The sequence below is a fragment of the Shewanella sp. 4_MG-2023 genome (genome assembly GCF_030548015.1).
Lineage (GTDB): Bacteria > Pseudomonadota > Gammaproteobacteria > Enterobacterales > Shewanellaceae > Shewanella.
Genome location: NZ_JAUORL010000010.1, coordinates 57,672 through 115,342 on the forward strand (window position 1 = coordinate 57,672; position 57,671 = coordinate 115,342).

Annotated in this window: 49 protein-coding genes and 2 pseudogenes (2 of these 51 cut by a window edge); 18 read left to right on the forward strand and 33 right to left on the reverse strand. The window is 40.2% G+C overall.

The features are described from left to right. Positions 1-574, forward strand: partial view of an eicosapentaenoate synthase subunit PfaD gene (pfaD, locus tag Q4546_RS07490; protein WP_102437546.1) — the end only. Its footprint begins 1,055 nt before the window's first position; only the last 574 of its 1,629 coding nucleotides appear in the window; the start codon falls outside the window, past its left edge; the stop codon is at positions 572-574. A gap of 47 nt (positions 575-621) precedes the next feature. Further along, a complete protein-coding gene (locus Q4546_RS07495) occupies positions 622-879 on the forward strand; it encodes a hypothetical protein (RefSeq protein ID WP_076537243.1) in 258 nt (85 codons plus the stop codon). A gap of 908 nt (positions 880-1,787) precedes the next feature. Here Q4546_RS07495 and Q4546_RS07500 read toward each other — a convergent pair. Beyond that, positions 1,788-3,491: an FAD-dependent oxidoreductase gene (locus Q4546_RS07500; protein ID WP_102437550.1), complete on the reverse strand. Its 1,704-nt coding sequence runs from the start codon at positions 3,489-3,491 to the stop codon at positions 1,788-1,790. Between the two features lie 331 nt (positions 3,492-3,822). Between Q4546_RS07500 and Q4546_RS07505 the strand changes: the two genes are divergently transcribed. Together Q4546_RS07505 and Q4546_RS07510 are read left to right on the forward strand one after the other, a co-directional pair. Further along, positions 3,823-4,242, forward strand: coding sequence for a YeeE/YedE family protein (locus Q4546_RS07505; protein ID WP_076537249.1), 420 nt, complete (start codon positions 3,823-3,825; stop codon positions 4,240-4,242). After that, a complete protein-coding gene (locus Q4546_RS07510; RefSeq protein WP_198589356.1) occupies positions 4,235-4,657 on the forward strand; it encodes a YeeE/YedE family protein in 423 nt (140 codons plus the stop codon). The genes Q4546_RS07505 and Q4546_RS07510 overlap by 8 nt, the downstream gene beginning before the upstream one ends. A 135-nt stretch (positions 4,658-4,792) precedes the next feature. Here the strand turns inward: Q4546_RS07510 and lgt are convergent, their stop codons facing one another. Continuing rightward, the gene (gene lgt / locus Q4546_RS07515; RefSeq protein ID WP_102531625.1) at positions 4,793-5,590 is read right to left on the reverse strand and encodes a prolipoprotein diacylglyceryl transferase; all 798 of its coding nucleotides are present in this window, start codon (positions 5,588-5,590) and stop codon (positions 4,793-4,795) included. A 281-nt stretch (positions 5,591-5,871) separates the two neighbouring features. On the opposite strand from lgt, the gene Q4546_RS07520 reads away from it, so the two are divergent. The 6 genes and pseudogenes from Q4546_RS07520 to Q4546_RS07545 all read left to right on the forward strand — a co-directional run bounded on the left by Q4546_RS07520 (position 5,872) and on the right by Q4546_RS07545 (position 12,286). Further along, positions 5,872-6,435, forward strand: coding sequence for an isochorismatase family protein (locus Q4546_RS07520; protein WP_303446005.1), 564 nt, complete (start codon positions 5,872-5,874; stop codon positions 6,433-6,435). Positions 6,436-6,743: 308 nt separating this feature from the next. Continuing rightward, entirely contained in the window at positions 6,744-8,219 is a 1,476-nt protein-coding gene (locus Q4546_RS07525) for a CotH kinase family protein (RefSeq protein ID WP_102520741.1), read from the forward strand. Positions 8,220-8,524: 305 nt separating this feature from the next. Continuing rightward, the gene (locus tag Q4546_RS07530; protein WP_303410872.1) at positions 8,525-10,114 is read left to right on the forward strand and encodes a PAS domain-containing methyl-accepting chemotaxis protein; all 1,590 of its coding nucleotides are present in this window, start codon (positions 8,525-8,527) and stop codon (positions 10,112-10,114) included. A 106-nt stretch (positions 10,115-10,220) separates the two neighbouring features. Further along, the gene (locus Q4546_RS07535; RefSeq protein ID WP_102437559.1) at positions 10,221-11,090 is read left to right on the forward strand and encodes a DMT family transporter; all 870 of its coding nucleotides are present in this window, start codon (positions 10,221-10,223) and stop codon (positions 11,088-11,090) included. 245 nt (positions 11,091-11,335) lie between these two features. Further along, positions 11,336-11,480 (forward strand): annotated as a pseudogene (locus tag Q4546_RS07540) (IS3 family transposase); the annotation flags it as partial. Positions 11,481-11,725: 245 nt separating this feature from the next. Next, a complete protein-coding gene (locus Q4546_RS07545) occupies positions 11,726-12,286 on the forward strand; it encodes a CBS domain-containing protein (protein WP_102437561.1) in 561 nt (186 codons plus the stop codon). Positions 12,287-12,510: 224 nt separating this feature from the next. On the opposite strand, the gene Q4546_RS07550 is transcribed toward Q4546_RS07545, so the two are convergent. The 3 genes from Q4546_RS07550 to Q4546_RS07560 all read right to left on the reverse strand — a co-directional run bounded on the left by Q4546_RS07550 (position 12,511) and on the right by Q4546_RS07560 (position 14,846). Beyond that, positions 12,511-13,470: a diguanylate cyclase gene (locus Q4546_RS07550; RefSeq protein ID WP_303446006.1), complete on the reverse strand. Its 960-nt coding sequence runs from the start codon at positions 13,468-13,470 to the stop codon at positions 12,511-12,513. 168 nt (positions 13,471-13,638) lie between these two features. Next, a complete protein-coding gene (locus Q4546_RS07555) occupies positions 13,639-14,277 on the reverse strand; it encodes a fumarylacetoacetate hydrolase family protein (protein WP_303446060.1) in 639 nt (212 codons plus the stop codon). A 140-nt stretch (positions 14,278-14,417) separates the two neighbouring features. Further along, positions 14,418-14,846 (reverse strand): RimK/LysX family protein, encoded by a 429-nt coding sequence (locus Q4546_RS07560; protein WP_102437565.1) that lies wholly within the window; start codon positions 14,844-14,846, stop codon positions 14,418-14,420. Between the two features lie 230 nt (positions 14,847-15,076). Here Q4546_RS07560 and Q4546_RS07565 point away from each other — a divergent pair, with 230 nt between their 5' ends. From Q4546_RS07565 to Q4546_RS07580, 4 genes are all read left to right on the forward strand, one after another. Beyond that, positions 15,077-15,748 (forward strand): DUF2461 domain-containing protein, encoded by a 672-nt coding sequence (locus tag Q4546_RS07565; protein ID WP_102437567.1) that lies wholly within the window; start codon positions 15,077-15,079, stop codon positions 15,746-15,748. A 184-nt stretch (positions 15,749-15,932) separates the two neighbouring features. Further along, a complete protein-coding gene (locus Q4546_RS07570) occupies positions 15,933-17,612 on the forward strand; it encodes a phosphoethanolamine transferase (RefSeq protein ID WP_303446007.1) in 1,680 nt (559 codons plus the stop codon). Positions 17,613-17,807: 195 nt separating this feature from the next. Further along, positions 17,808-19,142 (forward strand): BamA/TamA family outer membrane protein, encoded by a 1,335-nt coding sequence (locus Q4546_RS07575; protein WP_303410882.1) that lies wholly within the window; start codon positions 17,808-17,810, stop codon positions 19,140-19,142. A gap of 193 nt (positions 19,143-19,335) precedes the next feature. Further along, complete coding sequence (locus Q4546_RS07580; RefSeq protein ID WP_303446008.1) at positions 19,336-20,730, forward strand: RsmB/NOP family class I SAM-dependent RNA methyltransferase; 1,395 nt, start codon at positions 19,336-19,338, stop codon at positions 20,728-20,730. A gap of 433 nt (positions 20,731-21,163) precedes the next feature. Here the strand turns inward: Q4546_RS07580 and cysC are convergent, their stop codons facing one another. From cysC to pseB, 15 genes are all read right to left on the reverse strand, one after another. Beyond that, positions 21,164-21,802 (reverse strand): adenylyl-sulfate kinase, encoded by a 639-nt coding sequence (gene cysC / locus Q4546_RS07585; RefSeq protein ID WP_303446009.1) that lies wholly within the window; start codon positions 21,800-21,802, stop codon positions 21,164-21,166. A gap of 73 nt (positions 21,803-21,875) precedes the next feature. Next, positions 21,876-23,603, reverse strand: coding sequence for an SLC13 family permease (locus Q4546_RS07590; protein WP_303446010.1), 1,728 nt, complete (start codon positions 23,601-23,603; stop codon positions 21,876-21,878). Between the two features lie 101 nt (positions 23,604-23,704). Then, a complete protein-coding gene (gene cysN / locus Q4546_RS07595; protein ID WP_102475723.1) occupies positions 23,705-25,111 on the reverse strand; it encodes a sulfate adenylyltransferase subunit CysN in 1,407 nt (468 codons plus the stop codon). Between the two features lie 121 nt (positions 25,112-25,232). Next, complete coding sequence (cysD, locus tag Q4546_RS07600; RefSeq protein ID WP_076537299.1) at positions 25,233-26,138, reverse strand: sulfate adenylyltransferase subunit CysD; 906 nt, start codon at positions 26,136-26,138, stop codon at positions 25,233-25,235. 393 nt (positions 26,139-26,531) lie between these two features. After that, complete coding sequence (locus Q4546_RS07605; RefSeq protein WP_303446011.1) at positions 26,532-27,671, reverse strand: sugar nucleotide-binding protein; 1,140 nt, start codon at positions 27,669-27,671, stop codon at positions 26,532-26,534. Next, complete coding sequence (gene rfbC, locus Q4546_RS07610; protein WP_303446012.1) at positions 27,668-28,249, reverse strand: dTDP-4-dehydrorhamnose 3,5-epimerase; 582 nt, start codon at positions 28,247-28,249, stop codon at positions 27,668-27,670. The genes Q4546_RS07605 and rfbC overlap by 4 nt, the downstream gene beginning before the upstream one ends. Next, positions 28,249-29,163: a glucose-1-phosphate thymidylyltransferase RfbA gene (gene rfbA / locus Q4546_RS07615; RefSeq protein WP_303446013.1), complete on the reverse strand. Its 915-nt coding sequence runs from the start codon at positions 29,161-29,163 to the stop codon at positions 28,249-28,251. Before rfbA ends, rfbC begins: the two co-directional genes overlap by 1 nt. Beyond that, on the reverse strand, positions 29,156-30,232 hold the full coding sequence (gene rfbB / locus Q4546_RS07620; protein WP_102520753.1) for a dTDP-glucose 4,6-dehydratase: 1,077 nt from the start codon (positions 30,230-30,232) through the stop codon (positions 29,156-29,158). The genes rfbA and rfbB overlap by 8 nt, the downstream gene beginning before the upstream one ends. A gap of 194 nt (positions 30,233-30,426) precedes the next feature. Next, positions 30,427-31,782, reverse strand: coding sequence for a phosphoglucosamine mutase (gene glmM / locus Q4546_RS07625; protein ID WP_303446014.1), 1,356 nt, complete (start codon positions 31,780-31,782; stop codon positions 30,427-30,429). Positions 31,783-32,114: 332 nt separating this feature from the next. Continuing rightward, the gene (pseI, locus tag Q4546_RS07630) at positions 32,115-33,173 is read right to left on the reverse strand and encodes a pseudaminic acid synthase (RefSeq protein ID WP_303446015.1); all 1,059 of its coding nucleotides are present in this window, start codon (positions 33,171-33,173) and stop codon (positions 32,115-32,117) included. Next, entirely contained in the window at positions 33,163-33,810 is a 648-nt protein-coding gene (locus Q4546_RS07635; RefSeq protein WP_303446016.1) for a UDP-glucuronic acid dehydrogenase, read from the reverse strand. Before Q4546_RS07635 ends, pseI begins: the two co-directional genes overlap by 11 nt. Continuing rightward, the gene (pseG, locus tag Q4546_RS07640; RefSeq protein ID WP_303446017.1) at positions 33,785-34,858 is read right to left on the reverse strand and encodes a UDP-2,4-diacetamido-2,4,6-trideoxy-beta-L-altropyranose hydrolase; all 1,074 of its coding nucleotides are present in this window, start codon (positions 34,856-34,858) and stop codon (positions 33,785-33,787) included. The genes Q4546_RS07635 and pseG overlap by 26 nt, the downstream gene beginning before the upstream one ends. Before the next feature lie 24 nt (positions 34,859-34,882). Further along, positions 34,883-35,578: a pseudaminic acid cytidylyltransferase gene (gene pseF, locus Q4546_RS07645; RefSeq protein ID WP_303446018.1), complete on the reverse strand. Its 696-nt coding sequence runs from the start codon at positions 35,576-35,578 to the stop codon at positions 34,883-34,885. A 2-nt stretch (positions 35,579-35,580) separates the two neighbouring features. After that, a complete protein-coding gene (gene pseC, locus Q4546_RS07650; protein ID WP_303446019.1) occupies positions 35,581-36,741 on the reverse strand; it encodes a UDP-4-amino-4,6-dideoxy-N-acetyl-beta-L-altrosamine transaminase in 1,161 nt (386 codons plus the stop codon). A 22-nt stretch (positions 36,742-36,763) separates the two neighbouring features. Further along, entirely contained in the window at positions 36,764-37,777 is a 1,014-nt protein-coding gene (gene pseB / locus Q4546_RS07655) for a UDP-N-acetylglucosamine 4,6-dehydratase (inverting) (protein WP_303446020.1), read from the reverse strand. Between the two features lie 206 nt (positions 37,778-37,983). Here pseB and Q4546_RS07660 point away from each other — a divergent pair. Then, positions 37,984-38,106 (forward strand): annotated as a pseudogene (locus tag Q4546_RS07660) (IS3 family transposase); the annotation flags it as partial. Positions 38,107-38,290: 184 nt separating this feature from the next. Here Q4546_RS07660 and Q4546_RS07665 read toward each other — a convergent pair. From Q4546_RS07665 to Q4546_RS07725, 13 genes are all read right to left on the reverse strand, one after another. Continuing rightward, positions 38,291-40,210: a cytochrome c3 family protein gene (locus Q4546_RS07665; RefSeq protein ID WP_303446021.1), complete on the reverse strand. Its 1,920-nt coding sequence runs from the start codon at positions 40,208-40,210 to the stop codon at positions 38,291-38,293. 591 nt (positions 40,211-40,801) lie between these two features. Continuing rightward, a complete protein-coding gene (locus Q4546_RS07670; RefSeq protein WP_303446022.1) occupies positions 40,802-42,037 on the reverse strand; it encodes a type II toxin-antitoxin system HipA family toxin in 1,236 nt (411 codons plus the stop codon). Continuing rightward, entirely contained in the window at positions 42,030-42,305 is a 276-nt protein-coding gene (locus tag Q4546_RS07675) for a helix-turn-helix transcriptional regulator (RefSeq protein WP_102475731.1), read from the reverse strand. Before Q4546_RS07675 ends, Q4546_RS07670 begins: the two co-directional genes overlap by 8 nt. A 1,226-nt stretch (positions 42,306-43,531) precedes the next feature. Further along, positions 43,532-45,229, reverse strand: a complete 1,698-nt coding sequence (locus Q4546_RS07680; RefSeq protein WP_303446023.1) for a metallophosphoesterase — start codon at positions 45,227-45,229, stop codon at positions 43,532-43,534. A gap of 147 nt (positions 45,230-45,376) precedes the next feature. Further along, positions 45,377-46,738, reverse strand: a complete 1,362-nt coding sequence (locus Q4546_RS07685; RefSeq protein WP_303446024.1) for an McrC family protein — start codon at positions 46,736-46,738, stop codon at positions 45,377-45,379. Then, positions 46,731-49,430 carry an AAA family ATPase gene (locus Q4546_RS07690; RefSeq protein ID WP_303446025.1) on the reverse strand — a complete coding sequence of 900 codons (2,700 nt, stop codon included), beginning with the start codon at positions 49,428-49,430 and terminating at the stop codon, positions 46,731-46,733. The genes Q4546_RS07685 and Q4546_RS07690 overlap by 8 nt, the downstream gene beginning before the upstream one ends. 35 nt (positions 49,431-49,465) lie before the next feature. Continuing rightward, the gene (locus Q4546_RS07695; RefSeq protein ID WP_303446026.1) at positions 49,466-50,068 is read right to left on the reverse strand and encodes a hypothetical protein; all 603 of its coding nucleotides are present in this window, start codon (positions 50,066-50,068) and stop codon (positions 49,466-49,468) included. Between the two features lie 275 nt (positions 50,069-50,343). Further along, the gene (locus Q4546_RS07700; RefSeq protein WP_102520760.1) at positions 50,344-50,904 is read right to left on the reverse strand and encodes a YqiA/YcfP family alpha/beta fold hydrolase; all 561 of its coding nucleotides are present in this window, start codon (positions 50,902-50,904) and stop codon (positions 50,344-50,346) included. A gap of 74 nt (positions 50,905-50,978) precedes the next feature. After that, a complete protein-coding gene (locus Q4546_RS07705; protein ID WP_102520761.1) occupies positions 50,979-51,503 on the reverse strand; it encodes a hypothetical protein in 525 nt (174 codons plus the stop codon). 38 nt (positions 51,504-51,541) lie between these two features. After that, positions 51,542-52,828: a hypothetical protein gene (locus tag Q4546_RS07710; RefSeq protein ID WP_303446027.1), complete on the reverse strand. Its 1,287-nt coding sequence runs from the start codon at positions 52,826-52,828 to the stop codon at positions 51,542-51,544. Next, positions 52,825-53,505, reverse strand: a complete 681-nt coding sequence (locus Q4546_RS07715; RefSeq protein WP_303446028.1) for an SGNH/GDSL hydrolase family protein — start codon at positions 53,503-53,505, stop codon at positions 52,825-52,827. Before Q4546_RS07715 ends, Q4546_RS07710 begins: the two co-directional genes overlap by 4 nt. Before the next feature lie 108 nt (positions 53,506-53,613). After that, a complete protein-coding gene (locus Q4546_RS07720; protein WP_303446030.1) occupies positions 53,614-54,510 on the reverse strand; it encodes a YafY family protein in 897 nt (298 codons plus the stop codon). Between the two features lie 14 nt (positions 54,511-54,524). Then, on the reverse strand, positions 54,525-55,172 hold the full coding sequence (locus Q4546_RS07725; RefSeq protein ID WP_102520765.1) for a HEPN domain-containing protein: 648 nt from the start codon (positions 55,170-55,172) through the stop codon (positions 54,525-54,527). Between the two features lie 253 nt (positions 55,173-55,425). Here Q4546_RS07725 and Q4546_RS07730 point away from each other — a divergent pair, with 253 nt between their 5' ends. From Q4546_RS07730 to Q4546_RS07740, 3 genes are all read left to right on the forward strand, one after another. Then, positions 55,426-56,703, forward strand: a complete 1,278-nt coding sequence (locus Q4546_RS07730) for an ADP-ribosylglycohydrolase family protein (protein ID WP_303446031.1) — start codon at positions 55,426-55,428, stop codon at positions 56,701-56,703. A gap of 68 nt (positions 56,704-56,771) precedes the next feature. Beyond that, a complete protein-coding gene (locus tag Q4546_RS07735) occupies positions 56,772-57,353 on the forward strand; it encodes a hypothetical protein (protein WP_102520766.1) in 582 nt (193 codons plus the stop codon). Positions 57,354-57,423: 70 nt separating this feature from the next. Continuing rightward, on the forward strand, positions 57,424-57,671 hold the 5' portion of the coding sequence (locus tag Q4546_RS07740) for a hypothetical protein (RefSeq protein WP_303446032.1). It continues 808 nt past the right edge of the window; 248 of the gene's 1,056 nt are visible here — the first part of the coding sequence; it begins with the start codon at positions 57,424-57,426; its stop codon lies off the right edge, out of view.

The window sequence follows — 57,671 nt, forward strand, 5'->3', positions numbered from 1 at the left end:
AATGGCTGACGTGACCATGGCACCCGCTGCGGACATGTTCGAAATGGGCGTGAAACTGCAAGTGGTTAAACGCGGCACGTTATTCCCGATGCGCGCGAACAAGCTTTATGAGATTTATAGCCGTTATGAGTCAATTGAAGCGATTCCAGCAGAGGAGCGTGAAAAACTTGAAAAACAAGTATTCCGTTCAAGCCTTGATGAGATTTGGGCAGGAACAGTGGCGCATTTTAACGAACGCGATCCTAAGCAAATCGAACGCGCACAAGGTAATCCAAAACGTAAAATGGCGCTTATTTTCCGTTGGTACCTTGGCCTTTCAAGTCGCTGGTCGAATTCAGGTGAAGTTGGCCGTGAAATGGATTACCAAATTTGGGCAGGTCCAGCACTTGGCGCGTTCAATGAATGGGCAAAAGGCAGCTATTTAGATGATTATACCCAGCGAAATGCGGTAGACTTAGCAAAACACTTGATGCACGGCGCAGCTTATCAAGCACGTATTAATCTACTGACCGCCCAAGGCGTAGCAATACCAGTAGCATTACAACGTTGGAGCCCGCTTGATCAGGTCAAGTGATTAAGTGCTGTAATCAAGCTAAGACAATTTTCATATAGGTAGCGGTAATGAGCGAAACACAAAAACTGGATTTTTCAGCGGTAAATGGCACCACACAAGAGTCATTTAACCAACAAAAGAACTTGATAAAGCGCATGCTGAAAGGCAACAGCGCAGAATGCAGTGAATGTAAAAAACCGCTCACGCTGCAATTGCCGCCTAATACTAAAAAGGCGAAGCCGACAGACAAAGCACCAGGAATATATTGTGCCAAAGGTTGTACTGATATAGAACTGGATATGGAAGCAGTGGCGTTGTTGAAATAACCTTTAGTTATTTCGGGTTTAAAGCTAAAAAGAAAAGGCATCGAAAGATGCCTTTTTTGTTGGTTTTTTTAGGTTTTAACATCTGGCTGGAGTTGGGGATTGCATTTAAGCCCCAATTACCTGCCGTAGGGGCAGTATAAGATACAAATATCACGATCACATGGATGTGAAAGGTCAACCTTTCGTGTAAGCACAGCTGTGACATTTGTGTATTCATATCCATCAAATGACGAATCTAAGGCTGTAGTCCATTCGCTTATAATAATTAACTTTATTAAAAGCCATGATTTGAAGTAACTGATAATTGTCAAAAACGCACAATTATCCTTGTTGTTTAAATTAATGTTTTAAAAATTCAATGTGATTTAAGTACAGTATTCAACACTATTTTATGTTGCTGTGGGTGTACTTTATTAATAAAAAAAATAGATTCGCAAGCGTGACAACATAGCTTATCCCACTCTTTATACTTAAAGTTTCTTTCCCAAAAAGTACGATGAATCTTATAAAAAACGGTTTCTTCTTTACAGCATGGACATAACTTTGAGTAATTCATCATGTTTACCTAAGGTTTAAAAGTATGTAGCCACCTCCTTGTTCTCAACGTACTTTCACCATGGGGTGTCGCAGTTATTATCTTCTAGGCTCACATACATTATTTAGCTTGCTACAGCTATAAGCCGTAACCTACAGCCTTAAAAATAAGCTAATTCAGCTTACAAGTGGTAAATTTAAATGATTAAGTTGAATTTCAATACTAAAGTTTTAGCCATTGAATTACTGAGCACAATAACTAATTAGAAATAAAAGCATATTCAACTTATCTCAGGACGGGACAGTTAACTTAAAAAAAAGCCTGCAAATTACTGCAGGCTTTTTTAATAACAACTAAAAATTAAAAAAAGCTTTTATGCTTTAGCAAACTTATAGGTGCGGTAACCGCCGATAAGGTTTCGGGCTTTAAAGCCGTTATTCACCAGCTGACGATAAGCGACGTTACCGCGCAGGCCTACTTGACAATAAATGACGATTTCTTTGTCTTTTGGTAATTCGCTCATGCGTTGACGCAGTTGATCTACAGGGATATTAATCGCGCCAGCGATACAGCCACCCGCTTCAAGCTCGCCTGGGTTACGGACATCTAACAAGAGTTGATCTGCCGATAAATCATCCATTTCTTCAAAATGTATCGCGCTTGCATCACCTTTGATAAGGTTATTGGCTACAAATGCCGCTTGGTTGATGACATCTTTAGCGCTGCCATAAGGCGGTGCATAGGTCAGTTCAAGGTCTTGTAGCTGTTCAACTGTCATACCGGCACGTTGGGCAACCGCCATCACATCAATACGTTTATCGACCCCATCTTTGCCCACTGCTTGAGCGCCAAAAATCTTGCCTGTTTTAGGGTCAAATAGCATTTTAAACGAGACAATTTCTGCACCTGGGTAGTAGCTTGCATGGCTTGCGGTATGCACATACACTTTTTGGTATTCAACGCCATCACGCTTTAATTGCTTTTCATTTTGACCTGTTGAAGCAACTGCAAGGTCAAAAATCTTACAAATTGCGGTGCCTTGTGTACCCTTATAGGTTTCATTGCGGCCAAGCATATTATCTGCTGCCATACGCCCTTGGCGGTTAGCTGGCCCTGCTAGCGGCACTAAGGTTTGCTTACCAGTCACAAAGTCTTTGTCTTCTACTGCATCACCAACGGCATAAATATCTGGATCACTGGTTTGCATGTTTTCATTGGTATAAATACCGCCTAAATCGCCAATTTTTAAACCCGCTTCTTTAGCAAGTTTGGTTTCAGGTCGAACACCAATGGCCATAATAAGAATATCAGTCTCTAAGGACTCACCATTATTAAGGCTAAGGCTTAACTTACCTTGCTTGTGTTGGTGGGCTTCATTTTCGCCCGACTCAATACTTAAGATATGATCGCAAGGAGTAAACTCAACAGCTTCAAGTGCTACTCCAAGTTTTAAATCCACACCTTGCTGGCGAATTTCAGCATGAGCAAATCCTGCCATTTCACGATCAACAGGAGTCATCACCTGCTCGGCCATTTCAATTAAAGTGGTTTTTATCCCTAGTTGATGAAACGCTTCCATCATTTCTAACCCAATAAAGCCACCGCCAACCACTGTTGCGTGCTCGGGTTTATTGGTTTTGATGGTATTAAGAATGCGATCCATATCTGGGATATTGCGTAACGAGTGCGTCAGCGGATTATCAATGCCAGCAATAGGCGGAACAATGGGGCCAGCACCTGGGCTAAGTAACAGCTTGTCATAAGTTTCAGTGTATTCATTGCCACTGATCAAATCTTTTACCGTGACCGACTTAGTTACGCTATTGATTGCAGTTACTTCATTCATGACGCGAACATCAACGTTAAAGCGTGCCAAGAAACTTTCTGGCGTTTGTAGCAATAGCTTGCTTCTATCTTTGATGTCACCACCAATATGGTAAGGCAAACCACAATTGGCGAACGATACGAACTCGCCTCGTTCAAACATGATGATTTCAGCATCTTCACTAAGACGACGAGCACGCGCTGCAGCTGATCCGCCACCCGCTACACCACCGATAATTAAAATTTTTGACATGACTCTCTCCCGTTACAACCGATTGCTGAACTGAAATAACTGTAATGGCAACTTAGTGTTTTGCGACGATGTCGTCTGCCATACTTTTTATTCATCGTTCTATATAGTCCACATATTGAATAAAACACATTATCCATAAGTTTTTTCTAATGCACAACTAGTTAAACAAAATTTCATAAGATTAGATTTTATTAATATACCCGCTCTTGTATACTGCTCTAAAACCTTGCTTTAACAATGGCTTGTGTGAAATTAATGCTGCGCGATAGCGTTAATTGTTACCACACTGACAATTAGGTGTTACAGCCGTTAAATTATATTGGAGTGTTGAATGACAGAATTCACCCCTTGGAGTGCCTTATTTGGCGGAATGCTATTAGGCCTTTCGGTAACCATGCTCATGCTATTGAGTGGCAAAACAGCCGGGATCAGTGGCATTTTAGGCGGCATTTTTGGCGCTAACAACAAAGACAGAGCATGGCGAGTGGCTTTTGTTATCGCCATGGCTGCCAGTTTATTGTTTGACCCTTTAATGGGCCTTCACACTGCCGCTTTACCTGACTATTCATTAACTTGGTTATTGGTTGGCGGGTTAGCTGTCGGTATTGGTACCCAACTCGCTAATGGCTGCACTAGCGGCCATGGTATTTGCGGCATAGGTCGCCTATCAATGCGCTCAATGATTGCCACTGTGATATTTATGTTAAGTGCGGCGTTAGTGGTGTGGTTGTCTGGAGGTGTGCATGTTTAAGGTCTTAGTAGGGTTAATCACCGGGCTGTTATTTGGCTTAGGTATGAATATTTCGCAAATGGTAAACCCTTACAAGGTGCTTAATTTTTTGGATGTCACCGGCAATTGGGATGGCAGCTTAGCGTTTGTTATTGGTGGCGCACTATTGGTATTTTTGCCAAGTTATCATTTTTTAATCAAACCCCGTACTCATGCCGTTAATGGCGATGAAATGCCAACGACGCCACAGGGGCTTACACCTAAGTTAATTATTGGCTCAGTTATTTTTGGTCTTGGCTGGGGAATGGTAGGCATTTGCCCAGGACCTGCGGTGGCAAGTTTGTTACGCGGTGAGTCGGCGATTTACTGGTTCATGGCCAGTATGCTGCTTGGCTACTACGGGAGTAAAAAAATCTCTTGGCCAATGAAAAGCTAGTCCCCTTAAGAAACGCAGTAGGACCTTGCGCGATTAAGCTCAAGTGAGCGCTTAGCATTTTGCAGCACCAAAATATCTATCCCTTTTTGAAAAATGCCAGCGATATAATCGCTGGCATTTTTTTATCGCTTAAAGCTAACTGACTGAAGCATCTGGCAGCTTTTTCATATAAGCCATAACCACTAACCCTAGCCCCAATAGCACAAATGGCACACTAAGCATTTGCCCTACACTCATACTCCAATCTTGGGCAAAGTCAGCCTGTCTTACTTTTACAAATTCAATTAAATAACGTGAGCCATAAACCAACGCTAGAAATAGCCCTAATAATGCCCCTTGTTTTTGTTTCATCTCAGTAAAGCGATATAGCAGCCACATTAGAATAAATAGCCCTAAATAGGTGATTGCTTCATATAATTGCGCCGGATGACGTGGCAGCATATCAATACGCTGAAAAATTATTCCCCAAGGCTTATCTGTTGGCACCCCGACAATTTCTGAATTGGTAAAATTAGCCATACGGACAAAAAAGCAGAAAATCCCCGTAGCAATGGCAATGCGATCCATCAAGAATAAAAACGGTAACTGCACCTTGCGTTTATAAAGGTACATGGCTAATAACACGCCGACCGTGCCGCCGTGACTGGCAAGCCCGCCTTTCCAAATGGCAAATATTTTTAAGGGGTTGGCAAAGTAATAGCCTGGCTCATAAAACATTACATGCCCTAAACGCGCCCCCACAACAATGCCAACTACGCAATATATGACTAAATCATCTAATGACTCAACATCAAGCTCTTCAAGCACATAAATACGCCTCATAACCAAAAAACCACTGATAATGGCGGTGGCAAACAACACGCCATACCAATGTATTTTTAGCCCCATAAACGACAACATAACAGGGTCTAAATTCCAAACTATATGCTCCAAAATCGATGCTCCATATCAGATTGAACAATAAACATGCTAACAAGAGTATTACGTGCTTCTAGGTGGTAATTCAAGCAGTTATTATTCATGGCTTTGAGTTAGCAGCAAAATCATCCTTATCCCAAGTAAAGTTATTTTCCGTTACTGCTGTCATTTATCACCAAAAACCAACGATACTGCCGACTCAGTGATGCTAGCCCTTGTCCGTTAAGCTATGATGGTATATTGGGTGTATTTGATCCTCGTCAGTCAAAGCCGCTTAACAACTAGGAGCTATCGTTATGAGTATTACCACCATTGATGCCCAAACAGCCTTGATCGTAATCGATTTACAACAAGGTCTGGTGACCTTAGATACTTGCCACCCCATCCAAGAAGTCATCGAGAATAGTTGTAAGTTAGTGTCATTATTTCGCTATGCCAGTTTCCCCATTGTATTAGTTAATGTTGATGGCATCGCTCCTGGGCGCACCGAACAAGTCAGAGTGCAGCAACAAAAACCAGAAAATTGGAGCCACTTGATTGATGAGTTACAACCTCAGCAAGAGGATTTACAGTTAACCAAAAACACTTGGGGCGCTTTTGCTTCAACTGAGCTGCATAAGTACTTAGCATCATTAAAAGTCACCCAAGTAGTCATTAGTGGTATCGCCACCAGCATGGGGGTGGAATCAACCGCAAGACAAGCATTTGAGCTGGGCTACAATGTCACCATCGCTACAGATGCCATTACTGATTTTAATATGGATGTTCATAACAATAGCGTTAACTCTATATTCCCAAAGCTGGCTGAAACCGGTACCACTGCAGATATTGTCGCTAGAGTTTCTACTGACCACGCCTAGTCTTAACTGACCACGTATAGTCTTAACTGACAACGAGTAAGCACTAGGTTAATAATACAGTCCCATCGTTTTAACCGCTTTCAGCCCCCTAAATCCATAGGTGATTGTAGCGATTGACTGCACCGCTTAACTAACGACCTATCAAAATGGTGCCATCTAGGCGGTTCAATCAAGACAGTTCAATAAAACTACTGCTTTGTTCCACCCTTTCTGCACCAGTTCTGCACTTTAATTGATTACCCTAACCTGACAATAACCTTGTATTCCGTTCATTTACCAAAAAATAGCGTCATTATCAGGAGTTTCTTATGCTCAACATTGCTTGCTTTTCATCGACTCGATTAACCGGGATCCCCTTACATTTTTTATTACTCGCAAGCCTTAGCTGTGGTTTATTACTTTCAGGTTGCAGCGGTAACGACGAAACCACAGAGCCCGAAGACACCACACCTGAAACTGGCATTATCATTCCAGAAGAGGATTACAGTGACACAGATTTTGAGACCATTGATTGGACTGATGAGACTCACAGTAAAAATGTCGATCCTAATTTTGAAGAAGTATTCAGTGATACTGAAGTCAAACGCTTAGATTTTGTGGTTACCGAAGACCGCTGGAATAGCATGCTCGATGATATGACGAACACCTACGGCAGTTTTGGCACATCTTCAGGTTCTAATAGTCTTCTAGATAGCGATGAAAACCCAATAATGGTGCCTGCGGATATCTATTATGAAGGCAAGCAATGGTATCGCGTTGGGATCCGCTTTAAAGGTAACTCGTCGTTGCAATCAAGCTGGCAGAACGGCGTGCTTAAGTTGTCGTTTAAGTTAGATTTTGATGAATTTGAAGATGATTACCCCCAAATCGATAACCAACGCTTTTATGGTTTCAAAAAGTTAAGCCTGAAAAATAACTATGATGATGAGTCACTTTTACGTGAAAAAGTCGCTGCTGATGTCTTTAAAGATGCGGGCCTTGCAGTATCACATACCGCTTTTTACACCTTGTATGTTGATCATGGTGACGGCCCTGAATATTTTGGCTTATATACGCTGGTTGAAGAAGTCGACGATACTGTGATTGATAGCCAGTTTGCTAGCGATGATGGCAACCTATATAAACCAGAAGATGATGGTGCCATGTTTATTGAAGGCACATTTAGCCAAGACAACTTTGAGAAGAAAACCAATGAAGATGATGAGGATTGGTCAGATATCCTCGCATTATTTGACGCCTTACATGACGATACTGCCAGCACTGACCCACAAACCTGGCGCGCAAACCTTGAAGCGGTATTTGATGTGGATGTGTTCCTTAAGTATTTAGCCGTAAACGGGGTGATTCAAAACTGGGACACCTATGGCCTAATGCCGCATAATTTTTACTTATACAACGACCCAGATACCGCAAAACTCACCTGGATCCCATGGGACAATAATGAAGCCTTACAAGATGGCAAAATGGGCGGCGCTCTAGCGTTAGATTTTGCCGATATTAATTCAAACAGCTGGCCACTGATTGCTAAAATTTATGCCGATGACACTTATCGCGATACCTATAACCAATATTTACTCACTGTAATTAATGATGCCTATGAAACGAATAAAATGCAGGCGATCTACAACAGTTACTCAGCATTAATTGAGCCCTATGCCACCACTGAATTGTCAGGTTATTCATTCTTAGAAAGCTCAAGTGACTTCTATCGCGCTATTGATGAGTTAATCGAACATGCAGAAAATCGCACTGAGGCCGTGGTTGATTATCTTGATAAGCAATAGTGATTTCTGAAGCTTTAAATTGTTAATCTATTTATTGCAAAATTCGGTCTAAGCAACAAATTAGGGAATGACAAAAGACCTGAGGAAAGTAATTCCCCCTTTGGCTGCTTAGCTGTTTTATTTCACTTGGTCATTTTGCCCTTGTAATAATAAGACACGGTGAAACAGATTAATTTTAAAGTTAACATATTGAAATGCTAATATTTAAATCTTAACAATAGATCATAAATACTTGACCGCTATCAATTTATCCATAATGCAGCTCAGGCAAAATGTAGCCACTTTTATATCCTCTAATGGTTACCATGCGTATAAATCAACCTATTATAAATAGTGAGCGAGCACTCACCAATAACTGCATTCTGTTATCGACCACCGACCTTAAAGGAAACATTAAATACGCCAATCAAGAGTTCATCAACATCTCAGAATTTAGCGCAGATGAATTACATGGGCAGCCCCATAATATTGTTCGCCATCCAGATATGCCGCCCCAAGCATTCGAGTCTATGTGGCAATGTATTAACTCCGGAAAACCTTGGGTTGGTATCGTCAAAAACCGTACTAAAAGCGGTAAATACTACTGGGTTAATGCCTATATCTCGCCAGTATATGAAAATGGTGAAATACATGAATTTCAGTCGATTCGTCGTAAAGCAACCAAAGCCCAAATTGCGACTGCAGAAAAGGTTTATCAGCAACTCAATGATGGCATAGCGCCAAAAGAACTCGCTAGTCCCATCATGAGTTTTGTCGGCAAGCTAAGTTTATGGGCAATGTTTATCTTGTTAATCAGCACAATTGCCACCAGCATGATTTCAACTCCAGCCCTTAGCATTGCGGCCGCGACAATCTGCACTATTGTCGCAGCACTAGGCATAAACTACCTTTGCCAACCCTTGAAAGCGTTAATGGTTAAAGCCACTACCATCATTGACGACCCCATTGCCTGCGGCATTTTAACCGGTAGCCAAACTGACATAAGCAAAATCGATTTAGCATTAAATTACTTAATCACTGAAACCGGTGGCGTCGTTGGCCGCATGGCTGATTCAGCCACATCAATTAGTGAACAAAGTGAGCAACTTAATCAGACTATTATTGATACGCGTGAGCGTGCTCAAAGCCAATGCCAGCAAACTACTCAGGTCGCCACAGCCATGGAGGAAATGACCACCAGCTTTACTGAAGTCAGTGATAACACCAATAACACAGCTCAAGAAATTACCCGTAGTCATAACGCTTCCACATTAGGTCAGGAACGTATGGTGAATGTAGTTGCTGCCATTAGTAAGTTAAGACAAGAAGTGACCCATTTCTCAACCATTGTTGAATCAATTGAACATGACAGCCATGCTATTTCAGCAGTACTTAGTGAGATAAAAGGCATTGCTGAGCAAACTAATTTGTTGGCGCTTAACGCCGCCATTGAAGCCGCCCGAGCGGGGGAATCTGGTCGAGGTTTTGCCGTAGTGGCTGATGAGGTGCGTCAATTGTCGATGCGAACTACTGAGTCCACCACTCAAATTGGTAGCATTGTGAGCAATTTTCAGCAAAGTACCCAAAGCGCAGCTAAAGCTATGGATGCAGGTCAGGCACAAGCAGATCTTTCAGTGAAATTAGCAGAGGATGCCGATAGCGCTTTTGATCAGTTACGCGCCTCGTTAGATAATATTCAGGCGATGGCAGAAATGAATGCCACCGCCATGAGCCAACAAGCCTCGGTAGCCGAAGATATCAGTCAATCCATCGTGGTGATTAATGAGTTATCCAATACCAGCTTAGCGCAAACAGACCAAGCTAAAATCAAATGTGAGCAAATGACTCGTTTATCCAATAAAACGGCCAACTTGTCGAAGCAGTTTTGGCAACAAAGCGTTCAAAGGGAGCATTAATTCCCATAGAGCAAAGTCGCTATTTAAAAAGCACGATGTGAAAAAGTCGCTAGAATTAACACTAAAGGGTCGAGTTTTCGCCCCTTTTTTCATTTAAGGTTTACATATGTTTAAGTCGGCGCGTCCCCATATCCAAATGCTATTTTTCACCTTCATCATTGCGATGACTTTTCCTGTAGGCAAGCAATTAATGCTTGAGGTTCCACCAATGATTGCCACTTGGCTTAGATACGTTATTGCTGCCTCATTATTTGTGGTCCTATTAATTGTTACTCGGCGCTTTAATTTACCTAGCGCTAAAAGCCTATTGCGTTATGCCTTAGTATCCTTGCCCGCACTGGGTTATTTTTCTGCCATGTTTAGTGCCTTAACTAAAACCTCGGCCTTTGCCACCAGTGCACTCTCCACTGCGCTGCCGTTAATTACGGCTGTATTAACCATGCTAATTTATAGAAAGGTGGGTAAGTTAAGCCATTGGTTAGCACTTATTGTCGGCTTTAGTGCGTCACTTTTTTTAGTCCTGCAGCAATCGAATGCTAACTTGGATTTTGAATGGAACACAGGTTACAGTCTGTTTATGCTGGGCTGCATTGCTATGGCAGCTAATCCTCTGGTCATAAAAGCCTGCTATCGACAAGAGAACTTTATGGTATTTACTGGCTGGAGCCTAATCGCTGCCGCGATTATATTATCGGTTTGTTTAACCCCACAGATAATCGACTTCAACTGGCAACAGGTCTCTGGCAATGCTTGGTTGGCGTGCTTATACCTTGCTGTTTTTGCCACTGCGATTAGCTTTTTCCTGTTTCAAAAAGCCAGTGTAAAATTAGCACCGCAACAAGTTTCAGCTTATATTTTTCTAATCCCGGTGTTTGTATTAATGACAGGTGGCAATATCGATGTTAACTGGATTTATACAACCATTGCCATGCTACTGCTTAGTGCGGCAATGTATTTACTGATGCGAAAGCAATAAGGCATCTTTATAGCGCTATTCGCGTTAAGTGTTGGCCTTAGGTCGTAGCACATTCCAACGTAGCTGTTTTTAGGTTTGTAAAAATGCCTGTGTTGTATTTCTGTGTCGCCATACTTTGTTGATAGCCGTTGTCTTGCAACAGCAGCACTTAGTTTGTGGAGTGGAGTCAGTAGTGTCATAGCTAATTTGGCCACCTAGTTAGAGATGATATCATCACCTCATAAGTTAACAGGTGACACTATGAGCAACGTACAAGAAGACTTTTTCGCGCAGGGTTCAAACTTGAATCTTCTCAATTTAGTGCTAGCTCAAAATTACTCAATTGTTGAAGCTGCTCAAACCATGAGTGTAGGCAAGCCAACCATGGATAAATGGATTCGTCAATTTAGAGAGGTTCGACATTAACACAAGTAGGCACACGCCACACATAAAACTCACAACCACAACAATGGCTTAACCAATATTAAATGTCATTCATGTACTTGCCTTACATGTTTAAGCAGCGCTATTCTTACTGCCTAAGGTTATGGTTTTTTTGATGCCCCTCAATTTTAAACGTCGCACCAATCCTGAAAGTTAGCCAACGCTATATTCAGTTACCAGATCTACTTATTTTAATGTAACGGAGTTAGCCAATGAGAAATTTACAACTATTCAGCACCGCATCTGTCGATCACTTACTATGGTCAACCAAAGTTCAAGTTGCACATATGGACTCACCTGCATTAGATATTTTTACTGACTTTGATGTTGCCCGTCCAATCGTAGTTGATGCGTCAACCACTGCGGTAGGCACAGGTAAAATCATGGAAAAAACCCATGCTTATATGCGACTTGTTATTGATAAGGATGATAAATTCCTTGGTGTGGTTACCATGCAAGAGCTCTCACATCATAATTTATTAATGACAGCGAAAAAGCTAGAACACAACATTGATGAAGTGCTAGTGACTGATGTCATGGTAAAAAGAGAAGATCTTCAAGCGTTTGACTATGATCAAATTGCCACTGCAAAAGTCAGCGATGTGGTACGTATTTTAAAAGAAAACAGCTTGCACCATATGTTAGTGATTGATCACGAACTTCATCATATTCGCGGTATTATTGCAGCTAGTGACTTAGCAAGAAAACTAAGTGTGCCAATTGAAATTCATCAACGCCCTTCATTTAGCCAGATTTTTAACACTGCCGGCTAGAGAAATCTGCGGTGAATTAACTCTGAGAATGATACAAATTCAATCTATAAGCCTTACTCTACAGGCTTATAGATTTAACATTCTAGATCCATATATTCAGATTAACCAAAATTGTACTTATACCATCGCCCAAACCGTATCCAGTCAACTTAGTGAACTACCCCGCAACTTTCGCTTCGCTCGGATCACGGGGATCTCGACAGATATTGATAAAGACACCGTGATTAAGCCACTTCAAGTGTAAATTCAATGCTGCAATTTTTGCCCTGATCTTTGGCGCGATAAAGCGCACTATCCGCTTTTTCAATAAACTCTCTGGCCGTTGTATCAGCATCTGGCGTCATGGTAACAAAACCCACACTCAGTGTGACCAACGATTCCGCCCCTTGAAAGTGAGGAATAGTTAATTCATAGACACCTTTGCGAATATCTTCTGCCAGTGCAGCCGTATCTACATTTTCGCCATAACAAATAATGGCAAACTCTTCGCCACCATAGCGGCACACCACATCTGTCGAACGGCTGCATACTCGGGCAATACACTGAGCCACTTTTATTAAGCATTGATCGCCCTGATAATGACCCAAACTATCGTTGTAAGCTTTAAAGTAATCAATATCACACATGATTAAAGAGACATTTTTCTGTTCTCTTTTGGCTAAATTAATGACGAAATCTAATTGAGAATCGAATTCACGGCGGTTATTAAGCCCAGTTAAGCTATCAATTTTCAATAATTGAAACAGCTCAGCACTGGTGCGTTCACATTCAATCACTCCAAATAATATGATTGCGTTGCCCTTATCATCACGCAGAACCGCCCTTGCCTTACTGGTAAAATAAAGTACTTCATCAACGCGACTGTCGTAATAAGGAAAACGATTATTGAACTCTTCGATAACGCCATTTTTTAATTTAAGGTAGTCATCGCGGATCTTGTTGGCTTTTTGGGAGTCTTTTATCGCAATATTTTTATTGTAATCTCCAGCAATGGGACAGGTTTTTTTAACGCTGTGATGGCTTAATTGTTTATCCAAAGCAAACATGTCACACATACTATCGTTGCAATAATAGGTATTAGAGTCTTCAGATAAATCGATTAACCACCATGAGACACCAGAGAAATTGAACAAGTTTTGATATAAATTATAATAGTTTTCTATACAGGAATTAGGAAATGTCATATTTAATTAGCCGCTCATTTATAGCTAATTTATTAGCCTGATAACAGACTAACTTTCCTTTTAGCAGGATTTAAGATAAAGGTCTTTCGCTAAAAGTATAGACCTTAAAATCAAAATTTCCTCTTTAAGCTTTCGCGGCTAAGCATCAGATTACTATCTTGAACAAAACTATTTAGCCAACCATTGCTGGGTTAGCAAAGGCGTATTGTTCGACATGTAAGCCTCAATTGAATGACTATCCTGGTACTCTTTTCCTGCCCATAGTTTAATGGTAAAAACATCACCAGCATTAACCATTCCCACACCTTTTGGGGTACCGGTCATCACAATATCACCGTCTTCTAAACTGATAAATTCAGTTAACGATTGCTTAATGGCAGATGTGCTATACATCATTAAGTCGCTGTGACCCACTTGGATAACTTTTTCGTTGATTGATAATTGAAAAGCCCACTTTTCGCAGGCTGATTTACCTAATGAATCAAGGGGAATAAAGTCACTGAATAGCGCCGAGCCGTTAAAGGCTTTTGCCCGTTCCCAAGGTAGTTGCTGGGTTTTGAGTGTCGATTGCAGTGCCCTTTTGGTTAAATCTAAACCGACACCCACTGCTGAGAACTGATTGTTTTCCATAATAAAACATAACTCAGTTTCGTAATGAATAGGCTCTTGTTGAAAGGCAATAAGCTCTGTTGTGATGGCCGAATTGGGTTTTAAAAATACCACCATATCTGCAGGTATCTCATTGCCCAGCTCTTGGATATGATCGACATAGTTACGACCAATACAGACGATTTTAGAAGGCGTCATCTTTACAGGGCTTGTATTAGAAATAGCAGCTAAAGCCGAAGACGATGAGCTAACGGTTGGGTTGATGATTGATACGGAATGTAAAGCCACGATAAGTCCTTATTTTATGACTCAGTTTTGTGAATAAAAACCAATTTAAATTAAGCGCCAAGCAAGTATGATGCGGATGAATCTACCAAAAATCTTCCTGATAATGCCCTTCTGCCCAGCAGCATTCTAAATTGCATATTGTCACGAGCAGTCAATGTCAGCTCAATATCAAAATGATGCTCACCAATGATAATCGGCGTTTTTATCACATAACGGCTGGTTATATGTCCGCCAGAATCTTTGACATTACGACGATCAAACACCGCAAACTCACACACAACTTCACGCAGCGACTTTTGCTGAGGATGAAACCACACTTTAATCCAATCTTGGTCATTTTTTATAAAGGGTTCAATTTTAAAAGCATGTAAGCATGATGTTTTGGCGCCGGTATCAATTTTCATATTGACCCGTTCATTAGCAATTTCTGGAAATGTGGCCCATTCACACCAACCAAGCACTTGTAACGATGTCGTCATGGTAAACCTTTAACGTTTTCTGTTTAATCCCAAGGCTAGACTATCAATACTGCAATAATTAGCCTTTGACAGTGCATAGCGCTAGCTTAATATAAGCCTTTCTGATACTTACCCCTAGCTGTTAATAGATTGAATTTAACCTTAATCTATATGATTGAACAAGTATTTGAACTAATGGTTATCATATGCCGTTATGAGACAATGAATGATTAAGACTAATAAGGCAGCCAATGTATTCTCAACAAAGCTTTAATTTTTTAAGTCAGTTAGCTGATAACAACAACCGAGAATGGTTTAAGCAACATCAGCAAACCTATGAAGATTTGGTGCGCACCCCAACCCTTAAGTTTATCGAAGCCATGCAAGGGCCCATCCTCAGCTTATCGCCAAGGCTGACTGCAGTACCTAAAAAAGTCGGTGGCAGTATGATGCGCCCTCAACGAGACAGTCGATTCAGTAAAGATAAAAGCCCTTATAAGCTTAACGTCGGTATTCAGTTTCGGCATTTTCAAGCAAAAGATGTCCATGCCCCGGGCATATATTTACACCTTGCCAATGATGGTTGTTTTTTAGCGGCAGGAATATGGCATCCTGAATCAAAAGCCCTCAATGCCATTCGTCATTGTATTGATGAAAACCCTAACGGTTATAAAAAGGCTTCGGTACAATTAGCCGCAGCTGGGTTTGAGTTATCTGGGGACCGTTTAATAAGACCACCGCGTGGATTTGATAAAGATCATCCATTCATTGAAGAATTAAAGCGCAAAGATTTTATTGCCATCAAACCTGTCACCATTGAGCAAGTCTGCGCTGATAATTTTGTTGAGTTCTGCGCTGAAGAGTTCAAGCATACCATCGGTTTAATGAGCTATTTATGCTTTGCCTTAGACTTAGATTTTTAGTGATAATGACTTATATCATCGTGATAAAACGGCCGTGGATAGAGTTTGCTTTAAAGAGATAAACATTCGCCGCTAAACGAGACTAACCAAGACACTGAAAACCAGTGTCGGTGAATTAGCGGACGACTATCCAAATTTCAACTAGTATAAAACTAGAGACTAACATCACCAGCAGGCATTTAATATGACAGCATTCTCGCGCCTATATTCTGCCATTAACCCAAAAGAACTCAGCAAAGAAACGATGATAGTGCTGATGGCGCTGTATTTTGCGCTGGTGATTAACTTTGGGCTTATCCAACGTATTTTTCAATTATCAACTGATAGCCATTTAGTGTTCTCTCTTACGCCGGCGCTCGTACTCTTGGGCATTTTTATCATTGTTTTTTGCTTATTTTCGTCTCGGTTTATCTTTAAACCCTTACTGACAATCTTACTGCTCACCTCTGCAGCAGCCATGTATGGCACCATGAAATACCAGGTATATTTTGATTACGCCATGATTGAAAATATCTTTGAAACCAATACTGGCGAAGCCCTGTCCTATATCAGCACCACGTCTATTTTATATATCGTGGTGTTTGGACTAATTCCAACCATATGGTTGTGGCGAGTGCGCCTAACGCCATCACAAAGCGTAGTTAAATCCTTAATGAGACGCTCAACATTAGTGGTTGTAGGCTTAGGTTTAATAGGAGTCGTGCTGCTAGGCTTTTATAAGGACTATGTGTCCATGGGGCGAAATAATACTTACCTTAAAAAAATGATCATACCCGCCCATGCTTTCAATACGGTAAAATATCTTTATAAAAACAACTTTGTCACCCCCTTGCCCTATACCGTTAGAGGCCAAGATGCACGCTTAATCGATACCAACCCAACTAAGCCAACTTTATTTGTACTGGTCGTCGGCGAAACAGCCCGCGCTCAAAATATGGCTTATTACGGCTATAGTCGTAACACCAATCCATACACTGAAAATTTAGACTTCATTATTGTTAATAACGTCAGCTCATGTGGCACCGCGACCGCGCATTCATTACCTTGCATGTTTTCCGATCTCACTCACGATAATTATAACCGTGAAAAAGCACTGGCCAGTGACAACCTACTAGACATTATTCACAGAGCAGGCGCAGAAGTGGTGTGGCTTGACAATGATGGCGGTGATAAACATCTGGCAGCCCATGTGATTGAGTTTAATATTCCGACTGACTCAAGTGATGACTTGTGTGACGGTAGTAGCTGTTATGATCAAGTACTGGTGCGCGAGTTCGCTTCACATATCGAGCAGAGATTAGAAAACAAGCAGCAAACCTTAACCAATCAATTATTGATATTGCACACGATAGGGAGCCATGGGCCAACCTATTTCAATCGTTACCCTAAAGATAAGCAGCATTTTAGCCCCGCCTGCGAGCGCAGCGATCTTGAAAATTGCAGTGATGAAGAAATCATCAATGTCTATGACAATACCTTAGTTTATACCGATTATATTTTGTCAGAAATCGTAAAACTATTAGAGCTATATGCCAGCGATTATGAAGTGGCAATGATGTATATCTCTGATCATGGTGAATCACTAGGTGAAAGCGGCATGTATCTTCATGGCACCCCTTATGCATTTGCGCCAGCAGAGCAAACCCATGTGCCTTGGTATCTATGGTTACCAGAAAGCTACACCCAGTCAAAGCAACTCGACCGTCAATGTATCATCACGCAAGTGAGTCAGGGGACACATTCCCATGACAATTTGTTTAATACGCTTATCGGCTTGTATGGCGTCGATACCCATTTACTCGATACTTCGCTTGATCTTAGCCATTCTTGCAAGCAAACAACTGAGCTTTTGGGGACAAAATAGCATTTAGTGATAGCGATTTAATCTCTGCTATCACTCGTCGCCCTCAAACTAGTCGCAATAAATATGGCCTAAATTAGCCGCCGAATTAGATTTTTAATCAACTTCATCTATATTTATCTAATAAATAAAATGATTAACTATCAGCCCGTTAATTACGTACTCACCGACAATGTTAAAGGCTCACGGATGATAAAAATGCGCTTTTCCCGAGCTTCGACTCGATACTATTTCACCGCCCTTTTGGCCTTTTCACTATTACTGACGCAATCTTTTGCCCATAGCGCGCCAAAGAATATCAAATCCATCGTTAATCGCGCTGAGTCCCCAAGGGTTGGTACCGAAGAGCTGATACTCCCCTACGCTTTCAGCACTGACTCAATGGGATTAAACTTAGGCATTGGCACTATGGTCAGTGGTTATGGACAAGAACAAATGACGATTGGCGCTACTGTCTATGGTGGCGATGTCAGTTACGGTGTTGGCGCCGGAATTTGGAACTTTAAAATACCACGAACCGAACGCTTCTTTTTAAGTGCCGTTGGCTTTGTCGGTTATTATCCACAGAAAAAAGCCTACGCAGGGGGCACCTTAAATTATACCCCTGCAGGCACACCTATCCCTGGTAGTAATGACTCATCAAATGAACAGTTTTTACAAGCTGATGGCTCGTCAAACTGGTGGAATATACAGCTTGAATACACCCTACCCATTGGCGCAACACGTGATAAAGGCCAAGTACACTATGAACTAACCCGCGGCTTGCTGAGCTCAAAACCCTCTGGCGGTGACAGCTGGAATCCGCTTGAGTCTGGAGCCACAGTGGCGACACTGAAACAATTTAACCGCTTTGAAACCTTTGAATTTGAAGACGGAGAATTAGATGGCGCCGTTCATGCGATGAGTTTAGGACTGCTTTATGATAATACCGACTTTTCACGAAACCCCAGTTACGGCAGTAAGCAGTTTGTCGCCATTTCCCATGATGCGGCTTGGCTAGATTCTGATAATCAGTGGACATTTATCGAATTTGAAGCCAGTAAATACTTCTCTTTTGGCGCCTCCGACTGGGCATCCCAGCGTATATTAGCGTTAAATTTTTGGACAGGTTACTCGCCCTCATGGAAGCTTGAGTATAACGACGAAGGAGGCAGGCGGATCACCAATGATGCCCCTTACAGCGAAGGCGCAACACTTGGTGGTTTTTATCGAATGCGCGGTTATGACAACAGTCGTTTTCATGATAAAGCCTCCATATACGGCACTGCAGAATATCGCTATACCTTCAAAAACAACCCCATCGAAGATGTAAACTGGCTTAAATTTTTACGTCTAGATTGGTTTCAATTGGTGGGCTTTGTTGAAGCTGGCCGCGTTGGCGAGGCTTATACCGCCAATGAATTATTAACCGATTTGAAATTTGATTACGGCGTTTCTCTTAGAGCATTAACCGCAGGGATCATTGTAAGGTTTGATATCGCCCAATCAGATGAAGCCACCAATGCTTGGGTGATGGTAGACCACCCATTTTAATAGAGCTGTTTACTAAATTGTCTTTTATCCACAAAATGGAAGGCGACTAATCTAAGGATTAGTCGCATTTGAGGTCACATACCTTGATTTAACCGCTGTTGACCTTGCAACCACGGATTTAACAACAGTAGCAGTCATGGTAAACTGCAGCACTATTATCCCCATTGCGCTGCAAAGCCAACCTGAGTGAGTCATGGAACCAGTTAATCAACCCCATCTTCAAGCTAATACTCCCGCAGAAAAAAGAGCATTAAGCTACTCTGCCACCATCAAAAAGTTATTCGATGAAGTATTAGACACCAAAATGCCTGCTGATAGGATTGTGGCAAACTACTTCCGTGAGCACAAAAAGCATGGCTCAAAAGATCGCCGCGTGATCCGCGAAACCTTATTTGGGCTATTTCGTTGGTGGGGCTGGTTAAAACAGCTGGGTTCTCAGCATGAGCAACAAACTTGGTATCAAATGCTCAGCACTTGTGCCTTACTTGAGCAGCATCAATGGCGTCAGTTTGCTGATGCGTGGCAACAATTTGGCGGCTTAAGCCCCGAACAAGTCAGCTTGATAAATCACACCATTGACGCTAATGATGTTGCTAACTCATCTAATCCGCAATCAAGTGCAAACTTTGATGTTAGCCATAAAAATAGCCTTATGGGCCAGTTATTCACGACCATTGAATTTGCTGAAACTCAACTATTACCCGATTGGTTTTGGGCGCTATGCACCATTGATGATCAGCAAAACAAACTAAAATTGATTGAAGCCATGAGTAGCCGTCCTCCCATTTGGGCAAGAGCGCAGCGCATTGATACAGCATCAGCTGTTACCACATTACAAGCAGCTGGTATTGATGCCCTAGCCAATGAATACTTTACTGATGCATTAAGCCTTGGCAGCAAAAGCATTAACCTCAATGACGTTGATTTATACAAACAGGGCAAACTTGAAATTCAAGATTTAGCCTCGCAAGTTATCGGCAATGTCTGTCAGCCTTTAGCAAACGAGCAATGGTGGGACACCTGTAGTGGCGCGGGCGGTAAGACATTACAGCTGCGCTCATTGATGCTGCAAAATGCCGCCTCAAACAACAATACAGCAGGTACTATTACCTCATCAGATATTCGTTCAAAAGCCCTAGAAGAGCTTAATAAGCGCGCTAAACGAGCAAACTTTGACAGCATTACTGTGGCGCGCTGGAAAAGCGATGCTTTACCGGTAGCCAAAGCCCATTTTGATGGCGTACTGGTTGATGCCCCATGTAGTTGCACTGGCACATGGCGCAGAAACCCAGATATGCGCTGGATAGATGAGCCAAGCTGTATCGAAGATAAACCCGCACTGCAGTTAGATATTTTAACTCGCAGTTCAAAGGCGGTAAAACCAGGCGGCAAACTCGTCTACGCAACCTGCTCATTATCACCGCTTGAAAACGAACAAGTGGTGCAGCAATTTTTACAACACAATAGTGACTTTGAGTTGATCACCAGCGTACACCCATTTACCCAAGCTAAGCTTGAGCATATTACCGTATGGCCCTTTGAAGCCAATAGTGACGGCATGTATGTGGCGAGAATGATGAGAAAGTAATGTCCCTATTTATCAATAAACGATGACAATAACTATTATCAAAAAAGGCCTTCACAAATATTTGTGAAGGCCTTTTTAATTATTCAATGGCAGCACTCAATAGCAGTACTGTACGCCCGTATTAAAATTTTATAAAAATATGGTTATCATGAACGGTTACAACTCAATAGTTTAATAATTTTCTGAGGGCGGATATCGTTTTCTTATAATAAAGTTTGTTACTTTAGTGTACCGCACTTGTTCAAGCTCTCTGAATAGCAGGAATAATTTTTAGGCACACTTTGCATCCTTTATATTAATGCTTTTTGAGCCGCTTCAATATTTTTTACTCTAGCCATAAGCACCATAGGATCAAATGTGGATTCTTTGAAGCCAAACCTTGTGTAAAAATCTTTGGCTGAGAAGTGCTTTCTACCATGCTTAAAACCAAGCCTTACGATAAGTAACCGTTATCTGTTAAATAGCTAATCACTTGTAAAGCACATTGCTCAATATCTTGCTCTGCGGTCTTCACATGAATTTCAGCATTCGTCGGCGCATCATAAGCTGAGTTAATGCCGGTGAAGTGTTTAATCTCGCCCGCTCTGGCTTTTTTATATAACCCTTTAGGGTCGCGTTGTTCGCAAATCGCTAACGGGGTATCAATAAAGATTTCGATGAATTCATCTGCTGCCAACAGGCTTCGCACCATGTCGCGATCAGCTAAAAAAGGCGAAATAAAAGCAGTAGACACAATCAGCCCCGCATCGACAAATAGCTTGGATACTTCACCAACCCTACGAATATTTTCAACTCTATCAGTATCAGTAAAGCTTAAGTCACCATTTAGGCCATGGCGAACGTTATCACCATCGAGCACATAGGTTTTACAGTTTAGATCATGAAGCATTTTATCAACTGCATTGGCAATTGTAGATTTACCAGAGCCACTTAACCCTGTGAACCATAAAACGGCAGGCTTATGACCATTTAGCTTAATGCGCTGTGCCCGAGACACACTTGCCAAGTGCCAAACAACATCTGTTGACTTGTCACCAAGCACATTAACGTCTTGGTAGGGTGTATTTGACATGATTATTCCTTGTTCACTTTTTAGTTCTGTTAATACTGACAAATATTATGTTTTTATTGTTTAAAGCTGCCCATTAAAACGGGAAAAATATTGGCACGCTGATGTTCACGATTAAGCCGTAAACAATACTGACGGGCAAACCGACTTTGACAAAGTCTTTTAGCTTATATTGACCTGCATTAAACACCATTAAATTGGTTTGATAACCGTAAGGGCTAATAAAACTGCCACTGGCAGCAAATGCCACAGTCATCACAAAAGGTAAAACATCCACCCCAAAACCGAGCGCCAAACTATAAGCAATGGGAAACATTAGCGCTGCAGCAGCATTGTTGGTCACTAATTCAGTCATCAACCATGTGAGAATATAAACCATAATCAAGGCAATATAAGCATGCTCTTTATCGACACTCTGATTAACCACATCACCAATTAATTCGACAACGCCAGCATTAACCGATGCATGGGAAAGTAAAATGGCAGAGGCGACGATGAGCCAAATATTGACCGGTAATCGGCGCATCACTTCATTGACGTTAAGTGACTGACTAAACACCAGTAGCCCTAATAAAATCACTAAGCTTTCAAGTAAATCAATGACCCCAAATGCGGCAAGGGCTATTGAAGTTAAAAAGCCACCGACAGCTAACCATGCCCTCCAGCCGTTAAGGCGTATCTCAGTTTCGACGCCGCTAAGCACAATAAAGTTTTTGCTTAAATTACGACGAGATTTAAAATCCTCACCAACAGATAACACTAAAAAGTCACCCGCTTGTAACTCGACTTCACCAAGTTTGCCAGAGACATTTTCGCCATCTCGGCGAATCGCCACCACTGCGGCATCAAATAGTGCTCTAAAGCCGACTTTCTTTAGTGTTTTTCTCACTAAAATACTTTCTTGCTTTACCACCACTTCAGTGAGATTTGAGCCTTTTAAATCATTTTTATGGGCAAATGTTTCAAGCCCTGAAAACTGGCCTAATTGTCCTAGTTTTGCAATATCACCACTAAAAATAAGTCGATCATCTTGTTGTAACACTTCTGTTGGCGCGACCGGGGTGATTAACCTTCCCTTTCTAACGACCTCAACTAAAAATAATGACTCTAAATGCCGTAAACCATTGGCCTCGACAGAGCGGCCAATCAGCTCTGAGTTTTCGATGATTTTTGCATCAATAAAATAACCTTTATTACCATCAAGAGTCTGTTCATTTTCTGGCAAAAACCTGACACACACAGCTAACACGGCCCCGCAACAAATCACCAGTATTAAGCCGATAGCGGTAAAAGAGAAAAAGGCTAATGAACGCCCTTCAACATCAATATACAGGCTATTTACAATCAAATTGGTTGAGGTGCCAATTAAAGTCAGCGTGCCACCGAGAATTGCCGCGTAGGATAAAGGCAATAATAATTTACTGGCAAAATGATGCGGGTTATTACGTATTGGCGACAAAAGCGTCGCCACCACCGCGGTATTGTTAAGTAGCGCAGAACAAATCGTGGTGACACCAAACAGCCGTAAAAAAGTGGCTTTATAGCCAACAACAATCACTTTTGAGGCAATAACTCTCAGCAATCGGGTTTTCTCTAACCCGAAAGAGCAAATGATTAATAGAATGAGTGTGATTAACCCAGGGTTAGCAATACTCGATAATAATTGCGCTTTAGACACCAACCCAAGTGCAACTAAGGATAATAAGGTCACACCGCACACGGCAGCAGGTCGACTTTGAAATTTTAATAAACCACAAATCGTTAGTATGAAAATACTTATTGTTAAGTATGCATCTGTAGACATAAATAGAAACCAACCTCAAGGATACAAAGTCAAAAAAAGCTGCAAGCTAATCAATCGCATTGCAGCTTTTTGATAAAGCCTAGGTGCTCATCTGTACTAGCTTAGCCTATGACTTTTGCGCCCCAATGAGGGTAATGTTTTCTAACCAATGCATTAAATTCGATTTCAAATGCTGAAGGTTTGGCTTCAGTGGTTGCTGCTTTGCCTTCTAATGAATTTCTTATCATCCCCGCGCCCACGGTGACATTGGTTAGGCGATCGATAATGATAAACGCACCAGTGGTTCGATTGATATCATAAGCATCAAACTGCACAGCTTCATTGACTGCAAAGTTACAGTTACCCATTTCATTAAGTTCAAGTTGATGTGCATCAAATGTCTCTAGGGTGTTCACATCGACTTTGTGATTCACATTCTCGACATAGCCATAAACTGATTTACTGCCCATTTTAATGGCATATTCACGATCGACATGTAATGGCTCTTCAGTCATCCACACCACATCGGCCTCAAAATTGCTGCTTGATAATGGCAGTTCATGTGGGCGAACTAGCATGTCACCACGGCTAATATCAATTTCATCTTCTAAGGTGATGGTAATTGCCATGCCGATAGTGGCTTTTTCAAGCTCGCCATCAAAGGTCACTATAGATTTAACTTTACTTTCTTTACCTGAAGGCAAGGTTTTGACGGTATCACCAACGCGGATATCGCCCGATGCAACCGTGCCACAAAAACCGCGAAAATCCAGATTTGGACGATTAACGTATTGCACTTGCATACGAAATGGGTGGGTTTTATCTTTGGCAACCGTCACGGTATTTAACAGTTTCATCATGGTTGAACCCGGGTACCAAGTCATGTTGGCACTCTCGTTGACGACATTGTCGCCCTTTAATGCTGAAATCGGCACAAAGCGAATATCGTTAAATTGCAGGTTTTCCGCAAACTCACGATAGTCTTTCTTAATATTTTGATAAACGCTTTGGTCGTAATCCACCGCGTCCATTTTATTGATGGCAATGATGACGTGCTTAATACCCAACTGAGAGCAAATAAAGCTGTGACGGCGAGTTTGTACTTGCACCCCATGCCTTGCATCAATCAAAATAATCGCTAAATCAGCAGTCGAAGCGCCCGTTGCCATATTGCGGGTATATTGCTCATGACCTGGAGTATCAGCAATAATAAATTTACGTTGCTCGGTGGCAAAATAGCGATAAGCCACATCAATGGTAATACCTTGCTCACGCTCAGACTGCAGGCCATCAACCAATAAGGCTAAATCGAACGACTCATCTGTGGTATTAAAGCGTTTTGAGTCTTTTTCAATGGCCGCCATTTGATCTTCAAAAATCATTTTACTGTCATACAACAAACGACCAATAAGGGTCGATTTACCATCATCAACACTGCCACAGGTTAAAATGCGCAGCATATCTTTATTTTCATGGACGTTTAAATAAGCTTCAATATCTGAAGCGATTAAAGCGGTATTAGACATCATAAATTCCTTAAGCTAACGCGCTGCTCTGAGCGTATATTCAACTGCAGCAACACATTGGTAATGTAATGGTTCAAATAATCAGAAGTGCCAAACACTTCATAAAAATGAGGTTTTAAAAAGCTTAGAAATACCCTTCCATTTTTTTCTTTTCCATTGAACCGGATGAATCATTATCAATCACTCGTCCTTGACGCTCAGATGTTGTACAAAGCAGCATCTCTTGAATAATCTCAGGTAAGGTTTGTGCAACCGACTCAACTGCGCCAGTGAGTGGATAGCAACCTAATGTTCTAAAGCGCACCATCTTATGCTCAATGACTTCGCCTTCTTCAAGCTCCATTCGGTCATCATCAACCATGATTAAGGTGCCATCACGCTCTAAAACTGGTCTTTCTGCAGCTAAATAAAGCGATGGGATTTCAATACCTTCAAGATAAATATATTGCCAGATATCTAATTCAGTCCAATTTGATAATGGGAAAACGCGAATGCTTTCGCCTTTATCCACTTTACCGTTATAAATATTCCATAACTCAGGACGTTGGTTTTTAGGGTCCCATCTGTGCTTGTTATCGCGAAAAGAATACACACGCTCTTTGGCACGGGATTTTTCTTCATCACGACGTGCACCGCCAAAAGCAGCATCAAAACCATGCATATCTAACGCTTGCTTTAAGCCCTCAGTTTTCATGATGTCGGTGTGCTTAGCACTACCATGAACAAACGGGCTACAGCCCATTTCTAAACCGCGAGGGTTTTTATGAACGATTAAGTCAAAGCCGTACTTTTCGGCCATTTGATCACGAAAAGCAATCATCTCTTTAAACTTCCAGTTGGTATCAACATGCATCAAAGGAAAAGGAATTTTGCCGGGATAGAAAGCTTTACGCGCAAGGTGCAATAAAACCGAGGAGTCTTTACCTACCGAGTAGAGCATGACAGGGTTATCAAATTCTGCGGCGACTTCACGCATAATTTGAATGGATTCTGCTTCAAGTTGCTTTAAATGAGTCAATTGTGTCGACATATCTATTCCAATAAACCTTTAATAATTCATACGCTTTAAACAGACAAATGATGATCCGTCTCATAGCCATGATTGTTAATCCAAAGTTGCATGCAATCATATTACCAGTATCAACTGATAGTAAAAGTTATTAATGAAGGGTTAGCTATAACAAAAAGGAATAAAAAGGATGAAAAGGTTTGTTTGCAATAATGATCTAAAAAGTAATAACTAACTCCTCCAATCATCTAAGTGGTAGAGAGTTACAACTGAAAAGCTAACTGCGAAAGGTTAGATGTTAACCAAAGACACTGGGAGGATTAGGCCGATTAATGAGTTAGCATTTGTGTAGCCGATTACTTAAGCTGAGCTTGAGCAAAATCTGTAAGCTGTTATAAATACTCTTAAAAAAAGTTATAAAACATCTATATCGAGATTTCTAATCAAAGTTTTAATGGATACTTGCCAATCACAAGCATCGATACCCCAAGCCATTTTTATCTGCTGGCAATCAAGCACACTGTAGGGTGGCCGCTTAGCAGGCAAAGGATAGTCCTGAGTATCAATCCCCTTGAGTGTAGGAACTGTTAGTAACTTAGCTTGTACACTTGCTTCATCGACAATGGCTTTTGCTAAACCATACCAGCTGGTAGCTGTATCGCCGCAGTAATGAAAAGTGCCCCAAACTGTTTTACCCTGCTGAATTTGCGCAGCGATGTTTAATATCGCTTTGGCTAAATCCCCCGCATAAGTAGGACAACCTATTTGATCGGCCACCATCGCCAGAGTCGGTTTAGTTTTGGCTAATCTCAGCACCGTTTTAGCAAAGTTATGCCCAAATTCGCTTATCAGCCAAGACGTTCGAATGATAATGTGCTGCGGCAGAATATCAGTAATCAATTGCTCGCCGCGCCACTTAGACTCGCCATAAATATTCAGCGGATTTGGCACAGCAGTTTCAGAATATGGGCTTGGACTGTTTTCAATTGCAGTTTCAATAGCAGTGTTAGAGGCGGTTGCAAAGGTTGCTTCAAGGCCACCAGCAAGCTTGGGCTCATCTACAGGCAGCGCTGAACTTGCAGCTTGAGATGGCAGCCTGCCACTTTTGCCATCAAACACATAATCAGTTGAGATATGAATAAGTGGAATAGATTCTTTTAGCGCCGCTAAGGCAAGATTCTTCGCCCCTGTGGCATTCACATCATCAGCAAGCTGCTGATGTGTTTCAGCCTGGTCCACTTGGGTGTAGGCGGCGCAATTGATGATTAAATCGGGTTTAAGCCTATCAATCATTTCCATGACCGCATTAGCGTCACTGATCTCTAAATCTGATTTATCTGCCGTGAGAAGTTGTAGCTCATTTGGCATGCATTGAGATGACAAGTCGGTGTTAATTTTACAGTGGCTCTCTCTGTTGTTCTCTCTGTTAAGAGCTCTGCTAATAATTCTAGAATAGTTGCCATTATTCTTGGCTAAAAAGGCATTATGATCTGCAATGCAGCGCCTAATACTCAATCCTAACTGACCATTAGCGCCTGTTAATAACAGCTTCACTTTGTGATGTCCGGCTTTAAGGTTAACGCCTGCTCATTGTGCATTGCTTTTAACGCCTGAAAAGATAACCCTTGTTGATCTTTAGCTGATTGAATGACCTCCCTAATAGGCCAATTAATGGCTAAGTCAGCATCGTCCCAGCTAAGACAAGCTTCATTTTTAGGGTCATAATAATCGCTACATTTGTATTCAACATCACAACACGCTTCTAAAGCAACAAAGCCATGGGCAAAGCCTTCAGGCACCCACAATTGTCGCTGGTTGGTCTCAGATAACTCAACCCCTACCCAAGCGCCATAAGTTGATGACTGTGGGCGGATATCAACAACCACATCAAACACCTTGCCTCTAACGACTCTCACTAATTTAGCTTGCGGCTTCTGGGTTTGAAAATGAAGCCCTCTAAGCACACCATAATGTGAGCGTGAATAGTTATCCTGCACAAAGGATTGATTGGCTTTTAGCAATTGTTGAAAACGAGCTTGTTGAAAGGTTTCCATAAAAAAGCCACGTTCATCTTCAAACACTTGAGGCTCAATGATTTTGACATCAGAAATGGTAGTATCAATAACCTTCATCAACGATGTTCCTCTACGAGTTGGCTTAGGTAAGTGCCATATGCCGTTTTTTGATGAAATTGTGCTTGTTGCGCTAACTCATCAACAGATAACCAACCATTAATGAAACCGATTTCTTCAAGACAGGCCACCTTTAAGCCTTGGCGTTTCTCAATGGTCTGCACAAAATGACTCGCTTCAAGCAGTGCATCATGGGTTCCGGTATCAAGCCAAGCAAACCCTCGCCCTAATATATCCACAGTTAAGGCTTTTTTAGCCAGATAAGCCATGTTCACATCGGTAATTTCAAGCTCACCTCTTGCTGACGGAGTAATACGCTTAGCAATCGATACGACCTCATTATCGTAAAAATAAAGCCCCGTAACGGCAAAGTTGGTTTTAGGGACGGTCGGTTTTTCTTCAATACTTAGGGCAATACCTTTATCGTCAAAATCAATGACCCCAAATCGCGCGGGATCGCTAACATGATAGCCAAATACGGTTGCACCAGACGCTTTGGCTGTAGCTTGTTTTAGCTTTTCAGTAAAGTTTTGCCCATAGAAAATATTATCGCCTAACACTAATGCCACGTTACTATCACCAATAAACTGCTCACCAATGATAAACGCCTGCGCTAAACCCTCTGGCGCTGCTTGCTCTGCATAACTGAGCTGAATACCAAAGCGTTCACCGTTGCCTAATAAGCGTTTAAAGCTGGGCAGATCTTCAGAGGTTGAGATCAGTAAAATGTCATTAATACCCGCCAGCATGAGTACCGATAAGGGATAATAAATCATCGGCTTATCATAGACAGGTAATAACTGTTTAGAGGTGCCAAGGGTTAGCGGAAATAAGCGACTGCCCGTGCCACCCGCTAATATAATGCCTTTATACTGTGCAGAAGTGATGGGCTGCACAGCGCTTAAACTACTCATTGATATTTCCATTAGCGAGCCCAAGTCTGTTAAGGCGGTAGTCACCAGTTAAGATCTGTTGCCACCAGCTAGGATTATCGATGTACCATTTAACCGTTGCAGCTAACCCCAAATGAAAATCATGTTCAGGTTGCCAACCTAATTGTGATTGAATTTTTGATGCATTAATGGCATAGCGACTATCATGACCGGGCCTATCGTCAACATAGGTAATTAACTCAGCATAAGATTGGCAGCCTTGCTTAGCCTCTGGTGCCAATTGCTCTAATAGCGCACATATGCTGTTAACCACATCAATATTGGTCACTTGATTAAGACCACCAATATTATAGCTTTGGCCTACTTCGCCATGTGTCAGCACTTGATAAAGGCCGCGAACATGATCCTCTACATGTAACCAGTCCCTTACTTGCAGGCCATTACCGTAAACGGTTAACGGCTTACCCGCTAAGGCATTTAAAATGGTGTGGGGGATCAATTTTTCAGGAAATTGGTAAGGACCATAATTGTTTGAGCAATGACTAACCAGCACTGGCAAACCATAAGTACGCTGCCAAGCATTGACCAAATGATCGGAAGAAGCTTTTGAGGCAGAATAAGGCGAGCTTGGTTTATATGACGTCTGCTCAGAAAATGGCAGTTCATCACTATCTAAGTCACCAAAAACCTCATCGGTTGAAATATGATGAAATCGAAACGCAGTTTTAGCATCAGTTGCTAGCGTGTTCCAATACTCACGGCACACTTCAAGCAATGTGAATGTCCCGATGATATTGGTTTGCATAAAAGCACTGGCATTATCAATGGAGCGATCCACATGACTTTCTGCAGCAAGGTGCATTACCGCTGTCGGTTTAAACTTGGCAAAAACCTGTTTTAGACTATTGGCATCACAAATATCTGCATGAACGAAGTGATATCGTTCTGAGTTCGCGACATCTTTTAATGAATCAAGGTTACCTGAGTAACTTAAGGCATCAAGATTCACGATAGATTCTTGAGTATGAGCTAACAAGTAACGTATTAAGGTGCTACCGATAAAACCTGCACCACCTGTGATTAAAATCATACTCAGTAAACCTTCAACATTAAAATGACCTTTAAAGCGCTTATATCAAAGTACTTATATCAAAGTGCTTTAAAGGTATTATACGCCAATTATCAATAGAAATTGATGTCTCACGCATAACAAAAATGCCAGAGTATCAATACTCTGGCATTTAATAGCATAGATAAATCTACCCTGATTGATAAGACAAATTATTAACTTGCCGCTTTAACCACATCCGCAATTGATTGCGCCTGGGTTTGGGTCATATCCGCATCGGTTGATTCAACCATTACACGGATTAATGGCTCAGTACCCGATTTACGCAATAACACACGGCCATTATCACCCATCACTTGCTCAGCAGCTGTTACTGCTTGCTGCACGGCATCAGAGGCAATAATTTCATCGGCGTTGTTGGCACTTAAGCGCACATTGATCAGCACTTGCGGCAGTTTTGTCATACCTGACTTAACTTCAGCTAAGCTTTTACCTGACTCAATTACAGCATCAAGCACTTGCAGCGATGCCACAATACCATCACCTGTGGTGGTATGTTTAAGGCTTAAGATATGGCCTGAGCCTTCGCCGCCAAGCAACCAACCGGTTTCTTTAAGCTGCTCAACCACGTAGCGATCGCCCACTTTAGCGCGAATAAAGGGAATATCCATTTCTTTAAGTGCCAGCTCTAAACCTAGGTTTGACATCAAGGTACCGACAACACCGCCATTTAACTCACCAGCTTGTTGAAACGCTTGCGCTAAAATAAAGATGATTTCATCGCCATCAACCACATGGCCGTTATGATCAACAAACAACACCCTGTCAGCATCGCCATCTAAGGCAATACCTAAGTCAGCCTCATGCACCATCACTGCAGTTTGCAGGCTATCAAGGTGGGTTGCGCCACAGCGTTCATTAATGTTTAACCCATCTGGTTTATCATTAATGCTGATCACTTCAGCTCCGAGCTCAGCATACACTTCTTTAGCGATGTGATACGCTGCGCCATTAGCCGAATCAACCACAATTTTTAATCCTGCAAGGGACTTATTCTTATCGAAAGTACCTTTACAAAACTCAATATAACGCCCAGCAGCATCAGCAATACGGCGAACTTTACCGAGCTTTGCCGAGTCCACACACGACATTGCGCCATGATTAATGGCTTGATCAAGTAAGTGTTCAATTTCTAATTCTTGCGCATCATTAAGCTTAGTGCCCGAGTTTGAGAACAGCTTAATACCGTTATCGTAATAAGGATTGTGCGATGCACTGATCACTACCCCTGCATCAGCTCTAAAGGTCGAGGTTAAATAGGCAATCGCCGGCGTTGGCATAGGGCCAACTAACGCGCAATTAATGCCCGCAGCAGAAAAGCCGGCTTGCAGAGCAGTTTCTAACATGTAACCACTAATACGAGTATCTTTACCAATAATGACTTCTTTGGTGCCTGCTGACGCTAAAACCGTCCCTGCAGCCCAACCTAACTTCATCGCAAAAGACGGGTTAATCGGAAAATCACCCACCTTTCCTCTTACACCATCGGTGCCAAAATACTTACGAGACATAACAACTCCAAAACCAACAGTCCATGTTGGTATAAAACAAAAGTAAGGTCACTTTTTCAAGTGGAGGCAAATTATATACGAAAAGCCCGCGCATTTACTCATCTAATTGTGACATTTTTAAGCCACAGCAATCTTTATGGGATGTTAACCACTAAACAAAAAGTGGTTAACCATGGGGTATGCCATTTTTAGCTTTTATAAATAAGTTTCCAAGATGCATATCGTTCATGGCTTATCATTCAAGCAACACTTAACATAATAGGTCATGTATTGCGTAACCTACAGACTTGCTTTGAAGCAGAGATAATCGTATTCATCCACAATATGGCAGGTTAATCGGAAAGTATTGCATCAAAAGTGAGTGCTGTACCTTTTGTTAAATTCTTGCCTGCAAATTTACTTAATACTTGTTCATAATGTTTCGGTGCCAATCCAAAACCTGGACGAATACTGCGGACATTTTCAGCCGTAAACATTTCACCAGCCTTTATGTCTTTTACCACATACAGTGAGCGGCGAAACTTTACATTGCCTTTTTCTGCTTCAGTACGCTCATAGTTTACTTGTCCCATGGCTTGCCATGCTGTTTTTGAATCTTTGCACAATTGCGCTAATTCAAGTGGCTCTATCGAGAAACTGTCATCTACACCTCCACCATTTCGGTCGAGAGTAAAATGTTTTTCAATTAGACATGCTCCTAAAACAACAGATGCTACAGCAGTTGCATTATCTATCGTGTGGTCAGATAAGCCTGACAAAACGTTGAAACGTTGCCCAATATCTGTAATTGTTCGTAAATTATATTGCTCTGCAGGCGTCGGATAACCACTAACACAGTGCAGTATAACTAACTCTTTACAGCCATTTTGATATGCTGTGTCGATAGCCTCTTGTATCTCATCTTTATTAGCCATACCTGTAGACATAATCATTGGTTTACCTGTTTTAGCTACGCATGCAATCAATGCCAAATCAACAAGTTCAAATGAAGCAATTTTATATGCTGGCGCATTAAGCTCTTCCAATAAATCCACCGCCGTAAAATCAAACGGCGAACTAAAGATAGTAATACCTAACTCTTTAGCTTTTTCAAACAGTGGCTTATGCCAATCCCATGGCATATGAGCACCTTTATATAGCTCGAATAAGCTTTGGCCATCCCATAAGCCTCCATGAATTTGAAAGTCTTTTTTATCACAATCAATTGTTAAGGTATCTTGCGTATAGGTTTGTAATTTTATTGCGTCTGCGCCCGCCTTTTGGGCCTCTTCCATAATGCTGAAAGCACGGTTTATATCCCCATTATGGTTAGCTGATAACTCCGCGATAATGTAAGGCTCATAGTCTGGGCCAATTTTTCGGCCATTTATTTCTATATAATTATTTGTCATCAGACTTCTCCAATCGGATATTATATCTTTGATTATTAATTTCTATATATGCAGGGAATCTTTGCGGGTCACAAACTCTGAGCAAATTAAACTGTGAGATAATTGACTGATTCACATCTAACTTACTATCTTCTGGTGTTCGTTTTCGATGATATGAAGCCACATCGCTTTTTTGTGGTGTAGCTATGGCATTTTCAATATTTTCACATGCCCAAGACATCAGCTCTAATTCTGCTTTAAATAATTTATGATTAATTTCATCGTAAAGCTCATTGCCTTGGAGCTTGATAATTTTCTTTTGCCAAATATCACCTGAGTCCACACGATCTTCTGCATTTAATAGAGAAAGCGTTAAAGTATTTTTTCCATTTACAACATCCCAAATATGTGGACTCCAACCTTTTCCTTCAGGTAGATCGCTCGCATGAAGCACTAAACTATAACTAAATAAGTTTCTTATAGATTTTCGGACAATTTCAGAACAAGATAATAAAAACAGGATATCTCCTGCCATTTTAATATCTTTAACTGTAGTTAATAGTGCAATATCATAGGTTTGACTATTTTGCTGCATCCAATTTTCTAAGTATTTATAAACTGGATGTTTAGGGTTACTGCAAATTACTGTGATTTTCATTTTTTAACCTAATAAACTCTGCAACAACTCTATTTGTCCCTTTACCATCACACAATGCTAAATTCACATTATGATACTGTTTCCAAGAGCTTAATAGCGTTTGAAAAGCGTTTGTTATGTATTGTTCAACATCATTCAAAGTTAGTGCTATAACGGCACCATGCTTGACTAATTGTGTGGTGATTGTTTTTTGGTTATCTGCAAGAGGGATAATGATGCTGGGTAAACCTAAACACGCCCGCTCCCAACTGGTGGTACCCGGTGCTCCGATGGCAATATCATGCTCTAGCATCAATAGCGCCATATTGTCGCTAAAGTCACAATGAGTAACATCGTCATGATGATTACACCAATCGACAACCTGTTGATAATGAGGCGCTCGCGGACTGAGCAATACAGTAAAGGTTGCTTCCACTTTACCGACTAATGATGTTAAAACTGCTAGCGTTGCATTAGGTGCATCAATTCCGCCCATAGAAACCAATACCTTTGGCGTATTAATAGGAGCCGTTTTAGTTAATGCCTTACTTCGATGCAAGTTAAATTGCGGGGCTAATAAAGCGTAATCAGTTCCGGCTAAAACCACCGTTTCACTGCTGTACTCTTCCGCTTGTCGCCCCAAGGTTTGATCTAAAATACAATCGGCATCGTGGTATCTAACAAGATCATCTATTGCAACAAGCTTGCAGACAAGTGCAACTTTAATTATCTTTTGCCACTCTTGAGCAATCGCGTAATGGTCGGTTATCACTATGTCGGCTTGGTTAACTTGATTGATGAAGTCGACAGCATCTTGTGCGACACTTCTTTGTAGCCAACCAAGGTAGTCGGTATCACTTATCGGTGTTATTGGAGAAGATTCGGCCGTGAGTTTAATGACTTGATGATGTCTTTGTTCGATATAAGCAATCATATCGCCCGCTTGAGGCAAACAAGCAAAGCTGACATCGTGATGCATTTTTTTCAATGCATCAGCCAGAACTAGGCAACGCATAACATGACCACTGCCGATCCAAATCGAAGCATCGACACGAAATACAACTTTCATAAATGGACTCTTTTGTACAATGGTTTAAGCCTGCTGTTGAAGTAACGTAAATAAAGCTTCAGCAAATTCCCAATCTTCTGCGGTATCGATATCTTGCACGCGAATCCTTGGAAGCAGTACTACACGCGAGTGGGTAGCAAATATCGCTTTACGCTGTAAAAATGCGTCTTTACGTCCCCAATAAAATTGCCCCGCATCATGGTAGGCTTCGTCTAAATCCTGTGAACGCACTTGCTCTTTAGTGGCATCAAACATAGAAACCTCCCCCTGTTGGGAGAGCTTAATCGCCCGCTGAATAGGAAAAGAAAATGTGGCTGCACTAAAAGTAAACTCTATATCTTTATCTTGTTGCAGTTTTTGATAACCTTCAGTCAGCAACTCTGGTGTCACAAATGGCGCAGTAGCGTACAGACAACAAACAGCCTCAATATTCCAACCTTGTTGTACGCACCACTGGATAGCATGGTGCATCACATCCATGGTGGTGGCATGGTCATCAGCTATATTATCGGGCCGTATAAATGGCACCTGAGCACCAAATTGCTTGGCCACTTCGGCAATCTCAGCATCATCAGTTGATACAATAACCTTATCAAAACAGCCCGACTTCAATGCTGCATCAATCGAGTACGCTATCATCGGTTTACCGTGAAAAAGTTTTATATTCTTACGCGGTATTCGTTTACTTCCACCGCGGGCTGGAATAATCGCAATGTTCATGATTATCCCTTTAATATTGAGGTAAGCACGCGAACCACTTCATCTTGTTGTTCATCAGTCATCAAATGGAACATCGGTAATGAAATCGCTTCTTGATAATAAGCTTCTGCTTGCGGGAAGTCCCCAAGCTTGAAACTCATTCTTTGATAATAAGGCTGAGTATGAACGGGAATATAATGCAAATTAACCCCTATACCATTTTCACGCAGCGCGGCAAAAACATCACCATGCGTCTTTGAAATAGCCTCTAATTGCAAACGAATGACATATAAATGCAACCCTGAATAGGTGCCTTCTAACTGATAAGGCAAAGTCAGTGGCAAGTTTTGCAATAATTGATTATAACGCTTAGCAAGACGGTGACGGGTGGCAACAAAATCATCTAAGCGTTGCATCTGCGATACACCCAATGCTGCTTGTAATTCAGTCATACGATAGTTAAAGCCAAGATCAATTTGCTCGTAATACCAACCACCGTGAGATTCATTTTCCATCAGTTTGGGATCACGGGTGATCCCATGGCTACGATAAAGCGCCATTTTATCTGCTAGCACTTGACTATTCGTCATAGCAGCGCCACCTTCTGCAGTGGTAACAATTTTCACCGGATGAAAACTAAACACTGTGATATCTGAGTAGGCACAGTTACCAATTGGCCTATCTAAGTAACGTCCGCCAATAGCGTGGGATGCATCTTCGATAATGCTAAATCCGTATACTCTTGATAATGCATGAATTCTCTGCATATCACAGGCTTGGCCACATAAATGAACTGGCACAATCACCTTAGGTAAAACATTATCAGCCTTGGCTTGAATGAGTTTAGCTGCTAATGCATCCACACTCATATTGTAGGTTTGAGGGTCGATATCAACAAAATCGACACTGGCACCACAATATAAACCACAGTTTGCAGAAGCTACGAATGTCACTGGAGTGGTCCATAGTATGTCGCCTGGGCCTAAACCTAGCGCTAAACAAGCAATATGCAAAGCCGACGTTGCACTATTCACTGCCAAAGCAAATTCAGCACCGGTATGCGCTTTCAACGCAGCTTCAAAAGCCGGAACCTGTGGCCCTTGAGTCAAAAAATCAGACTGTAAAACCTTAACCACGGCATCAATGTCTTGCTGAGTAATGTCTTGCTTACCATAAGGGATCATAATGTATCTCTACGACTCAATATTAAACAGTAAAGTTAGGGTCTACATGCTCAACGATCAGTTCACGTAATCCTTCAATCGTTTCCCACTGGGTATTAGTGCCTGAACTATACCTAAAACCAAAAGGTACCTTTACTGCGTTATGATGCTTCATATAATCCGTTTCAGTATAGGTAAATGACACTGACGGCAAGATAGCGTAGTAACGACCTAAATCAATGGTATTAAGTGAATCGGTATCGGTAATCATTTCTTCATGCAGTTTTTCGCCTGGACGAATACCAACCACTTTAGTTGCGCATTCAGGCGCAATCGCTTGAGCAACATCGACAATTTTGTATGAAGGAATTTTAGGAATAAATATCTCGCCACCAAGGTGATGTTTAAGGGCATACATCACCATGTTAACCCCATCTTGCAAAGAGATATTAAAACGGGTCATCTCTTCATGGGTAATGGGCAATAGACCCTCAGCTTTCTTTTTCATAAAGAATGGAATAACTGAACCACGAGAGCCCATGACATTGCCATAGCGCACCACACTAAAGCGAATATCTTTAGAGCCCCTAATATTATTGGCAGCAGCAAACAACTTATCAGATGCTAACTTAGTTGCACCATACAAGTTAATAGGCGCACAGGCTTTATCTGTTGATAGCGCCACCACATCATGAACGCCGCATTGAAGCGCAGCCTGAATCACATTCTCAGCACCATCGATATTAGTACGAATACATTCCGTTGGGTTATATTCAGCGGTATCGACTTGCTTGATAGCGGCTGCATGAATAATCACATCAACCCCTTCACAGGCTTGGATCATACGGTTTCGGTCACGTACATCACCAATAAAGAAGCGCAGCTGGGGAAAGTCTTTTGGTGGATAATTTTGACGAATTTCTGACTGTTTTAGTTCATCACGGGAATAAATGATGATTTTCTTCACATCTTGATAGCGCTCAAGGATAGTTTTTATAAATTGCTTACCAAATGAGCCGGTGCCACCTGTGATTAAAACAGTCTTATTATTTAACATTTTTTACCCTAGCTATATTTGCGGTCAAATTTTAAATGATGGTGATACTTTTAGAATTCAGCAGCTGAAATCCAACTGAGACATTTATATCCGTTTGGTGACAGCGATATTGCCCCTATACCTTATAAGGCGGCGGTTTCACTGATAATCTGAAACCAACTTATTGTTTTAATGCATGGCTTGATTACGGAGGGTTACATAACAGTCTCGAAAAAGACGTGGCTACTTATATGAAATATTACAACTTAGAACGGCTACATTCCGCTAATGGTGATCTGTCACCAGTAGCGTTTGAAAATTTCCAACTAAAAGTGTCCAGTTTGGGTTGACCAGTACAGGTAGTTTAGGTGTGTTAGGTTCGTACTCATGGCATTTACTTATGATAAATTAATATTTGATTACCATAATTAAATGCCATGAATATTGCTACCGAATTAAAATATTTTATTCTTTATACTTGCGATTAAGTGTGAAGCCAACTGCATCGTCCACTTATTGCAAAACATGATAACTTCAGTCATGTGGCACGGCAATCGGTTTTCCATCATCATGACAAGCATAACAAGACATACTCGGCTCTGGGTAACCCATTGACTCCATATGCATTACAACAGAAGAATCGTTGTGGCACTCTATACAAGTCAGATAGTCATACTCTCTCTGCTCTCGAATAGATTCAATCTCAAGCCTTAACTCTAGTAAGGGATGACTTCTTCGTGGGTAGACTGTAGGATCTTTTGCACGGTTATCACAAGTCACTCTTACTGGGCCAACTTCAGGGTTATACCAAACATCACATACTTCTAATTCTAATGTTCGCTCAGTATCATCAGGGTTACGGTTACTGCGCTCAACAGTAAGCTGCGCATAATTGACTTCCAGGTACACCATTTCAGATAATTGGTTATCCCATACTTCCATCATGCCTTGGTAAGTTGATGGTTTAAATGCATAGGTGGATAAGCTATAACGCCCTTCTTCATCTTCCCGCCAGCTTTTCCACTCAAGCGGTTGTTGATGATATAAAAATGAACAAGTCTGATTCCCTTCATAGTTATTTACATTATCGGCATAACCAATATAGTTTTGCTCTGCAAAACTCCACTCACAACGATTCCAATTCGCAGCAAGCACTTTGCTCGTAAACGGCAAGTAAGTCGGTACTGTATCCCAAATTATTTTTTGATTATCTATGTCTTCATCTTTAATTTGAGCACTAAATACCCCGCTAGGTAATTCAATTTGCTCGCCAGGATCAACACAGTATTCTTTAAATATCCAATAACCTATTTCATCTTGTTCATCGGTCCAGTAGGTAGAGCATTGCTCTCCTTCCTCTCGAGTACTCATTATTCGTGCACTGTATTTATAATTAAGCTTGTCACCTTTTTTATAGGTCGTTTGAACTGACTCTGCACTTAAAGGCACAATGGGGTATTCATAGCGCTGACTTAAAAATACCGCATGCTGTACTTCTATTGCTTGCTCATATGTTGTCGCTTCATAGATGTCAGTTTCAGGTGAATGATAAACCACGGTGGTTTCACCTTCACCTTGAATATCAAGTAATAAGCTAGACCCTGCTTGAGTCATATCATGAGCGGCTAAATCAGCTAGGGCAACAACATAAGGCTTTTCAAATTCAATGTCAGAAATATCATCTACTGGTAATGAAAGATATTGCTCAGAGTCACCAAAGTAAAAGCTAATTAAAGGTAAGTCTACTGGTTCACGAATTGCTTTGTTTACGGTGATAGTTATTGTTGAAGATAGCTCTGGGTACACATCTGTAGCTAACTGTGTCACAGTGACTTGTGACTCACCCACAGCATGAGGAGTTAACAGTCCTTCTGAGTCAGTACTTAATATTTCATCCTGCGAGCTTTCAAAAAGCAAATCACCATCATGCCCACCATTAATCGTTAGTTTCTTGTCATTATCAAGTAATCTAACGGTTCCAATATCAACTAAACCTAATGGCGCATAAACAGGAATATTTACCGAGGTAATTTTGTTCTCATATTCACTCGTTATTTTAAGTTGGATCCCTATATTTTCAGCGCCTGCAGAAGTTGGCACATAAAAACTAGCTTCTGGTTTGTCATTGCCAGTGATACTAATTGCAGGACCCGATACCTGTGTCCACTGATATTCGACATCAGCAGGATAATCGCGTTCCCATTGAACACTTAATAGCACAGTACTTTCAGCAATGTATGAATCATCGGAATGCTCAATAGCAAAAGCTGGCATTACAGGTACGATAGGGCTTTCCCCCTCACCAGGGTTCTTATCCCCTTCATCACCACAATCTACTGTACAAGGTGGTGAGATCGGTGTGCCCTCATTAGGCGGTAGCGGTTTCTGAGTCTCAGAATCAGACCCACACGCTGTAAGTAACATACAGATAGTAATAAGTAGAATTTTTTTCATGTCATTTCTTAGTTGGGCGGGGAGTAATAAAAGTGAGTTAAAGTGTTAAAATCTTATTCAACTCTAAAGTAATGTACATTCTAAACAGAAGGCACTTATGAGTTAAGCGAAACGCTGGTAGTAGCTTAGAAAACGCTAATATTCTTACAATTGTGCTCAAGTCCTTTCACACAACTTTCAATCAACATAACAACAAAGCAAATCAGCAACTTTTGTTTTGCTGTTTGAGCTAAAAAATCAAGAGAAGTATTGATGATTTTGAATGGTATATGAGCTAATTCTATAATCAAGATATGGAATTACTCATATTAGGAGCCACCTAATGTTCACAGGAGCAGTAAACTACTGGATGCCTTTTGTTGCAGTTGGGATGTCGCTTATTGTTTGTTTAGGGATATTAATTTATTCGTTGATGACATTCGATAAAAAACAAAACCACCACTAAATAGATAGTTAGGCCTATTAGGTGTTTTAAAAAATGCTGTTATCAAGCCAACTCGAACAATTCTTGGCTCATTACAATCAATATTTTGCATATACACGCCTAAATATCGTGGTACTGAGATCTAGCTTATTGCACCAAAATCAATGCTATCGAAGACTATTCCACTTTTCTGTCATATGGTTATCAATACTCGTCAGTAATTGATTAGGGATCCCTAGATTTTTTGCTTCTTGAGCAAAACTTCTGGTCTGTTGATAGATCTCTTCTAACATCTCTCGTAATGGTTTATCACTTGAGTAGCCTGCATGTCCAGCCAGTATATTGAGTGCGTGCTTTGGTGATCTGCCATTGCCATTAAAAGATGTCATATGCTCTTTGTATGGTGAAGGGCTGTAAACAATGTCGTAAAACGGAGATAGTTGCCACTGATCATCATCGTCAGCTAAAAAGGCAAAGTTTTTAGAGTGATCATCTTGGTTAACGGTAATAAAGTTGAACAAAGCGCGTTTAACCAGCTTTCTCGCCTCTCCTACACCACAAAGCATTCGAGTGGCCTTAACCAAATCGACATAATCTAATGATGGCTCCCTAAAGGGAGCGTCCAGTAAACCGCAAGCAGAGATCATGTGGCGCTTACCTTTAGGAGTACAATCAAACCTAGTTTGCTGTAGCCACATTCGTCCTCCCCCAGCTTCAATCAATTCAAATTTAGGTGTATCAATGCCCAGATCACTGGCCATCTGCATATAGGCGTATTCCACCAAGCTCTCTGAATGTTTTAAGTCGAATTTTTCAGAGGTCAATTTCACAATCAGTTTTTCACCAATGGCATTTTCGTGTGTTGAAAACTGGCCATCTCTGGTTTTAGTGACATTGAGTTTAGGGCGAGCACCACCAGAACCAGCCGCATTCATAAGATGCTCAATCAATCTCGATCCTGTGCCCTCAAACTCTTTAACCGCCTCTTGCCCTAATGTTATTAGCTCAACATCCCTAGGATCAGACTCAAGTAGCTCTATCTCAGGTTCATAGGACAATGCGCCAAGGCATTGGTCACCAATGTAAGCCAACCGTTGTAATGCGGTGATAAGTTGTGGATTGTGACCATTTTGCCTGAAAACGCGATCCATAAGGTGTAAGCCCCACCCATCAGGAAGACTGTCACCGAACACACCATGAATACCGTAATGGGGTTGCTTGGGGGCTTTTTGCAGGGTTAGATCCGCTTTGATATTAAAGGGAGCAATTGAAGCTGAATGTTGAGCTAAATACCGCTCGTCAAACTGAAAGTAGGTGCCAGTTCTATTTTCAGCCAGCGAACCAACAAGCGCTTTAGATCCGTCGGAAAAGGTTCTGTTTACTCTTAACGGAGTATCAAGCATTTTTTAGCACCTCTTCAATGCTAGTGGGCTGGGCACTAGATGGTTTTGTCAAGGCACGGACTTTGTTCAAATCACCAATAGCTTCATAGAGCATCAAAAACTGCCTCAGTGAAATATTACCGGTGCTTTCAAACTTTCTAATCGTACCATAGGGCACCCCGGAGCGAGTTGATAACTCCTCAACGGATAACTTCTTTAGTTTTCGAGATTGACTTATAAAGTCGCGTAACTCCATTTGAACATCAAAAGCGGTATAGAGATTAAGCATAAAAACCTGCTACTATAGTGACAATATGGTTTTAAAAAAAGTAATAATTGCTACTATAGTAGCACAAACTGTATTTTCATACTATAAACTCAATAAGGGAAGAGTTAAAAGGTAGTACAGCTCGAGTGCAAGCAAAAAACGAAGAGCAAGACTTAGGTCATACTGAATAATGGTGGTGTGTCACCTGTACAATTCGAGAAAGCGTACTATTCTGAGTTGAAAACGGTCTAGTAAAAGCTGGGAAGTCCAGTCTGTCTATTTATTCGCTGGGATGGGAAGTATATTCTACATTAGGGGATGTTGAACATTTGAACTTTTTTGGGTAATAAGCTAAGGAGTGTTGTGTTGACTCACTTCGTCACAGCTTGTTATCCGTTAATCTTTAAAAAGGGAGCTGTGTAAATTTGTGCTGCTTAAGTAAAACAGCCCATCATGTTGCCAGAAACAATGTACTCAGTATTAGAAAATCTAGGACGAAAGTACTTCGTCTAACGAATACTTTAAGAATTCTGACTCATTTGGGGGCATAAATAAGCTCGGTATGCTCTTATAATAGTGGCCAAATTCATCACATCACTACAAAGGAAGTGATAGTGAGAATATCATTTGTCAGCTTCGCCTTCAGACAATAATTAATTTAATAGGAATAAACCCGTAAATCAAATTACACATATTTACCTGCCTTGCGTGTAATTATACATCAGTTAGATAATTGCGTGTAATTAGAGGTAACAATGAGGGAAAAACGGAACAGGCATAACTTTTAGGTTGACCACTTGTATCTTGGAGCTTTGGATGATTAGCTATCTCTAAGCTCTAAAATCAGTGAGGATGTTTGTACTGTGGTATGATAATAACATCCCGAATGATAAGGTGAGAGAACGCTTATGTTTACTGATACGGTTAATTATTGGATGCCACTCGTCGCTGTAGGCTTTGCGTCTATAGTATGTTTTGGGATGATAACTTATTTTCTCTATCAACAAAGTAAAAAGAAAAATAAATAGATAGTTAGGCCTATTCGGTGTTTTTAACAAACACCCACCTTCCCCTTTCAATTCAAAAACTTAAACACAACCCACGTTAACCATGAGACGTTTATTTGTCTTAACATGGCCATTTGAGACAGTTTACCCCCACCCTTCTCTGAGATTAAAACGTGAATTCTACGCACAAAAAATGCCGCTAAAGCGGCATTATTGATGACTGTAAAATGCGTTTTAAGCCTATTTGTCATTCGGCTGAGTATCGATTTCACTCCACGCTGTCACGATTTGATGCGCAACACTTGCACATACACGCTCTGAGTCTTCACGTTCAATACCAATCCAATGTTGCTCTATTAACACCAAATATGTCGTCAGTTCATCAACTTTATACGCTTGGGCTAAGCGCATAACTTCAGTCTCATAATCTGCATACTCATTTGATAGTTCTTCATCTAAAGGATCTGCTGAATAAACAAAGATAGGATCCCATTGTTGAAGTAGTACTTGATGTACGTAATGTGAAAATGCTTCATGGTTTATTAGCGGTGGGATAGATGAGAACATAACATCCATAAAACCAATCAAACCTTTACTAACCACTCTGTCTGCATTCAATTCATTAGCATAACTGAAACCACTATGACTAATTAATTCAGATGGACAATCATCCCAACCATCAATATTACAGTAATAGCCGATTAGCGGATTTTCATCTTTTGCGGCATTGAAATCTACACATACCACTTTATTGCTTAGGCATTCAGGGAAAGGCGTTGGAGTTAAAGTGTAATGTCCCACTACAACAGGAAATATCGGCTGTTCATTGTATTGAAGAGCATCCTTGTTTAATTTCACTGTAGGGATGTTTAACACTTGTGATTGAGGTACCACTGCCAGATCTCGATATGTTTCCACTTCGCTTCGACTTTTCCACCAAGCCACTCTGATATGATTTCTGTCAGTGCCTGTTTTATCAGAAAATGATACTCCATCAGGTAAACAAATTTCTGGGCCTTTAAGCAAAGTTTCAATCAATTGGTATAATTCATGTTGCTTATCAAAAGCTGAATACCAAAATTTTTCTTTTAAAGAGTTATCTTGATTAAGGTAAGGTTTTAACTTTGCGATACTTTCTTCATGCCAACAGGCATGTATGGCTTTTATGTTGCCAAAGTTCAGAAATAACGGCAAAGTTTTAAACCACTCTATCCACATTTTATGTAATGAAGAGTTTTCTCCTACCTGTTGAATAAAGAATTTATGTTGCTTTTGATTACTGACATTACTGCGATCTCGACAAAAGCTACCATCTGCTTTTTGTAAATACCAGCCGATAGCATTAAACTCATGATTTCCCAATAAACAATACGCATGTTTACGTTCAACTAAGTCTTTCACTTTTGTCAGTAGAGAAAGATGGTTTACTTTTGATATTGGTGAATTATCGATAAGATCACCTATAAAGACTAATTTGCTATCAACAAAGCTGCTACTAGCGTCTTCAACATCAAATCCTTGATCTTCAAATAATGCATTGAGCTTAGCATCCTGCCCATGCACATCTCCGACAAACAATAAACTGGTTATCTGTTCACTTAGACAAAACATCAAACCCTGCTCTAAATCCTCACAACGACTTTTAAGAATTGGCATCATCGTATTGTGCCAGTAATCTAAATCTAGAATACCACCAGACATACCGCCACGATTTAAGGCATTAATCCTAACTTCATTCTCACCAAGATGCTGTTCAATGGGTAAATTTGAAACAAATTGATCTACCCATGCTAACAATCCTTCGGATGTAAAATTGCATTGTTTGTCTATAAGCGTTTCTTTCAATAAAAGCCATAAAGCACTATTCCCCCTTAAGCCATACTGTCGTAAATTTGTGAACAGGCTTGCAATATGTTTGCTCTCAATTAATTTCTTCACTATCACTTCCTTAAGCATAAACTTTGAGGTCAACTAAAACGGGTCACGACTTTACAGATTTACCAGAAAAATCGCTCTGATCTATTGGGAACCCCCTCGCTGTTATACTGATGCGGGCGGGGCTACTATAGGTTTACTATGGTATGACTAGGAAAATACTTCCGGTTTAAACACTTTCTGAACACAGGTAGATTTTGCCCTGTCAGGCATGAGTAGGCGACCATAATCTGCTTGTATTTGAAATGGCACCAGCCACAAACGTAATTGACTCTCTTCTCCATCTTTATCGGTAAATACAAAGGGCAACTCAACAGCTTTTGGAAACTTATCGTGATATGGAAAGATTAAAAACATATCACCTTCGCCACCTAAATAGTTATGACCATAAGCAAACATTTGATAAATATCAGCTTGCGATAAGCCATATTTATCTGTGCCATTCGCTTTAGAAATATCAATGTTCTTCCACTTCGTATCTAATACACACAATGGCTCAATACCTTCACGGATCAACAAGTCAGGCTTTAATAAAAACCAGTCACTGTTCCCATGCTTTACAAGCTTGGTTGAACGAGTTTGGGTCTCTAATTGAAATCCGTCATTGATTAACCGAGGTAATTGAGCTGCAACATAAGACTCGAACACCGCTTCCATCGGGAAAAGCAACGATGTGGCTGAGTGACTACCCTTCATGGTTAAAGGCGAGACAGCATTTAAAATTAGCTTTGCCCACGCTAAAGGCGTCTCATAATGAACCATCCCCCTATCAATGCGTTGACGCTGAAAATCTTGATGGTGATCTCTGCTCACGGGGATATCAGCAAACGCAAAGGCTAACTCTTGCTGCAAACGTTGGTTCGCCATACTGCGGCTGAGTTTTTTAACGCAATTCAGCGCACTATGAATAATGCGATTTTCTGGTCTATCCGCTATAAACTCTTCAAACTCTACGTGAAATTTATGCTTGTTTACCAAATTGTGTTTTAACTGCTTACCCACTTGCAGCTTACCTTTTAAGTAACGTAAGTTATCTTCGCGCTGGGTATAATCACTTCTTAACCCTCGTTTAATCAGGTGATTAACCGAGGCTAAAAATTGGCTAATAAACACATCAAGTAAAGGCATTTTCTGCTGTTTAATATTGGCAGCTTCAGTCTTAATATGCCGAAAGGAACCCAGACACGCCAACATCACCAATAATGATTCTCTCGACTCATCTTCTGCCAACTTGTTTTGCAGTTGATAAGCCGCTTTACCAATTTTGGGTAATATCTCTATTTGCGTTCCGTCAGGGGTTAATATCACGCCAGCATAGTTTTGTGTCTGCAACACCTCGGTGTTGTCGATCATCCTTAATCGAATAAAGCTACTTTCAGACTCATTGCACAAACAAAGCTGCTTTAAATACTTAAAAGCAGCCGAAGAAATCCAGTTTATCCGCTTAGACTCTTTCTTATCAGATTCATCAGCTAAATAACCATATTCAAAAACAGTGATGCTCTTATCCATTATTATTTTCACTGTTGACTGTCGAGTCAGTAGTCACATCTACATTTTGTAACTTCGATGGATTATATATGGCTTGATAAGTCTCAGGCTTATCCCAAATTGAATCATGATCAAAAGAAGCTATTTGATAAGTTTTAGGCGCAGTATCAAAATTACCTAGCCCATGGTCTGAACCAAAAATAGTATCAAAACTTTTTTCGCTAATTTTCACTAACCAATCAGATTCTGTTTTCTTGCTATCACCGAGGACTAGACGAATACGGTTCCAATCTTCAAAGAAGTATTCTTGCAATAATGGCAGAACTTTATTTTTGAATACATTTTTTAATTCGATAAGTGCTTTTTGAGGTTCACCAGCTTTAATCAATTCTGCGACAGGAATAAAAAAGGCATGACCCAGCATATGTTCACGGTCATAAAGCACTTCAATACGGTGATTCATGGTTTCTAATAATTGAGCTAAATTAACTTCCACATCGTCAATATTTAGAACAGCACAACCGTTAAACACTTCATAATTAGGCATCATTTCGACAAAATCGAAACGGCGACGCAGTGCGGTATCCATTAACGCCAATGAACGGTCAGCAGTGTTCATGGTGCCAATGATGTACAAGTTACTAGGTACAGAGAAAGGTTTGCCAGAATAAGGTAAGTTTAAAGTTAACGCTTCTTTTTGGCCCTCTCCAGTTCGTTTTGAGGGTTCAATTAAGGTAATTAGTTCACCAAATATTTTTGAAATGTTGCCACGATTAATTTCATCGATAATAAGAACGAAATTTTCAATATTAAACTCAGCATCTGTGGCGAGAGATATCGAGTTTGCACCTAAAAATGCTATTAATTCAGGTACTGAAAAACGCGTTAACTCGCTGCAGGTTTTAATTGGAAGACGCGTCTGACTGTTTAAATTAAAAACATTAAGCTCTAAACCTTTTGCTAACCACTTTATTGGGCGGGTATGGTTATAATCTTCACGCTGTAATATACCATCAGGATTATATTTATAATCACCAGTAACAACTCCAATGGCTTCTATTGTCAATTGACCACTGACACAAAATACAATATCGCCAATTGACATATCATTACAAAAAGATCGAATACTCGATTGGTTAGGGTGAGTTTCACTAGTCAATTTACTATCGTTTTCAGAGGTGCGCATTGAAGGAGTCATATCACCAACATGGCCCCAACCAATTGCTCCGATGTCAGAATCTAAGCAGTATGTTTTAACTTCACTTCTACCACTACTTTCAATAGACAGCTGCCAAATTCTTGAATCTTCTTTAATCAAATCGGGCATGACCGTTTTTTGAGAAGCTTTATCGCATAAAGTCTTAAATACACCATCTCTGATAGGGTAGAAAATATTACTATCCTCATCACTTTCAGCCTTTAAGCCCTCAACAAACTCCTCATACCCATAGCTTTGATGGAAAGTAACAAAGCGAATGCGTTTTTGTTCAACCAGCTCATCATATTTATCTTTTAATGCTATTCGACGCTCATCAATGTCTAGTTCTTCAAACTCAAGAACATCATAAAAATCAGGTTCCGCCGCCTTAACCGCCGCTTCGACTGTATGGTAAGTTTTACCTGTTCCTGGTGGGCCGTAAAGAATTTGATTGAGTGAAGTATTCCTAATTACTTGATCATTTTTTCCTGGAGTATCTTCACTGTCATCAACATAATCATCACTATAATCGCTTGGCCACAAGGGTTTTCGGTTTATAATTTTGTACTCTTCATTAAACGCTAAAAATGATCTAGCGTTTCGGATTTGAGTTAACAAGTCACTAGTAACATCAGCACATAAATACTCATCACGATTCAAATAACGCTGTTCGAATTTAATCCTACTCTTAGTAGGTTCAAATGTGGCAAAAATGGCCTCAGCATTGCTGGCATGATGCTCTTTCCTTCCAATACAAATCATGTCTCCGCTATTCATGTATGTGACAAAGACATCTAGACCTCGCTTATTTGCTGCAGCGATAATGTTACAAAATGAATTAGTAGTCTCTTTATTCCACGACTCTACATTAGATTCAAAAGCATCAATATGAATAAATTGCGCTAGGATTTTTTGACGTTCAATTTCTTTGTTCCGTGTTTCGACTTCTGACCAACATTGCTGACCGTACTCAAGTAAATTTAATTCCCCTTGATTCGCTACAATTTTTTGATACATTTCTGGATATGAAATTCTAGCTTCACTACCTGTAAGTACTTGCAGCATAGGTTTAGAGAAAGTATTAATAAGTGAAGGTGCTTGTTGATTTTGGTATAAAAATGCAATTTTCCATTTCACTAATGGTGCAAAATCTAATTCGTCAATCGTCTGTAGATCACCTTCATAAGCGGCTTTAGCAATGGTCACTAATATTTTTTTTACATACGAAAAAACGCTGGTTTCATCATCCCCATAACGGGTACGCCAGCTATAAATTTCACCGTGACCTATTCCACTTTGTTCTTTTCCGGCACTACCACGTTTATAAATACCAAACTTTGCCGATGTATTGCCTTTAATCGATCCTAAGTCTTTAGTTTTTGTTTCTAACCAATATGTGAATGTATCTTGATCATTGACAGAGACATATTCTTCTAAGGTTAATTCTTCAAGTTTTTCACTCGGCCAACGTGAGACAAAGCTGTCCCAAAGATGCTGTTTTTGTTCTATCGTCATATTTATCCCATAAATTAGTAAGTCAGTTGTCTTATTTATCGCTTAGTTGTTTGTTCTAATTTTTCAGCATCTGACCAACATTGCTCACCGTATTCCAATAAGTTTGATTCACCTTTATTGGCAATGAGTATTTTATACATTTCCGGATAGGGTGTGTTGGCTTTACTCTTTGTGATCATTTGCAGCATCGGTTTAGAAAAAGTATTAATAAGTGAAGGCGCTTGTTGATTTTGATATAAAAATGCAATTTTCCATTTTACTAATGGTGCAAAATCTAATTCTTCAATAGTCTGCAAATCACCTTCATACGCTGCTTTAGCGATGGTCACTAACATATTTTTTACATACATAAAAACGCTGCTTTCGTCATCGCCATAACGGGTACGCCAACTATAAACTTCACCGAGACCTATTCCACTTTGCTCTTTTCCGGCACTGGCACGCTTATAAATACCAAACTTTGCCGATGTACTGCCATTAATCGATCCTAAGTCTTTAGTTTTGGTTTCTAACCAATATGTGAAGGTATCTTGATCATTGACAGAGACATATTCTTCTAACGTTAATTCTTCAAGTTTTTCACTAGGCCAACGAGAAATAAAGTCGTTCCATAGTTGTTGTTTTTGCTGTGAGGTCATAATAAATCCATTACATTATTCGCCAATTGACGAGCTAAAAATGTTGTTGCGTTTTATCGATTTTAGTTATTTATTTGGTAACGATTTTCAACAATGATGTCTAACGATTTAACTGCTTAAATAGGTTATGTGATGCCGTTTATGGGTAGAATCGACAAGTAGCTTTACTCTGTTGTATGCAATATTTTTACATAGACAGCCTTTATCAATACGGAGCTCTATCTTTAATCGCCCTTAATTATCATTCAATATAACCATAATTTAATAAGTAAAACTTAGAGCCCGTAGACAAGTTCACTGATATGATAAAAATTCTTAATTTCTCCTAAAGATTCTTGTAAATGAGCAAATCTATGATTACCACCTTCAAAGCTCATCACACCAAATCGACTACCTAGCATTTCGATTGTTTTATCTGCACTGAGTACTTCGTCAGCTAGATCGACCAAGATTAGACCACACCCTTCAAGCAGAAAGTCACTATAATTTTCTATGACCTCTTTCGTTAATAAGTAAGGCTCACCGAAATAAGTAATACCTTGTCCTACATACTTAGCTAATGATGTTTTGGGAGATATTGCTGGATTAATTGATACAAACGGAACCCCTATTTTTGAACCAATCCTATTAGCCCAATATCCACCTAAACTTGTTCCAACAATCAAATCGATGGATTCTTGACTTGAAAATTCTTTTAGTGCCTTTTCGATTGATTCTGACGATTTGGTATAGTCAATAGTGATACCAACAACCGAACCAATCGTGTTCAATAAGTTGATTTTATCTGACGTCTCGTCGAACTGACTACCGAAACCGTGGATATAAAGAATATTCATGCAGCGACACCTTATTATTAAATAATTAATATAATAATTAATATAATAATTAATATAATAATTAACTATATAAATTAATTATTTAGCTTCTTACATACTGAATAAATCAAATCAGATAACTCATCTAGCGTCTCACAATCGAAGTAACTACCAAACTCATCATCCTCTGCTTCAAAGGTTGCCTCTTGTGCACTGCGCACTTCTTTAATACCTACCAAATCAGGAAAGTCAGTCATATACATAGTAGCTATCATCATCCCACGATCTTCAAGCCCTCCGACAGCATTACCCTCATCATCTTGACTGCAAAAGAGTCGCCCATAAGTCACATCATCAAAAGCAACGCCAAGCTCTTTAGCCCAAACATGCCGTTCAATATCATCGACAATATTACTATTTAAATTAATTACCTGAGGTGAAATTTGGAAATAGTATGCGAATAAACGCATCAAATATTGACTAATTTGTTCTTTATTATTGATTTTATGCAGGTTGATGGTTGGACATTGTTCTAACAAAGCATTTTCTTGTTCCGATGTCAGATCGTCATCATCAGTAAGAGGAAGGCATTGAATTGAAGGGCTGATTTTTATAAACATGTTTTTCCTTATACTAACTTGATCACTGCTATGTGACTTTACATTGCGTCTAGGCTTCTTATAATTTGCTTTTTAAGTCTCTGACGTTGATGAATTAGTTCAAGTAAATCTGTTAATCGGGTATCTAATACCGTAGCTTGATCATCACTTAACATGGGGACCTTTAATAAATTTAACTGTCTTTGGTCTATTTGTGGAAGTGCCCTTTGATATGCAGTCTCGCACAGGAAGGTATATTCCAGCAGTTTTTTTCCTGCCTGGCTTTGAAGAAATAAAAATAATCGCTTACCATCCCAATTACTGTTCCCTTTCGACCTTAAAACACGAAAAAATTGGTTTGTATGTAAATTGAATTCAGTAGATTTTTCGTGTGAAAAGTAAGCAACTTTAATTTGTTTTCTTACCCTATCTTTATAAATCAATACATCATCAGGTTTGAGTGCGATACAGAGGTTTTTTTTAATAGCTCGGGACTCTACAAGTTCAGGGGTTACAAGGCCAAATTCATCAATACATTTTGTAGAAACCATTTCTATCATGGTTTCAATTTGATCATCACTATCAGACAATAACCGTTTAAGTTTTAAAGCCCGCACTGAACTGTATAAATTAAGAATATTATCCCATTCGCCACCTATTGCAGAGTAAGTGCATTCTATTTCAGACTTTAAATCGACTAGGTTTTGCTCATTTCTAATTTGGTGCATTTGAGAACTAAAATAGTTCTTAATCACGTCATGCCATGAAACACATATAGTCTCAATAGATCGAGAGTCAGCTGAATTTTCAATTTTTGAAGGTGACTTGTCGCTATTTTCGATGAATCTCACACACTCACAGAACTGTTCCCATAACGATAACAAAAGCTTAGGGCTTTCATTATCAGAGAACATATTCACTTCATCTCGCACATCATCAAGTCGGAATTTAAGCTGATGTATAAAAGGATTTCCATTAATATAAAATGTCACATACTGCTGTTTTTTAATGGATATTTTACTAATAATGTCTGTGTTTGCATCTTCAAACTCAACGGTAAAGTTATCCCAACACTCAAGTGCTTGTTTCAGCTTCTTAAGATTTACTGAACTGATAAATAACTGTTGATATTTATCTACAAAAAATAATCCACCTAATGATGTTAACTTGAACAAACTAGTAGACGCTGTGGTTAATTCTTTACTACATATAATCCCTAAACCAAAGAAGTCACTTAATGTGACATCCAGCTCTGCCATAGCTTGCTCAAGAGTATAATTTCCTAGCTTTGATTGTTCATCAATAAATTGATCTCGCCCTACAAACCATTCTTTAGTTAAGCTCATACGCAACCCATATTTAATTCATTTTGCTTTTGGTTACATTTATCCAAAATTGCTAATGCAATTTTCCTTGCTCCTAAGTTTGATGGCTCTATAGGTGAAATAGATGCGAAATCATCACACTCATCGCAAATGGTACGAAGATCGAGTACTTCAAGCTTTCTTACTGCAGCTTCACGTAAAATCACTTCATTAAATATACCGATCGCCACTTGTTCCGCATAAGAAAGGTTGGGAATACTATCGTAAATGGTACATATAACTGGCTTTGCAAATCTACACTGAACTGCATCTAGCATGTTCTGATAATCGATGCGAAAGCTCTCCCGTACCTGATGAAGTGAAATTAGTGCATCGCCAATGGTAACAGCTTTAATCGACATTAATCCCGTTGCCTTATATCCAAGGAGATCATTTCCACCACAAGAAATAAATACATGATTTTCAACAGATGTAACCTGTTTAACCTTTTCTAGTTGTGATGGGATATTGGCCATCACATGACCGTCCACAGCTAAAAGTTCTACTTTTGCAGTGTCTCCAAACATTGTTTGAAGTTGCTCTGCTACTGACTCTGTCGCTTCTACGTATGGTGCATTATCAAAAATAGAATCGCCTAACAAAATCACTTTATTAGGCAGGTATTGTGCTTTGGGCTCGGACACATTACTGAAATTCATGATTTTCCCCTTCAGTTTGAATTGTTGTTAAACACTTTACTGAAAAAATCATCCTGGCGTAATTGTCGCAAAAAGTAGCGTGTAGCTTAATGTGACATGTTTTTAACATTACACTTTAAGCAGATTACGGCTTTGTAGTGTTTCTCTGATCTCATTTAGATTTTTAATACAGATTTGTTGGTAATTTGGCTGAGCATTGATGCTGTTTAAATCTAAGCTTAAGGAATCAATCAAATAATTAATAAGTGCTAAGCGAGATGGAATAACAAGCTCCCCTTGAACCATCCCGTAATCTCTCTCAATCAATGACTTTTGATGCTCGCTCAGCCTAGGGTCAGCTTCCAGCACTAAGTTAACTGGCGTACACCAATCATCGTCATCAATAAGTGGATTTGGTGAATAATCTAAAATATCAGGTTCATTTATGAAGCGACTTAAGACAAAATCTCGATAGGCTTTATTTTTTTCGCAATAGGCCCTTACATGCCATCTTAAAGGAGTGTCTACCAATGAGTGCGGCGCAATAACACGAGTTTCTGGCTCGGGTGAATTTAATGAAAGGTATTCAATCTCTAGCCTTCGACCGTCACTCATGGCCCTTATTATCGCACGCATGATACTGGGTTCGATTAACCTTGGAGGTGGTGTCACTGTACTAACTTCACGCAAACCTAAAGTTGAATAATTACTTTTTGATACCAAGCTTTGATTGAACGTTAGTAGTTGCTGGTATTCGTGTATATGTCCTTTTGTTAGCACAGGTTGAAAATTTACAGTCGGTTTATAACCTTTCAGCTGCATATCGTATTCTAAGTTGTTTGGGGCTAACTCTTTAAGGTAAGCATTGATATCTCTAGATGCTTGCTGACGGCCAATTCCAAATCCATTACACAGGTGATTGGTTGTAATGCGCCCTTCCCAATAAGCAATAATCTCAATTAACTGGTAACGGAGTAATGTCTGCTTGTTAATGTTGGCTAATGCAGCCTGTTGTAGCTCAATCATTTAAATACTCTAGTCTATGTTATTACAGGGTAAATAGGCTCACCCCAAAGCTCATTTGGGTGGCTCATCATGATGCTAATCAAGATAGGCACTATTTGAGAAAGAATTGAAGAACAGTCATTAATTTGTTGACGATTGACTTTACTGTCCCAAGTAGCTCCACCATGAAGAAGTTGATTACGTAGTGTATAAAGTCGATTAAAAATAATACTCAATACTTTATCTGTTTGCTCATTTGCTAACGCATGATGACTCGCTCTAATTGAATTAGTGCGGTTTTCCTTCCATTGGGCTTCAGAGATTAAGCCATTTTGCGCATCCCAATATGACTCAAAAATAAATTCATTATTTAACACGACTCGAATTGTGTTGGTGTACTCTTGCCAAATAAACCTTGAAAGTTGTTTGTCAGTATCAAGTACAACTAGCTTTGATAGAAACTGTTGGAATAGTCCTCGCTCCCCCATCAAAATCGAGCGGTCAATATGCTGAGCATAAGCAGCATTGAAGGCTATCCAATGAAAAATGAATTTACTATCAAGGTCTGAAGATTGCTCCGCTTTATTTAGCCAGCTTAATGCTCTGTGAATTCGGATTGTAAGTGATTTGGTGTGGTCATCCCTTACTTTTCTATGCTGTTCTTTTAAAAATTTATAATGCATGAAAAAGCCCCAGTAATATCGAAGTTACCCAATATATACAATGCACTATAAATACGCCATGGTGTTGCGATACGGTTCAAGAAATCACACATTGGCAAAACAATTAATGACATGTACCAAAATGCGTCACTTATGAACATTAATTTAGTGCTGTAAAATTTCAGCATAATAATAAATATGGAATATCTTTATGAATGCGCTGTCGCAATCGCAATCGCAATCGCAATCGCAATCGCAAGAAAATCGTCAACGGATGCTAGATAGAGCTCAAGGCTCAATGGTCGGCCTAGCATTAGGTGATGCCCTAGGAACAACACTAGAATTTAAAACCAAAGACAGCTATCAGTCCATTACTGATATGAATGGTGGCGGACCTTTCTCATTGAATGCTGGGGAATGGACTGATGACACCTCAATGATGCTGTGTTTAGCTGAAAGCTTATTAGCAACAGGTAAGCATGATCCTAAGGATCAAATACAGCGATATTTATCGTGGTGGAAAGAGGGTCATAATTCAGTTAATGGCCAATGTTTTGATATTGGTAATACAGTGAGTGATGCACTAACGAAATTCCAATTTGATAATGATGCCAATGCAGGGTCCTCTGATGAATACAGTGCTGGGAATGGAAGTTTGATGCGCCTTGCACCCATCCCCATTTTTTATTCTTCTTACAGACATGTTTCCGAACAGAACGTTATAAAAATTGCAGGAGAAAGCTCACTTACTACCCATGCAGAACAAAGAACCATTGAAAGTTGCCAGATAATGGCTTGGCTTCTTTATCAAATTTATAACTCAAATCATTGTGTATCAGACAAAACTGACTTGTTTAATCGATTATCCACACACTGGAGCTCATGCGATATCCACCCGAACCTTAAAAAGGTCATCCAAGGATCATTTTTAACTAAGACTAGAGCACAAATTCGCGGTTCTGGCTTTGTTGTTCATTCTTTAGAGGCCGCTTTATGGGCATTTGCAAATAGTACGGACTTTCGGGACGGTGCGCTGTTAGCTGCGAATTTAGGGGAAGATGCAGATACAACAGCCGCAATATATGGCCAACTAGCCGGGGCATATTACGGCTATAGTCAACTGCCTACAGATTGGCTAAGCAAACTGGCATGGCACGATAAAATCAAAGAGTATGCAACTCTGCTTGTTAATGCCCCCAAGCAAGAAGATTTATCAAGTTTTGAAGATAAGGTCATAACCCAACCTAAAGACTCCTGTAATCGGTTAATTTACCAAGCACTATATGATCACAACTTTATATTACAAGATTACCCTTGGATGGATTACCCCAATCGACATTTGCTTACATCTAGCAATTATCAACAGCCACAATACAATGGTGATCAAAGAAAAGCATTAATAGAAAGCTTAACTTTTATACAGTGTTTTCAACTCATAACAACCGTGATACGAGCAGACAGGTTCAATGAAGGAATATGGCGTCGGTTTCAAGAAGATGGCTCACTCAAGCTTTGGCTAAAGCAATTACATTTATTTATTGAAAACCAATAGAAATCACTAAAAAATATTTTTATCTAGGCAATAATTTACCGAATAATTTAATAATAACAGGGCCAAAAATGGATTATCAAGTTGAAAGTTTTTACGCAAACATTACATTAAACGACGTTCAGTTAGCTGCAGTATATTACCCAATTTTAATTGATCTCGCCCGCCACAAACACTGTTTAACATACGGTGAGTTAGTGCAACGAGCTAAAGATCTTCACCCAGAAAAAGAGTATGTACAAAGAGCAATTCCTGTTTCGGCAGGCCGTAAACTAGATGTTGTTCGTATTTTTACTTCTGAAAGAAACCTGCCAGATGCAACATCACTCATTATTAACAAGACAGCTGGTGAATGTGGAAGCGGTATGACTGATAATTTTGATCCTAAACAACTACGCGAAGACGTATTTAATTATGATTGGTCAAATGTATCAAATGAATTCGATCTGTATATTGAAACGGCTGAAAAAAATTCAACACCACCCGTTAAAATAAAGCGTGTAGACGCCATGAAAATGACTTTGGATTACTACAAAGCACATCAAGCGGCGCTACCTAAAGCTATTTCATCACATCGTGATGATATTATTGCGCTCATTCTAGAAGGTTACGACACTGAAAGAGCCTTTAAAATGGTTAGTGAAAACCTTTAATTTATTGTATTAGGCGGGGCTATATGCCCTCGCCTCATCGAGTGCTAATTGCAAACGTGAAGAAGTAAACATGATGAAACAGACTAATTTGAGTGATAGTGCAAAAAAAATATGTGACTCACTATGGATCATGTATTGCGTTAAATACCCGCTATTAGAGCATCGCATCCCGACCATCTTGTTTCATACTTCCATATACCAAACTTTAGCAAATCATAAATCTGTTACTGGCAGTAGCGGTAGAGTTTTACAAGAAGACCTTTTATGTTCTTTCGAATCTTGGTATCCAAATATTCACCAGGCAAGAAATGTTGATTG

Excerpts from the sequence above, each read along its gene's own strand:
- Q4546_RS07525 (WP_102520741.1), top strand. The coding sequence starts at position 6,744 with ATGCTCAACATTGCTTGCTTTTCATCGACTCGATTAACCGGGATCCCC.
- Q4546_RS07720 (WP_303446030.1), bottom strand. The coding sequence starts at position 54,510 with ATGATTGAGCTACAACAGGCTGCATTAGCCAACATTAACAAGCAGACA.
- Q4546_RS07565 (WP_102437567.1), top strand. The coding sequence starts at position 15,077 with ATGTATTCTCAACAAAGCTTTAATTTTTTAAGTCAGTTAGCTGATAAC.
- Q4546_RS07715 (WP_303446028.1), bottom strand. The coding sequence starts at position 53,505 with ATGAATTTCAGTAATGTGTCCGAGCCCAAAGCACAATACCTGCCTAAT.
- Q4546_RS07570 (WP_303446007.1), top strand. The coding sequence starts at position 15,933 with ATGACAGCATTCTCGCGCCTATATTCTGCCATTAACCCAAAAGAACTC.
- Q4546_RS07505 (WP_076537249.1), top strand. The coding sequence starts at position 3,823 with ATGACAGAATTCACCCCTTGGAGTGCCTTATTTGGCGGAATGCTATTA.
- Q4546_RS07555 (WP_303446060.1), bottom strand. The coding sequence starts at position 14,277 with ATGACGCCTTCTAAAATCGTCTGTATTGGTCGTAACTATGTCGATCAT.
- Q4546_RS07675 (WP_102475731.1), bottom strand. The coding sequence starts at position 42,305 with ATGCTTAATCTCTATACCGCTTTTGATGTTCAAATGGAGTTACGCGAC.
- pseG (WP_303446017.1), bottom strand. The coding sequence starts at position 34,858 with ATGAAAGTTGTATTTCGTGTCGATGCTTCGATTTGGATCGGCAGTGGT.
- pseF (WP_303446018.1), bottom strand. The coding sequence starts at position 35,578 with ATGAACATTGCGATTATTCCAGCCCGCGGTGGAAGTAAACGAATACCG.
- Q4546_RS07725 (WP_102520765.1), bottom strand. The coding sequence starts at position 55,172 with ATGCATTATAAATTTTTAAAAGAACAGCATAGAAAAGTAAGGGATGAC.
- Q4546_RS07580 (WP_303446008.1), top strand. The coding sequence starts at position 19,336 with ATGGAACCAGTTAATCAACCCCATCTTCAAGCTAATACTCCCGCAGAA.
- Q4546_RS07695 (WP_303446026.1), bottom strand. The coding sequence starts at position 50,068 with ATGACCTCACAGCAAAAACAACAACTATGGAACGACTTTATTTCTCGT.
- Q4546_RS07730 (WP_303446031.1), top strand. The coding sequence starts at position 55,426 with ATGCTAGATAGAGCTCAAGGCTCAATGGTCGGCCTAGCATTAGGTGAT.
- cysN (WP_102475723.1), bottom strand. The coding sequence starts at position 25,111 with ATGATGTCTAATACCGCTTTAATCGCTTCAGATATTGAAGCTTATTTA.
- Q4546_RS07495 (WP_076537243.1), top strand. The coding sequence starts at position 622 with ATGAGCGAAACACAAAAACTGGATTTTTCAGCGGTAAATGGCACCACA.
- Q4546_RS07560 (WP_102437565.1), bottom strand. The coding sequence starts at position 14,846 with ATGACGACATCGTTACAAGTGCTTGGTTGGTGTGAATGGGCCACATTT.
- Q4546_RS07735 (WP_102520766.1), top strand. The coding sequence starts at position 56,772 with ATGGATTATCAAGTTGAAAGTTTTTACGCAAACATTACATTAAACGAC.
- Q4546_RS07500 (WP_102437550.1), bottom strand. The coding sequence starts at position 3,491 with ATGTCAAAAATTTTAATTATCGGTGGTGTAGCGGGTGGCGGATCAGCT.
- Q4546_RS07685 (WP_303446024.1), bottom strand. The coding sequence starts at position 46,738 with ATGGATAAGAGCATCACTGTTTTTGAATATGGTTATTTAGCTGATGAA.
- Q4546_RS07510 (WP_198589356.1), top strand. The coding sequence starts at position 4,235 with ATGTTTAAGGTCTTAGTAGGGTTAATCACCGGGCTGTTATTTGGCTTA.
- pseC (WP_303446019.1), bottom strand. The coding sequence starts at position 36,741 with ATGATCCCTTATGGTAAGCAAGACATTACTCAGCAAGACATTGATGCC.
- Q4546_RS07665 (WP_303446021.1), bottom strand. The coding sequence starts at position 40,210 with ATGAAAAAAATTCTACTTATTACTATCTGTATGTTACTTACAGCGTGT.
- Q4546_RS07710 (WP_303446027.1), bottom strand. The coding sequence starts at position 52,828 with ATGAGCTTAACTAAAGAATGGTTTGTAGGGCGAGATCAATTTATTGAT.
- rfbA (WP_303446013.1), bottom strand. The coding sequence starts at position 29,163 with ATGAGTAGTTTAAGCGCTGTGCAGCCCATCACTTCTGCACAGTATAAA.
- rfbC (WP_303446012.1), bottom strand. The coding sequence starts at position 28,249 with ATGAAGGTTATTGATACTACCATTTCTGATGTCAAAATCATTGAGCCT.
- Q4546_RS07670 (WP_303446022.1), bottom strand. The coding sequence starts at position 42,037 with ATGCTTGATACTCCGTTAAGAGTAAACAGAACCTTTTCCGACGGATCT.
- Q4546_RS07690 (WP_303446025.1), bottom strand. The coding sequence starts at position 49,430 with ATGACGATAGAACAAAAACAGCATCTTTGGGACAGCTTTGTCTCACGT.
- Q4546_RS07575 (WP_303410882.1), top strand. The coding sequence starts at position 17,808 with ATGCGCTTTTCCCGAGCTTCGACTCGATACTATTTCACCGCCCTTTTG.
- Q4546_RS07545 (WP_102437561.1), top strand. The coding sequence starts at position 11,726 with ATGAGAAATTTACAACTATTCAGCACCGCATCTGTCGATCACTTACTA.
- glmM (WP_303446014.1), bottom strand. The coding sequence starts at position 31,782 with ATGTCTCGTAAGTATTTTGGCACCGATGGTGTAAGAGGAAAGGTGGGT.
- pseI (WP_303446015.1), bottom strand. The coding sequence starts at position 33,173 with ATGACAAATAATTATATAGAAATAAATGGCCGAAAAATTGGCCCAGAC.
- Q4546_RS07535 (WP_102437559.1), top strand. The coding sequence starts at position 10,221 with ATGTTTAAGTCGGCGCGTCCCCATATCCAAATGCTATTTTTCACCTTC.
- Q4546_RS07550 (WP_303446006.1), bottom strand. The coding sequence starts at position 13,470 with ATGACATTTCCTAATTCCTGTATAGAAAACTATTATAATTTATATCAA.
- Q4546_RS07700 (WP_102520760.1), bottom strand. The coding sequence starts at position 50,904 with ATGAATATTCTTTATATCCACGGTTTCGGTAGTCAGTTCGACGAGACG.
- pseB (WP_303446020.1), bottom strand. The coding sequence starts at position 37,777 with ATGTTAAATAATAAGACTGTTTTAATCACAGGTGGCACCGGCTCATTT.
- rfbB (WP_102520753.1), bottom strand. The coding sequence starts at position 30,232 with ATGATTTTAATCACAGGTGGTGCAGGTTTTATCGGTAGCACCTTAATA.
- Q4546_RS07520 (WP_303446005.1), top strand. The coding sequence starts at position 5,872 with ATGAGTATTACCACCATTGATGCCCAAACAGCCTTGATCGTAATCGAT.
- cysC (WP_303446009.1), bottom strand. The coding sequence starts at position 21,802 with ATGTCAAATACACCCTACCAAGACGTTAATGTGCTTGGTGACAAGTCA.
- Q4546_RS07635 (WP_303446016.1), bottom strand. The coding sequence starts at position 33,810 with ATGAAAATCACAGTAATTTGCAGTAACCCTAAACATCCAGTTTATAAA.
- Q4546_RS07705 (WP_102520761.1), bottom strand. The coding sequence starts at position 51,503 with ATGTTTATAAAAATCAGCCCTTCAATTCAATGCCTTCCTCTTACTGAT.
- Q4546_RS07590 (WP_303446010.1), bottom strand. The coding sequence starts at position 23,603 with ATGTCTACAGATGCATACTTAACAATAAGTATTTTCATACTAACGATT.
- Q4546_RS07530 (WP_303410872.1), top strand. The coding sequence starts at position 8,525 with ATGCGTATAAATCAACCTATTATAAATAGTGAGCGAGCACTCACCAAT.
- cysD (WP_076537299.1), bottom strand. The coding sequence starts at position 26,138 with ATGTCGACACAATTGACTCATTTAAAGCAACTTGAAGCAGAATCCATT.